The 49,930-nt window shown below is 33.8% G+C and carries 43 protein-coding genes and 1 tRNA gene; 7 read left to right on the plus strand and 37 right to left on the minus strand.

Translation table 11 applies throughout. The annotated features are described in order from the left end of the window. From AC1VAQ_RS13355 to AC1VAQ_RS13405, 11 genes are all read right to left on the minus strand, one after another. Positions 1 to 1,591: right-handed parallel beta-helix repeat-containing protein (locus tag AC1VAQ_RS13355; RefSeq protein WP_479904027.1), on the minus strand; the 1,591-nt coding region annotated here is incomplete at its 3' end. 183 nt (positions 1,592 to 1,774) lie between these two features. Then, positions 1,775 to 3,340 carry a lipase family protein gene (locus AC1VAQ_RS13360; RefSeq protein ID WP_302596520.1) on the minus strand — a complete coding sequence of 522 codons (1,566 nt, stop codon included), beginning with the start codon at positions 3,338 to 3,340 and terminating at the stop codon, positions 1,775 to 1,777. Positions 3,341 to 3,662: 322 nt separating this feature from the next. Next, positions 3,663 to 5,186, minus strand: a complete 1,524-nt coding sequence (locus tag AC1VAQ_RS13365) for a lipase family protein (RefSeq protein ID WP_479904028.1) — start codon at positions 5,184 to 5,186, stop codon at positions 3,663 to 3,665. A 325-nt stretch (positions 5,187 to 5,511) separates the two neighbouring features. After that, a complete protein-coding gene (locus AC1VAQ_RS13370; RefSeq protein ID WP_302596518.1) occupies positions 5,512 to 5,877 on the minus strand; it encodes a response regulator in 366 nt (121 codons plus the stop codon). A 30-nt stretch (positions 5,878 to 5,907) separates the two neighbouring features. Further along, positions 5,908 to 6,522 carry a flagellar motor switch phosphatase FliY gene (gene fliY / locus AC1VAQ_RS13375; protein ID WP_302596517.1) on the minus strand — a complete coding sequence of 205 codons (615 nt, stop codon included), beginning with the start codon at positions 6,520 to 6,522 and terminating at the stop codon, positions 5,908 to 5,910. Between the two features lie 189 nt (positions 6,523 to 6,711). Then, entirely contained in the window at positions 6,712 to 8,199 is a 1,488-nt protein-coding gene (locus AC1VAQ_RS13380; protein WP_302596516.1) for a TRM11 family SAM-dependent methyltransferase, read from the minus strand. 323 nt (positions 8,200 to 8,522) lie between these two features. After that, complete coding sequence (gene pflB / locus AC1VAQ_RS13385) at positions 8,523 to 10,748, minus strand: formate C-acetyltransferase (protein WP_302596541.1); 2,226 nt, start codon at positions 10,746 to 10,748, stop codon at positions 8,523 to 8,525. 429 nt (positions 10,749 to 11,177) lie between these two features. Further along, positions 11,178 to 11,462 (minus strand): hypothetical protein, encoded by a 285-nt coding sequence (locus tag AC1VAQ_RS13390; RefSeq protein WP_302596515.1) that lies wholly within the window; start codon positions 11,460 to 11,462, stop codon positions 11,178 to 11,180. A 162-nt stretch (positions 11,463 to 11,624) separates the two neighbouring features. Continuing rightward, positions 11,625 to 12,422, minus strand: coding sequence for a hypothetical protein (locus AC1VAQ_RS13395; RefSeq protein ID WP_302596514.1), 798 nt, complete (start codon positions 12,420 to 12,422; stop codon positions 11,625 to 11,627). Further along, positions 12,419 to 12,982 (minus strand): RNA polymerase sigma factor, encoded by a 564-nt coding sequence (locus AC1VAQ_RS13400; RefSeq protein ID WP_302596513.1) that lies wholly within the window; start codon positions 12,980 to 12,982, stop codon positions 12,419 to 12,421. The genes AC1VAQ_RS13395 and AC1VAQ_RS13400 overlap by 4 nt, the downstream gene beginning before the upstream one ends. A gap of 385 nt (positions 12,983 to 13,367) precedes the next feature. Continuing rightward, positions 13,368 to 14,324, minus strand: a complete 957-nt coding sequence (locus AC1VAQ_RS13405) for an MraY family glycosyltransferase (RefSeq protein ID WP_303244353.1) — start codon at positions 14,322 to 14,324, stop codon at positions 13,368 to 13,370. Between the two features lie 390 nt (positions 14,325 to 14,714). Between AC1VAQ_RS13405 and pelA the strand changes: the two genes are divergently transcribed. Continuing rightward, the gene (gene pelA / locus AC1VAQ_RS13410) at positions 14,715 to 16,292 is read left to right on the plus strand and encodes a pectate lyase (RefSeq protein ID WP_302596511.1); all 1,578 of its coding nucleotides are present in this window, start codon (positions 14,715 to 14,717) and stop codon (positions 16,290 to 16,292) included. Positions 16,293 to 16,383: 91 nt separating this feature from the next. On the opposite strand, the gene AC1VAQ_RS13415 is transcribed toward pelA, so the two are convergent. Then, positions 16,384 to 17,508, minus strand: coding sequence for a glycoside hydrolase family 88/105 protein (locus AC1VAQ_RS13415; protein ID WP_302596510.1), 1,125 nt, complete (start codon positions 17,506 to 17,508; stop codon positions 16,384 to 16,386). 253 nt (positions 17,509 to 17,761) lie between these two features. On the opposite strand from AC1VAQ_RS13415, the gene AC1VAQ_RS13420 reads away from it, so the two are divergent. Next, positions 17,762 to 18,238, plus strand: coding sequence for a hypothetical protein (locus AC1VAQ_RS13420; protein WP_302596509.1), 477 nt, complete (start codon positions 17,762 to 17,764; stop codon positions 18,236 to 18,238). Positions 18,239 to 18,353: 115 nt separating this feature from the next. Here AC1VAQ_RS13420 and glpK read toward each other — a convergent pair whose 3' ends face one another. The 3 genes from glpK to AC1VAQ_RS13435 form a co-directional block, all read right to left on the minus strand. After that, on the minus strand, positions 18,354 to 19,847 hold the full coding sequence (glpK, locus tag AC1VAQ_RS13425; RefSeq protein WP_302596508.1) for a glycerol kinase GlpK: 1,494 nt from the start codon (positions 19,845 to 19,847) through the stop codon (positions 18,354 to 18,356). Positions 19,848 to 19,905: 58 nt separating this feature from the next. Further along, positions 19,906 to 20,880, minus strand: a complete 975-nt coding sequence (locus AC1VAQ_RS13430) for an alpha/beta hydrolase (protein ID WP_302596507.1) — start codon at positions 20,878 to 20,880, stop codon at positions 19,906 to 19,908. 197 nt (positions 20,881 to 21,077) lie between these two features. Continuing rightward, on the minus strand, positions 21,078 to 21,392 hold the full coding sequence (locus AC1VAQ_RS13435; RefSeq protein WP_302596506.1) for a DUF1540 domain-containing protein: 315 nt from the start codon (positions 21,390 to 21,392) through the stop codon (positions 21,078 to 21,080). 487 nt (positions 21,393 to 21,879) lie between these two features. Here AC1VAQ_RS13435 and AC1VAQ_RS13440 point away from each other — a divergent pair, with 487 nt between their 5' ends. Further along, positions 21,880 to 22,092: an HAD hydrolase family protein gene (locus tag AC1VAQ_RS13440; RefSeq protein WP_330697496.1), complete on the plus strand. Its 213-nt coding sequence runs from the start codon at positions 21,880 to 21,882 to the stop codon at positions 22,090 to 22,092. A gap of 102 nt (positions 22,093 to 22,194) precedes the next feature. On the opposite strand, the gene AC1VAQ_RS13445 is transcribed toward AC1VAQ_RS13440, so the two are convergent. Continuing rightward, positions 22,195 to 23,034 (minus strand): HAD family hydrolase, encoded by an 840-nt coding sequence (locus AC1VAQ_RS13445; RefSeq protein WP_302596505.1) that lies wholly within the window; start codon positions 23,032 to 23,034, stop codon positions 22,195 to 22,197. An 837-nt stretch (positions 23,035 to 23,871) separates the two neighbouring features. On the opposite strand from AC1VAQ_RS13445, the gene AC1VAQ_RS13450 reads away from it, so the two are divergent. Continuing rightward, positions 23,872 to 24,432, plus strand: coding sequence for a manganese efflux pump MntP (locus tag AC1VAQ_RS13450; RefSeq protein ID WP_302596504.1), 561 nt, complete (start codon positions 23,872 to 23,874; stop codon positions 24,430 to 24,432). Positions 24,433 to 24,668: 236 nt separating this feature from the next. On the opposite strand, the gene AC1VAQ_RS13455 is transcribed toward AC1VAQ_RS13450, so the two are convergent. After that, entirely contained in the window at positions 24,669 to 28,433 is a 3,765-nt protein-coding gene (locus AC1VAQ_RS13455) for an endonuclease/exonuclease/phosphatase family protein (protein ID WP_479904029.1), read from the minus strand. A gap of 249 nt (positions 28,434 to 28,682) precedes the next feature. Between AC1VAQ_RS13455 and AC1VAQ_RS13460 the strand changes: the two genes are divergently transcribed. Beyond that, the gene (locus tag AC1VAQ_RS13460) at positions 28,683 to 30,140 is read left to right on the plus strand and encodes a leucyl aminopeptidase (RefSeq protein ID WP_302596502.1); all 1,458 of its coding nucleotides are present in this window, start codon (positions 28,683 to 28,685) and stop codon (positions 30,138 to 30,140) included. A 562-nt stretch (positions 30,141 to 30,702) separates the two neighbouring features. Here AC1VAQ_RS13460 and AC1VAQ_RS13465 read toward each other — a convergent pair. The 14 genes from AC1VAQ_RS13465 to AC1VAQ_RS13530 form a co-directional block, all read right to left on the minus strand. After that, positions 30,703 to 30,776 (minus strand) — tRNA-Arg (locus tag AC1VAQ_RS13465). A 58-nt stretch (positions 30,777 to 30,834) separates the two neighbouring features. Beyond that, the gene (locus AC1VAQ_RS13470; RefSeq protein ID WP_302596501.1) at positions 30,835 to 31,716 is read right to left on the minus strand and encodes a DUF3881 family protein; all 882 of its coding nucleotides are present in this window, start codon (positions 31,714 to 31,716) and stop codon (positions 30,835 to 30,837) included. 195 nt (positions 31,717 to 31,911) lie between these two features. Further along, complete coding sequence (locus AC1VAQ_RS13475) at positions 31,912 to 33,054, minus strand: AI-2E family transporter (protein WP_302596500.1); 1,143 nt, start codon at positions 33,052 to 33,054, stop codon at positions 31,912 to 31,914. Positions 33,055 to 33,375: 321 nt separating this feature from the next. Next, positions 33,376 to 34,104: a glycerophosphodiester phosphodiesterase gene (locus AC1VAQ_RS13480; RefSeq protein ID WP_302596499.1), complete on the minus strand. Its 729-nt coding sequence runs from the start codon at positions 34,102 to 34,104 to the stop codon at positions 33,376 to 33,378. A 148-nt stretch (positions 34,105 to 34,252) separates the two neighbouring features. Continuing rightward, on the minus strand, positions 34,253 to 34,450 hold the full coding sequence (locus AC1VAQ_RS13485) for a hypothetical protein (RefSeq protein ID WP_303244116.1): 198 nt from the start codon (positions 34,448 to 34,450) through the stop codon (positions 34,253 to 34,255). 371 nt (positions 34,451 to 34,821) lie between these two features. Further along, complete coding sequence (locus tag AC1VAQ_RS13490) at positions 34,822 to 35,745, minus strand: polysaccharide deacetylase family protein (protein ID WP_479904030.1); 924 nt, start codon at positions 35,743 to 35,745, stop codon at positions 34,822 to 34,824. Positions 35,746 to 35,808: 63 nt separating this feature from the next. Continuing rightward, positions 35,809 to 36,114 carry a hypothetical protein gene (locus AC1VAQ_RS13495; RefSeq protein WP_303244118.1) on the minus strand — a complete coding sequence of 102 codons (306 nt, stop codon included), beginning with the start codon at positions 36,112 to 36,114 and terminating at the stop codon, positions 35,809 to 35,811. A gap of 200 nt (positions 36,115 to 36,314) precedes the next feature. Then, on the minus strand, positions 36,315 to 36,443 hold the full coding sequence (locus AC1VAQ_RS13500; protein ID WP_302596495.1) for a cyclic lactone autoinducer peptide: 129 nt from the start codon (positions 36,441 to 36,443) through the stop codon (positions 36,315 to 36,317). Positions 36,444 to 36,445: 2 nt separating this feature from the next. After that, a complete protein-coding gene (locus AC1VAQ_RS13505) occupies positions 36,446 to 37,012 on the minus strand; it encodes an accessory gene regulator ArgB-like protein (RefSeq protein ID WP_302596494.1) in 567 nt (188 codons plus the stop codon). Between the two features lie 95 nt (positions 37,013 to 37,107). Continuing rightward, positions 37,108 to 38,445: a sensor histidine kinase gene (locus AC1VAQ_RS13510; protein ID WP_303244119.1), complete on the minus strand. Its 1,338-nt coding sequence runs from the start codon at positions 38,443 to 38,445 to the stop codon at positions 37,108 to 37,110. An 11-nt stretch (positions 38,446 to 38,456) separates the two neighbouring features. Then, complete coding sequence (locus AC1VAQ_RS13515) at positions 38,457 to 39,182, minus strand: LytR/AlgR family response regulator transcription factor (protein WP_302596492.1); 726 nt, start codon at positions 39,180 to 39,182, stop codon at positions 38,457 to 38,459. Positions 39,183 to 39,352: 170 nt separating this feature from the next. Continuing rightward, positions 39,353 to 40,321 (minus strand): HAD-IB family phosphatase, encoded by a 969-nt coding sequence (locus AC1VAQ_RS13520; RefSeq protein ID WP_330697495.1) that lies wholly within the window; start codon positions 40,319 to 40,321, stop codon positions 39,353 to 39,355. Between the two features lie 178 nt (positions 40,322 to 40,499). Then, positions 40,500 to 41,582, minus strand: coding sequence for a BMP family lipoprotein (locus AC1VAQ_RS13525; protein ID WP_302596491.1), 1,083 nt, complete (start codon positions 41,580 to 41,582; stop codon positions 40,500 to 40,502). Positions 41,583 to 41,713: 131 nt separating this feature from the next. After that, positions 41,714 to 42,463, minus strand: coding sequence for a histidinol-phosphatase (locus tag AC1VAQ_RS13530; protein ID WP_303244120.1), 750 nt, complete (start codon positions 42,461 to 42,463; stop codon positions 41,714 to 41,716). A 39-nt stretch (positions 42,464 to 42,502) separates the two neighbouring features. Between AC1VAQ_RS13530 and AC1VAQ_RS13535 the strand changes: the two genes are divergently transcribed. After that, the gene (locus AC1VAQ_RS13535; protein ID WP_479904031.1) at positions 42,503 to 43,063 is read left to right on the plus strand and encodes a hypothetical protein; all 561 of its coding nucleotides are present in this window, start codon (positions 42,503 to 42,505) and stop codon (positions 43,061 to 43,063) included. Between the two features lie 121 nt (positions 43,064 to 43,184). Here the strand turns inward: AC1VAQ_RS13535 and AC1VAQ_RS13540 are convergent, their stop codons facing one another. The 6 genes from AC1VAQ_RS13540 to AC1VAQ_RS13565 form a co-directional block, all read right to left on the minus strand. Further along, positions 43,185 to 44,549, minus strand: coding sequence for a GntP family permease (locus tag AC1VAQ_RS13540; protein ID WP_303244121.1), 1,365 nt, complete (start codon positions 44,547 to 44,549; stop codon positions 43,185 to 43,187). Positions 44,550 to 44,672: 123 nt separating this feature from the next. Next, complete coding sequence (ilvD, locus tag AC1VAQ_RS13545; protein WP_303244122.1) at positions 44,673 to 46,388, minus strand: dihydroxy-acid dehydratase; 1,716 nt, start codon at positions 46,386 to 46,388, stop codon at positions 44,673 to 44,675. 210 nt (positions 46,389 to 46,598) lie between these two features. After that, entirely contained in the window at positions 46,599 to 47,288 is a 690-nt protein-coding gene (locus AC1VAQ_RS13550; RefSeq protein ID WP_302596486.1) for a FadR/GntR family transcriptional regulator, read from the minus strand. A gap of 178 nt (positions 47,289 to 47,466) precedes the next feature. After that, entirely contained in the window at positions 47,467 to 48,213 is a 747-nt protein-coding gene (locus tag AC1VAQ_RS13555) for a uracil-DNA glycosylase family protein (protein ID WP_302596485.1), read from the minus strand. 110 nt (positions 48,214 to 48,323) lie between these two features. Continuing rightward, positions 48,324 to 48,506 (minus strand): hypothetical protein, encoded by a 183-nt coding sequence (locus AC1VAQ_RS13560; RefSeq protein WP_302596484.1) that lies wholly within the window; start codon positions 48,504 to 48,506, stop codon positions 48,324 to 48,326. A 598-nt stretch (positions 48,507 to 49,104) separates the two neighbouring features. Next, a complete protein-coding gene (locus tag AC1VAQ_RS13565) occupies positions 49,105 to 49,341 on the minus strand; it encodes a hypothetical protein (protein WP_302596483.1) in 237 nt (78 codons plus the stop codon). Positions 49,342 to 49,457: 116 nt separating this feature from the next. Between AC1VAQ_RS13565 and AC1VAQ_RS13570 the strand changes: the two genes are divergently transcribed. Continuing rightward, positions 49,458 to 49,784, plus strand: coding sequence for a helix-turn-helix domain-containing protein (locus AC1VAQ_RS13570; protein WP_302596482.1), 327 nt, complete (start codon positions 49,458 to 49,460; stop codon positions 49,782 to 49,784). Positions 49,785 to 49,930: the final 146 nt, after the last annotated feature.

Consider the following 49,930-nt stretch of genomic DNA (forward strand, 5'->3'; position numbering starts at 1 on the left):
CTTCGGGTGGTGTCACTTCTGGCTGCTCCGTTTCTTCGGGTGGTGTCACTTCTGGTATTTCAGGCACTTCTAAGTTATCGCCATATTCATATGCACCGCAATCTATAATGCCTTGATGACGCTTATTATTTAAGATATCCACTTCGCCTGCATCTATTGTTTCATCACCACTATCAATACCTATTGACCCGCTTATAAGTGCATACTCATTTTGGGTGCTATCTTTAAAGAGCGGTTTTCCAAACATGGCTGTCATCTCATATTTATCTTGAAATGCACTAAAACCTGTTGTGACCTTACCCATCATTTCGAACTCAGTCTGTTCTTTACCATTCTTACTATAATATAAGTTGTGACTAAAGCTTATATTACTTGTATATTTACTTGAGAACTCACTATTAATCATTGGCTTATCTGCCTCTTGGTAAAAAATATTATTAGCAACCTCCAGGCCATCTACAATTGATATGACAAGTTCGCCATTCTCTTTCCCATTATTAACGACAGTATTATTATACAACTTAATGTTTTTCGCCTTACCGCCACCTGTGTAATAGCCACCTACTGTAATACCATTTTCTGAGTTATTATACACTAGATTATTTCTTACAATAATATTCTGAGTTGGATAATCGGAGGGTTCTTCTGCCCCTACTTCAATGCCACCTTGAGAATCATAAATGATATTATTCTCAAATAAAATATCTCTACCCCCATCTACATAAAGCCCATAACTTGTTGCATAGGAACTATTGGCCTTGGATATAATATTTCCCCTTGCCACACAATATCTAGGTTGATCTAAGCTTGCATCTTCACAATACCCAAAGTTCCCGCAGAAATCGATACCAATATTTCCAGTATTTCGCACCTTATTATTAATCACACTCACATACTCACAATTTCCCGTTATAGAAATAGCCTCACACCATCCTGTATTACAATCATACACTTCGTTACCTTCAATTAAAATATTACTAATAGCTTTGTCTGCTCTTTCACCATAGCAAATAATAGCATTCGCACCAGAGTTAGATGAACTTGGCTTTGAGGCATACAAATCATGAATTTTATTGTTTTTAATGACAATATTACTTTCACCATTTCCTAAATAAAATCCGTATGCCCATTTATTCGTATTATTCCTAAGTTCTAAGCCCTCGATATGGATATAAGACTGTCCCCCTAAATCAATCATTGTTTCATTACTATTCCCACTATGATCTAGAATAACCTCTTCACCCTCATAATTACGTAGTGTAATATATGCGTTTTCTTTACCTGATGTATTAAAAGTAATAGCTTCCTTATAAACCCCTCCTCTTATATAAATAGTTTGTCCTGATTTAATTCCCTTAAGTGCCCTGCCAATCGTCGCATAAGGTTTTTCAATAGCCCCACTGCCACTGCTGTCACTTCCTTCGGCTGAAACAAACACAGCATTTTCATTCGTAATATCTTGCATAGTTTCTACAGTAATTTTCGCGCCATATAACTCTTCCTCTACTGTATTTGCCATACATACTCCCGAAGTCAATACAATAAGTCCTAAACTCATCAGTACATACATCTTTCTTCTAAAAATACTCATAGCTGCATCCCCTTGCGGCTATATATTACCCCCGTCAATATATAACCCGAATTTTTTTGGACCTTGTACTTGTATTATAATATAGTTAAATAAATCTAATCAATGTAAATACTTGCTTAAATAATAAGAAGGCAGTAGCACTTTCGCACTACCACCTTCTTATTTTAATTATTCTACTTTTAATTATTCTACATCAATATGTAATGCTGCTTCAGATGGAATATCTAAAGCTTTTACATTTTTAAGTTGTGTACTATATGCAAGAAGAATATAAGATTCCATATAGTGTGGATGTGAAAGTCCACCGATACCTGCAAGAATTAATTTTGTTTTAGCTGTTTTGTACGCTTCTGCTACATCAAATGTTAAGAATTCTGCTGCTGACATCGTTCCCGCTAAGTTTAATCCCGCCGCTGTAATAAAGTACATTGGTGACTGTAACATTGTATAACCATATGTTTTCTTGCCAATTAAGTTTTTACCTTCTGTAAGTTCAATTTGTGCATATGGAAGACAAGCTTCTGGAATAGAAGCTAAAGCATCTGCTCTTTTCTCTTCAGATGAGAATGATTTTGTTACTTTGATTTTATCTACATTACTATAATCAAATGCAGCATCTCTATCTTCAATAATATCACCGATTGCATCTACTGCATCATTCATCATTGATGATGACATATATGTTTTACCAGTAATTGTAGCCCATTTAGTTTTAAGTATAAGATTCATATCTGTATTTATTGTACGACCATATTTTGTGAATCCCCAAGCTTCAGTTGGAATTTCTGGTACAAGGTCTTCTTCATTAACAATGTTGAAAATACTTGGGTATGTATTCGCTGCATTTTCATCTAAAGTTGTATTTGGTGTTGCAAAGCTATATGTATATGTAGTGAAGTTTTTATCTTCAAGTTTTTTACCTACAAGGTTAGCAAGTGCACCCCCTCTAGAATGTCCTGTAATCATAAATGTAGCATCTTGTGTATCTACACCATTTTCTGTCATGTATTCTTCAACAAGCTTTATAATTCTATTAGCTGTAATATCAAGTCCCATATGATTTTGCTTTTCAGTCCAATCTGCTACGTTCCCAAACTCTTTGTCTTGTCCCATGGCAAAGTTACTAAGCCATTCCATCTGTGCTCTTGTTCCACGAATTGCAATCATAATTACTTCTTTTTCTTCACTACCATTGCTGATTTTTTTATGACCTACATTAAATTGTGTCACATGTCCATCATCATAATAATTTCTTAAGTTATATTCTGCTGCATCTTCAAATCCATGTGATGCCATAACGCCCATAATTCCTTGTGCTGTATTAATATCTGATGCATCTGTCGCTAATGCATAACCATATGTAGATGCTTCTGCCTCATTTACAGCAAAATCAATATCTGATGAGTAGTATGAAAGTGCTGAGAAGAGAGATGCTGTTTTACATAATCCTCTATTAAAAACTGTATTATCATTAAAGAACCAATTGTCATCCCATTCATATGAAAGGCTAAATCCATTTTCCATTTCTCCATCTGAGACTTTAACAATATTGGTTTTAATTAAATTTTGGTTTGTTGGAAATAAGCATGTTGTCTCAATTCCTAATGCTGAACCTGTTGTTGCTGTACTTACTTTTTCTGCTACAACTTGGCTACTTGTTGTTACCCCTTGAGCAAAAATTTGTGCTGGCATTGCTGTCATTGTCATTGCTGCAATAAGTGTGTAAATTAATGTTTTATTTCTTCCCATCTGTATACTCCTGTCTATTTTTAGTCAACTACAACTTTACCATATTTTTCTTTTTTTAACAACTTTTTTATTACTAAGTTTAATTAAAAAAGTCACTTAATTTAATTAATAAAAATGATTTAGTAAAAATATAGAGAGAAACCATTTAAAAATAAATCTTTCTTATTTTATAACCTTTCTTATTCTATAAAATGAAGGCTAAAAAAGAAGACTAAAAAAGAAGACTAAAAAAGAAGACTAAAAAAGAAGGCTACTCAAATGAATAGCCTTCTAAAAATCTTTATCTTTTCAATTATCTACTTGATGGCATATACGCAATCTATTAAAATTGATCACTATCTGCTAATACAATATATGATTCCATGTAATGTGGATGAGAAAGTCCAGCAATACCTGAAGCCATTAATCTTGATTTAGCTGTTTTGTAAGCACCTGCTACATCAAATGCAACGAACTCAAGTGGTCCCATTGTTCCTGCTAAATTTAATCCAGCAGCTGTAATAAAGTACATTGGTTTTTGAAGCATTTTATAATTGTAAGTTGTTTTACCCAATGCATTTACTGATTCATAAAGTTCAATTTCTGCATATGGCATACATGCTTCTGGAATAGATGCTAATGCCTGTGCTCTCTTCTCTTCTGATGTAAATGATTTAGTAACTGTATATTGTGATAAATCTTCACCATACACATGTGCATCATTTCTATCACTAATAATGTCTCCTAAAGCATTAAGTGTAGTTGCAAGACCTGAAGCAGATTCTGTTGTATATTTTTTACCAACAATATCTTGCCAAACAAGTTTTAAGTCTTCTGTCATATCTACATTAAGTGTTTGACCATATTTTGTGAATCCCCAAGCTTCAGATGGTACAGCTGGTACAAGGTCATCTTCATTTACAATGTTGAAAATACTTGGATATTTATCAGCTGCATCTGCTTCTAATGTTGTATTAGGTGTTGCGAATGAATATGTATATGTATCAAAGTTTTGATCTTCTAATTTTTTACCTACAAGGTTAGCAAGAGCTCCCCCTCTAGAATGTCCTGTAATCCAGAATGTTACATCATCACCTTTTACCTTGTATCTATCAATATATTCTTCTACAAGTTCAACGATTCTGTTAGCTGCAATATCGAATCCCATGTGATTTTGTTTTTCTGTCCACTCTGAAATGTAGTCGAACTCTGCATCTTGACCCATTGCAAAGTTACTAAGCCATTCCATCTCGCCTCTAGTACCACGAATACTAATTACAACAAGTTCTTTTTTGTCTTTGCCTTTACCTATTTTTTTGTGAGCAATGTTAAATTGTGCCACATGGTTATCATCTGCATAGTTTCTTAAGTTATATTCTTTAACATCTTTTAAATCATGAGATTTGAAGACTTTGCTAATACCAGATATATTGTTAATTTCTCCATCTTCACTATCAAATGCATAAGCATATGTTGATGCATCTGCTTCATTTACTTGAAGATCAATTTTCGAAGAGTAATATGAAAGGGCTGCAAAAATTGATGATGTTCTTGCTAAATCTTGATTAAATACAGTATTATCTTGGAAGAACCAACTATCATCCCATTTGTATGAAATATCAAAGCTTTGTGTGATTTCTCCGTCCTTAGTGACTGTGATTAAGCTTTCTTCCCTTTCTGTGTATGTTTCTTTTTTACGGCTCGCCGCTACGGCTAATTGAATTGCCGAATCTGTTGTTAATGGTGCTTCTTGTTCAGCAATAATTGGAGTATCATTATTTACTGATTGAGCAAAAATTTGTGTTGGCACTGTACTCATTGTCATTGCTGCAATAAGTCCATATGCTAATATTTTTCTGTTAATCATAATTAACCTCCTATTTATTTTTACGCCATAAAACATTATCATATTTCAATCTATCTAACAACTTTTTCCAGTACTTTATTAAATTTAAAAAAACACTTAATTTAGTTTAAAAATTCGCTTAATTTAGTTCAAAAATTAAATTAGCCTATAAAGAAAGAACTTATGATGTTGTACCTTTCATAAGTTCTTTCTTAACTACTTTATGTATTTTATTGAGAAACCAACTAAAAACTTGAAATATACATATACATAAATTGTTTTCTCCCAATGATTTCACATAATTCAAAACTATGAATAATTAAAGTCTATGAATGTGAAATCTATATTATTTGCCAAGTACTTTATTTACCGCTTCAACAATACGGTCTGCTTGGAATGGCTTAACGATAAAATCTTTTGCACCTGCTTGAATAGATTCTAATACCATTGCTTGTTGTCCCATAGCTGAACACATTACAATCTTCGCATTTGCATCGATTTCTTTAATTCTCTTTACTGCTCCAATACCATCAAGTTCTGGCATTGTGATATCCATAAGCATAAGGTCTGGTGTATGTTCTTTGTAAGCATCAATTGCTTTTAAGCCATTTTCAGCTTCTCCTACAACTTCAAAACCATTTTTAACTAAAATATCTTTAAGCATCATTCTCATAAATGCTGCATCATCTACTACTACAATTCTATTTGCCATTTTACTACTTCCTTTACTTATATTTTTCTTTTATAACTTACTTTGATCTAAACCTTCAATAAGTTCTCTTGCAAACTTCACTGACATAATCTGTGCAATATTACTATCTAATGTGTTTTCAATTTCCATTCTAAAAGAAATAATTACTGCATCTTCAATATCGCTTGCAATTTCTTTCATCCATCCTTTTTTATCTTTGATAATCATTGCATTTGGTGCACTAATATCAACTAATGTATTTAGCATCTGTGAAAGTGATGTAGAAGAAGACCCCATCATTTGATTCATTGCTTCTGATATTGCACTTAAGTGTAATTCTGTAATTGGTCCCTCTTCTGCAACTCCTGGTCCCATCATCATTAAATTTGTAATAATCTTTACGTCATCTTCCTTTAGGACTAATAAATTAGTTCCTGTAACACCCTCTACCGATTTAATAGCTGTAGCTACAGCCTCATTCTTAAAGTATTCTTCAATCTCTTCATGTCCTAATACTTGTACATTAGGTGTGGTAATAGAGACCTTGCGATTATTTAAAATTGTAAATAATGTTGTTGCTGCAGTACCCATACATATATTGCTTACTTCCCCTAAAATGTCTTGCTCTCTTAATGATAAGTCATTTTTTATTTTTTCTTCACTCATGTTGTGCACCCTCTGGATAAACTCTTCTATTTTTTTGCATACCTTTATGAATTTTAGTTTACCATATTTTATTCATTTTGGAAATAAAAGCTAATAAAAATTTACAAAAAACAACTTTTTTATTGGACTGCACGTTATATCTTTTCATTCCATAAAAAAGTTGTTTCATTATATATAATATATATTCCTTTATTGGTTAACACTTAAAATATATACATAAGCATTTTCTTTCTTAGAAATCTCAAATTTCTTTAAAACCTCATATTGTTCACGTGCTCTTACTTCACGTTCCACCATTTCTTTATTTCTTGTATACATGATAATTACTGCTTCATCCTTTAAAACTTCTAAAGCTTTATTAAAGAAATCATGATAGAGCATCATCAATTCATCTTCACTCTTACGCCCCGTTTGTGCCGGCATATTCGTAAAAATTTCATCAAATAAATAATCATGTTTAAAATCAAAGAAGTCACGGTTAATAAAGTTAATTTGTGCTTTTGCTTCTCGTGCATTAATAATAGCCTTGTCTATAGCTTGCCCAAAACTATCAATTCCGTACATAGGTGTTGCTGGCACTAACTTATTACGCTCAATCAGCATCGTTCCTACACCACAAAATGGATCTAATACCTGTGCATTTTCTACTAAGTATGGTTTTGCAAGTCTTGCTACAAGTGCGGCTGTTACTGGTGAAATACTTGCAGCTACTGCATGTTTTCTATAAGCAAAGCGTTCATCCTTGATTGTATATAGTTTAAGCAGCACATTGAATACGCCATCTCTACCTTCAATGAGGCGAATTTCAAATTCATAATTAGAGGTTGAATTAATAAGCTTTCTTCCTGATTGTTGCTCTAATTTAGCCGCTAATTTCTTAGTAAAGTCACTTTTCTTATCAAGTAACATTTTACTCTTTACTTCTATTCTAAAGTAGTATGCCCCACTGCCTTCATGTCTCTCATCTAAGAATTCTAGCAGGCCACCACTACAAAGTGCCTCAGCGATAATTGCTGGTTCCATTGCTACTGTTCCTACATTTTTAAGTCTAAAGAGTAATTCTGTGTAAGTACGAATATTTAAAATCTCATTTAAATCCTTTGTACGCGCAATAACGCCTGCATTAAATTCCTTTGCCTTGCCATTTGTAATTTGCTCTAATGTTACATCTTTGTGGTCACGATTTGTGAGAAGGACTACATCAGAAAGTACATTATATCCTGTAAACTTATGCATTCTTGGTTTTTCTACTGTTAAAAGCATTTCTGTTAATGTACGAATTTCCTCATTAATATGCTTCATGCTAGTTTCTTCAAACTCACCTGTTGTAAGATAGTCTAAACGTGCTTTAAGTTTATCTGCTAAATCACTATACTCAAATTGTTTAAGTGCTTCTAGGTAATCAACCTTGATAAATAACTTTTCTTCATTTTCATAAGCTGTATAAAGTTTGCTTCTAAATTCAGGTGCTTTAATCTCACCCATAATTAAGGCAACATTTTTACGTGTTTTAGCATCTTCATCTGTCAGGAGATTTTTAAGTACCTCATAATCTCCCCCTAAAAAATATTGAAAAGCAAGCTTATTATTCTTATCTTTCAATAATTTTCTAAGCTCTATTAAATTTTTACGTACGTCTTGCCCAGCGGCAATATTATTATAAATTTCTCTTAGCATTATTTCTCCTTATTTTTACGAACTCGTTTATGCATCTACACTAACACTTTTTAGAACTTTAAGCAAGTATTCCCCCCTCTTACCATTGCCTTAGATAACTTCTTTAATTTACATTATAAAGTTTTAAAAGCACCTTATAATTTTTAAAAAGCACCTTATAATTTTTAAAAAGCACCTTATAAATTTTAAAAAGCACCTCCAAGGCTTTTGAGGAGAGATGCCTTGAAAGTGCTTTATATATATATGAGGAAATGTTATGTTTTTTTATTGGGTTTTAAGTCTATTAGTTAAAGAATTCTTTCTTACATTATTTTATGAAATAATTACATTCTTTCATGGAATGTACGGCTGATAACGTCTAATTGTTGTTCTCTTGTTAATTTAATGAAGTTTACAGCGTATCCTGATACACGAATTGTAAGTTGTGGATATTTTTCTGGGTGATCCATAGCATCTAATAATACATCTTTATGAAGTACGTTTACGTTAATGTGTTGACCTGTTTGTCCAAAGTACCCATCTAAGATACCTACCATATTTGCAACGCGTTCATTATCTGTTTTACCAAGAGTTGATGGTACTAATGAGAATGTGTATGAAATACCATCTTGTGCGTGTTCAAATGGGATTTTTGCAACTGAAGCACATGCAGCAAGTACACCTTTTGTTTCTCTACCGTTCATTGGGTTAGCTCCTGGTGAGAATGGTACGCCTGCTTTACGTCCATCTGGAGTAGCCCCTGTTTTCTTACCATATACTACGTTTGATGTAATTGTAAGAACTGATTGTGTGTATACAGAATCTCTGTATGGTGTGTGTTTTCTAACTTCATTCATGAAGTCTTCTACTAAGAAGCATGCAATATCATCTGCGCGGTCATCATTGTTACCGTATGCTGGGTATTCTCCTTCGATTTCGAAATCGATAGCAATCCCTTCTTCATTTCTAATAGGTTTAACTTTTGCATGTTTGATAGCTGATAATGAGTCTGTTGCTACCGCCATACCTGCGATACCACAAGCCATTGTTCTTAAGATATCTGTATCATGAAGTGCCATTTCAATTCTTTCATAAGCATATTTATCATGCATGAAGTGAATGATGTTAAGAGCATCTGTGTAAACTTTAGCAACCCACTCTTTTGTGATTTGGTAGTTTTTCATTACTTTGTCATAATCTAAGTATTCATCTTCTATCATTGGTTCGATACCTGGTACTACTTTAATACCTGTTTTTTCATCTACCCCACCGTTGATAGCGTAAAGTACTGCTTTAGCAAGGTTAGCACGTGCTCCGAAGAATTGCATTTGTTTACCGATTCTCATTGGAGATACGCAACAAGCGATACCATAGTCATCACCGAATTGTGGTCTCATAAGGTCATCACTTTCGTATTGGATAGCTGATGTATCAATAGATACTTTTGCACAGAAGTTTTTGTATCCTTGTGGGAATTTTTCACTCCAAAGTACTGTTAAGTTTGGTTCTGGAGCTGGTCCAATATTGTAAAGTGTGTGAAGGTAACGGAAGCTGTTTTTAGTTACAAGAGATGCACTCATATCTTCAAGCATACCACCAAGTGATTCTGTTACCCATGTTGGATCTCCTGAGAATAATTCATTGTATTCTGGAGTTCTAAGGAATCTGATGATACGAAGTTTCATAATGAATTGGTCAATGATTTCTTGAACTTCTTGTTCTGTAAGTTTTCCTTCTTGTAAATCTCTTTCAGCATAGATATCAAGGAATGTAGATGTACGACCAATTGACATTGCTGCGCCATCTTGCTCTTTAGTTGCTGCAAGGTATGCAAGGTATAACCATTGCACCGCTTCTTGGAAGTTTTCAGCTGGTCTACTTAAGTCGAATCCATACATTTGACCTAATTCTTTAAGTTCGTTTAATGCTTTAATTTGTTCTGCAAGTTCTTCACAATCTCTCATTGTTTCAGCTGTGAATACTTTTGATCTTGCTTCTTTATCTTTCATTTTGTCTTCGATAAGACGGTCAATTCCGTAAAGAGCAACTCTTCTGTAGTCACCAATGATACGTCCACGTCCATAAGCATCTGGAAGCCCTGTTACAACACCAACTTTACGTGCTGTACGGATATCTTTGTTATAAACATCAAATACACCTTGGTTGTGTGTTTTTCTATATTTAGTGAAGATTTCTTTCATTTCTGGGTCTACTTCGTAGTCGTAAGCGTGTAATGCATTTTCTACTACTCTCATCCCACCAAATGGATGACAGCTTCTTACGAGTGGTGCATCTGTTTGAAGACCAACGATTTTTTCTTTTGATTTGTCAATGTACCCTGCTGCATGAGAAGTGATTGTTGCAATAGTTTTTGTATCTGCGAAACATCCTCTTTCTCTTTCTTTTACCATGAGTTCACTAAGTTGTTCCCATAAAGCTGTTGTATCTGCAGTTGGTCCTTCTAAGAATGAATCGTCACCTGTATATTCTGTATAGTTGTTAACAATGAAATCTCTTACATTAATTTCTTCTTGCCATTTACCTGATTTAAAGTTTCTCCAATATGTCATATGCATCGTAAAGACCTGACTTTGTGTAGGCCTCTACTCCACCCCCTCTTATTTGTAAGTTTAGTTATAAATCTTGTTTTAAGTTTTCTTAATAATACATGTTTGTTTTTGTGTGTATACTGTATACAATCTTGACTTGTTTTTATTATACTATGGTAATTTTAGTTTGTAAATAGGAATTATTATTTTTTAGTATTAAATTTTTTATAACTTTTCTTACTATTTCCTTAATACAGTTTGTGATACTTCCTATCACCCCTTCAATCTCACTACTAAATTTTTGAGATTGACCAGCTAACTTTCCCAACGCCCTAAACCTTCTATTCATTATCTTTATTTTGATTTTTCCTACCTAAAAAGAGGTAATAAACTTGTATGCAACAACAAGCTTATTACCTCTTTGTCTACCTTTTATATCTCGCATCATTTTTATTGATATTGTACACGAAAATCTTGATTACAATGATGGCATCTATATATAGCTTCTTTCTCTTTCACTTCATGTATTTCCATGATTTCTTCGCAGTTTGGGCAAAGGATATAGCGTTTTAAACCATAAGGCAATTCACTTTCCTTTTCCTTAGAATCCTTAGAAAATTTGATTTTCCTTGGTACCTCTTCAAATTCATTCATGCGTAATCTAATCTGTTCTTCATGCACCATTTTTTTATCTGCTACTTTCTTAAATTCGTCCATACGTGATTCTATATTCATAGCATCGCCTCTTATTTATAAATATTCATTTTTACCTTAAATTATAAATATTATATTATCTTTTCATGTATTTTGCTACTAAATATGCAAAAAGGGGCTACTTCACGACAACAAGTGGATCTACTATCTTTTAGATTGCCATCATAAAAAAGCAATCACTATTTATTCCGCATCAATAACTGTCTGTGCCATATTGACAAGTTCATCAATATTAAAGTTATAATCATTTCCCATAATATTATAGCTAATGCCGTCCTCATACCAACTAATCGCTTGAACTTGCTGAACTTCTACTTTATCTGAGCCATATGATACTTCTAGTGCGCCAGCTGCCATAGCTTTATTATCTTCAGCTGTTAAGACGTAATTTGCTGGTACAAATTTATAAGTTTGATTATAGTAATATAAATCTATACCTTTATAAGATTCCTCTAACTTTGTTTCACCTTCATGATTTAAATACTTTTCATCTACTAACATTGTATTTAAAGAAATAGGTTGTCTCTCTTTCTCACCATTGCTGTACATAAACGTAATCTCTTTTGTCTTTGTAACTAGTTTACCTGCCTCATCTGTCATTTCACCCTTACCAATAGATGCTTTTTTATACTCAAATCCTCCAGGTAAACTCTCTACATATTTAGGTAAAAATCCATTGTCGTTCTCAACTTTTTCTTGGGTTGGAAAAGAATTATATGCTGTATGTGAGCGGCTGATCCAACTTCCTGATGTTGCTGCTGCCACAGCTGTAATAGAACCTACAATCAAACATAACCCCGCTACTAATGCCACACGTTTTTTACGACCTAAACTAAATCCTTTATTTTTCATAGTATTTCTTTGCTCCTCTTCATATATATTTTTTCTAATCTTATTAAATAAGTCTGGTGATACTTCAATATCTTCTACTTCCTGATTTAATACAATTTTAATGTTTTTATCTTCCTTACAATTTCTCATAACCCAAATGCCTCCCTTTTTATACGACTTTCTTCTATTAAACTTACTTTCAATTTTCTTCTAGCCGTATGTAGCCTAGATTTTACAGTCCCTTCTAAGCAGCCCATGACTTTAGCAATTTCTTTAACAGAAAGCTCATTATAATAGTAGAGAACGATGGTTGTTTGTAATTTATAATCTAACTTTAAGACTTCCTTATAAATTTCACTTTTTGTTTCTCTTACTTCTATTTCATTAGGAATTGTAAGGTCCTGTTTCTTTTCGATTACTTCATTGATCTCTTCTGTTGGAATAAGGGTATTTTCCTTTTTCATATAGCGCCATGCGATTCTAGTTAGTAATTTAAAGAACCAAGTCTTAAAGTACTCTGGGCTTTTAAGACTTTTGATAGAAAGATAACATGTCGTAAAAGCCTCTTGTACAATGTCCTCACTTGTGTATTTATTTCTTGTCAGCAAATAAGCTGTTCGCATTGCTTTATATTTATACCTTTCAAATAATTGTTCAAAAGCTTGCATATTTCCTTCTTGTACATTTCTTATAAGCTCTATTTCCTCCAAAACTTTTTCCTCCTTTATTAGGTGCACCTATCTATATAGAGACAAAACATTTCTATTTGGTTCATTCATTCAATAACTTTTTAATAATTTTTTATAAAAGAAAAAGCTGCTCATACCATATTTACGTATGAACAGCTTCTTCACTATGAGATTTTATTAATTTATATAACACCTTATACCATAATATTCTACGTTATAGTATTTTTATACTATAGTACCATATCTTAATACATTCGCAAACCGGTAATATATCCCATGGATAATTACAGTTTATAAATATAAAGTCCATATAGCTTTTACTTTAGGATTGTACCATAAAATTTTAAGATTGCATCATAAAACTTTAACGTTGTATCTTAAAACTTTAAGATTCCATCATAAAACTTTATGATTGTATCATAAAGAGAATGATTGCACTTAAATTAAGGCATGCACATACAAGATAAAGTACATGAACAGCTTGTTTCTGTGTTAAACCTTGAGCTGTTAATCTGAAATGTGCTTGACTCGTATCCCCTATATAAATAGGTCTACCTTCTTTCATACGTTTAAATATCACATAGATATTATCAAAAATTGGTAGCCCCAAAGCCAATACTGGCACGAAAATCGAAAACATTGTTGCTTGCTTAAATGCACCATCTAATGAAATAATGGCCAACATAAAACCTAAAAATGTCGCACCTGCATCGCCCATTAAAATTTTAGCTGGGAATCTATTGTATTTTAAATATCCTAAGCAAATGCCTACTAATATAATTCCCATCATAGCTGCAGAATAATCCCCCATGGCTCTTGCTACAATAAACAAGGTAATTGCTGAGATACAACTTACACCACCTGCTAAACCATCCATTCCATCTGTGAAGTTAATAACTGTTGTTACACCAAATAACCATATAATGCTTAAGGTAAATTGTAATAAAGTTGGTAGTAATATGTACTCTCCATTTAATGGGTTAGTAAAACCTACGAACTGTACACCACCTTTATACACTAATGCACAGGCAATTAGCTGGACAATCATCTTAGGCCATGCAGCTAAATCCTTACCTTTAATTTTATACCAATCATCCACCATTCCTATAGCAAATATAATTGTAGAGCTTGCTAAAATATAAAGTATTTTCGTATTGACCTGCTTCATAGCTAAAAAGTATACAATCCAAAATATAAAAAATAGACCTACTGCTGCTAAATATGGTTTTGCTTCTTTATGAATCTTCCTTGAATCAGCCTTAGGCTGTTCCATATAATTAGTCTTACAAGCCACTTTTCTAAGCACCGGCGTCACTAAAACCATCAAAATCCACGATATGAAAAAAGCAATAAAATAACTCATAATAGCCTCCATCATCATTTCTTATGTTATTCTTTCAATTTTCTATATAATATACCTCTTGTCATAATTTTTCAATACTTTTTGTTTATCATGCAAGCTCTTCTTTCACTTCATCTATTCTTAAGTACTACACGTCTACTTTATAGAGAAACCAACTAAAACCTTAAAATATACATGTAGGTCAATAGGTTTCTCTCAATGATTTCACATGACTAAAAATCATGAATAACTAAATCTATATAAATGTGAAATCTATATGTCCAAAAATCATTTAATTATTCTTAAATTTTTGTAGAAATCAACTTAAATAAGTCAACTTATGTACAGATTCTTCTAACAGTTTATCTTATAATAACCTTATTATTACATGAAATAACAGGGGGATTACACATGAAACTAGGATTAAAAAGAAAAGCGTGCCTAATTATGTTAGCAATGACAATGACTACTGGCACAGTTGCAACACCTTTATTTGCGGCTGAGACTATATCACTCAAAGATTTATCAGTAAAAACAATTGCTATAATAGAAACAGAACCAAACTTCTCAATCAATGGCGCTTTCCATGAACTAGACTATGGTTATTTATTAAAACCAATCATGAAAGATGACAAATCAAGTGCTGAAACAATGATGGCACCTTTAAGAGATATTTTTGAAAAACTTGCTGCTACTTATAGCTATAATGAAAAAACAGGTGAAGTAAAAATGATGCTCAATGAGCAAACACTTACTATGAAAGTTAGCTCTACAGAAGCTTCTTTAGAAGGTAAAAAATTAACAGCACCTTATGCACCAGAGCTTATTGATAATGAAGATGGCGAAAAAACACTTTATTTACCTGTTAAGTTTGTATTTGAAAGTCTAGAAGCTAATGTAACATGGGATAGTAAAAGAAAACGCCTTGTAGCTACTTGTATTATGACACCAAGACAAGGTGGCGATGATTTTAAAACAGGCGGCGACTGGACATTTGGTTCGCTTCTTGAAAAAACAGCCAATGACTATGCAAGTTCAACGGCTCAAAAGGTAGCTGACAATATCATTGCTTTCCAAAATAGTAATGGTGGCTGGATGAAACTTGTAGATGCTGTAGATATGACCGAGTCTATCAAGGATCAATCTGCTACGCTTCTTAAATCTACCATTGATAATGATGCCACGATTACGGAAATGCGTTTCTTAGCACAAGTTTATACTGCTACAGGTAATAAAAAATATGCTGAAAGCTTTATGAAAGGTCTTGATTATCTCATCAAAGGCCAATATAGTAACGGCGGTTGGGCACAGTATTTTCCAGTAGCAACAGGTTACTTTAAAAATATTACGATTAATGATAATGCCATGGCTAATGTACTCGAACTTTTATTAGATGTCGTACAAGCAGATCCAGGTTATGAATTTGTAAGCAAAGAATATCCTAGTAAAATTCCATCTGTACAAAAGTCTATTGATAAAGGTATTGATTGTATCTTAGACCTCCAAATTGAAGTAGATGGTGTAAAAACAGCTTGGGCGTCTCAATATGATGAAATAACTATGGCACCTGCTTTTGGCCGTGCTTATGAAGTACCTTCTATTGCTACGCAAGAGAGTGTAAGACTTCTCCAATTCTTAATGCGCCTTGAAAATCCAAGCCCAGAAATAATTGATGCTGTTAACTCAGCTATGACATGGCTTGATACCGTAAAAATCGAAGGCAAAAAAATAACTACTATAACAGACTATAGCCTTGAATTTGGTTCAAACCGCGTACTTGTAGATGATCCAAATTCAACAGTTTGGGCACGTTTCTATGAAATTAATAGTGACTTCAAACCTGTTTTCTCTGGTAGAGATAGTGTTATAAAATATAGCATGGAAGAAATTTCTTATGAAAGAAGAAACAAATACAGTTGGTATGGTAGCTACTTAAATGATAAGGTAAAAGCACAATACTCAGAGTGGCTTAAAACAATTAAAAACTAATAAAAAGTGGGTGTTCCAAAAAATCTAATTGATTACTTAGGAACACCCACTTTTTAAAATTATTAGCAGTTAATTGCTATGGTTTTAAACCTTATTTCTTTCTTCTAAGAATTTCTGTATACGCAAGTAATAATGGTGCAACCCCTTTTGCTTCGTTTTCTACAACTGGTTCTGAAATATAGTATTCAAATGAACCGTCACGTGAATCTGGGCGGCCAAGTCCTGCTACTAAACAGATTCCGCCAAGGTTCATTTCACCATCTTTTTCATATAAATATTTATCACAAATACCATTGAATGCTTTTTCACCATATGCAGCGTAGCTTTCTGGTAAGAATCCCATTCTTACACCTTTTAAGATAGCAAACGCCATAATTGCACTACCGCTTGTTTCAAGGTAGTTTCCTTCTCTGTCCCCTTGATCAACTACTTGATACCACATACCACTTTCATGTTGGAATTTAAGAAGTGATTCAATAAGATCCGTAAAGATTTGCATAAGTTTATTGTACATTTCTGTATAGCTCTTATCCATTTTCTCTAATGTATCAATAAGTGCCATCACAAACCAACCAAGGGCACGAAGCCAGAAGTTCTTAGAAAGTCCTGTTTCTTTATCACACCATTTTGCTTCTCTAGAAGAATCATATCCATGGTAGTATAAACCTGTTTTAGGATCTTTCATAAGTTTCTCTACATTGCAGAATTGATTAAAGATATCATCATAATGTTCTTTATTGTTAAATCTTGTTTCATATTCCATGTAGAATGGTTGTCCCATATAGAGACCATCTAGCCAAACTTGATTTGGATAGATTTTTTTGTGCCAGAAGTTACCTTCTTTAGTACGTGGTTGAATTTTGATTTGTTCATATACTGTATCAATTGCTTTGCGGTATCTTTCTTTACCTGTGATATCATAAAGTTCAAATAATACCTTACCAGAGTTTACATTATCTATGTTTAACTCGTGAATATCATAATCATTGATTGACCCATCTTCTCTTACATGATATGTAATAAACTCATCAGCAAATTTTAAATACTTTTCACCCTTTGTAATCGCGTACATCTCTAAAAGAGCTTTAATCATACAACCATCGATGTAGTTCCATGTAGGTGGCTTACCTTCTAAAATTTTTTCGATATTCCAGATTGGTCTCTCTGGTGTACTTTTATCAATTAGCTCTTCGATGTAATTTCTAAGCATATCCATGTTCCGTTTTCCTCATTTCCCTAAGTTCTTACGTGTTAAACACTATTTTTATTTTACCTTAAACTTTTAGGCTTGTCTCTAAAAGCTGAAATTTAAGGAATAAATATGTAGTATTTATGCATTTTGGATATATTTTGTCAAATTTTATTGACCTAAGTTTTTCTTTGTTCATGAAATACTTATATGAAGTTGCTATATTAATATAAAATAAACTACAGCTTGATTAAAAAATATTTTAGAAAGGATTGTGACTATGGAAAAGAAAAGTTTATGTATGGGACTCGCATTAGGCATTGGTTGTCTCTCTTTCTTGGCTATTATTAATGCCCTATTCTATCATTTTACTCACTTAAAAATGGATGTTCACTTACAAAATAACATTGAAACGACTATTGAAACAGATTCAACTATAGACTTTTCAAAGGTCACAGACTTTGACTGGGATACTCTATATGTTTTTACGCCCTATTCTTCTCCTAATGAAATATTAGATGAAGACAATATTATTACATTTAACTCTAATTTTAATATTGAATATCTGGACTCGATTGTCATGTTAGGTTTCGTAAAAGACTATTATCTTGTTGCTTATGTAGAATTACCGCGTAGCCACGTTACTAATTTGTCAACTATCTCTATGCGTTTTTCTAAAGATACGGCTATATTTAAAGTACGTCCTGTCGAAACAAATACTGATGAAAATTATACCCAAAAAGCTATTGCTTTTTGAAGGTATGCTAAAAGGATATGAAAAGACTTAAAATAAAAAGTTAATGAATTACTCTATAAACAAAAAATGGATATTATGAAACTATAGCTAGTTTCATAATATCCATTTTTTATAATTAGTTAGCCGCCCAGTTGCTGCTGCGGCTTATGGCTTTTGACCAGCCTTGTAGGAGCTGTTCTTTTTTATCTTCTGCTAAATCTGGTTCAAATGTTCGCTCTAGACACCAGTTCTTCGCAATTTCTTCTTTGTCTTTGAAGTAGCCTACTGCTAATCCGGCTAAATATGCTGCACCTAAGGCTGTTGTTTCTACAACCTGTGGTCTTTCTACTTTTACACCTAAGAGGTCAGCTTGGAATTGCATCAAGAAATCATTTTTACTTGCGCCGCCATCTACCTTCAGCATGCATAAATGCATTCCTGCATCTTGCTCCATGGCTTTTAGTACATCTACTGTTTGATAAGCAATAGCTTCCACGGTGGCACGTATAATATGTGCTTTTGTCGCACCTCTCGTAAGCCCTACTATTGAACCTCTTGCATAAGGGTCCCAATAAGGCGCACCAAGTCCTGCAAAGGCTGGTACTACATAAACGCCATTGCTATCTACAACACTTCTTGCATAAACTTCACTTTCCTCAGCCGTCTTAATAAGACCTAATTCATCTCTTAACCACTGAATGGCTGCACCTGCCATAAAGATACTGCCTTCTAAAGCATATTCAATTTTACCATCTATTCCCCAGGCAATGGTTGTAAGAAGCCCATGTTTAGAACTCACTGCACGCTCCCCTGTATTCATCAGTAAAAAGCAGCCTGTACCATATGTACTTTTGGCTGCGGCCTTACTAAAACAAGTTTGCCCAAATAATGCCGCTTGTTGGTCTCCAGCTACTCCCCCTATAGGAATGCTTCCATTAAATAATGCTTTATGTGTCTCACCAAATAAGCCACTAGACGATTTAACCTCTGGCAACATCTGTCTTGGAATGTCTAACTTTTTAAGTATTTCCTCATCCCACTCTAAAGTATGAATGTTAAAAAGCATGGTTCTTGCTGCATTAGAATAATCCGTTGCAAATACTTCCCCCTTTGTAAGGTTCCACATAAGCCAGGTATCTACCGTACCAAATAACAATTCACCTTGTGCTGCCTTTGCTCTAGCTCCTTCTACATGGTCTAAAATCCATTTAAGCTTAGTTGCAGAAAAATAAGCATCTATAATAAGTCCTGTCTTTTCTTTAATGATTTTATCAAAGCCTTCTTCTTTCAATGCATCGCAATAAGCTGCTGTTCTTCTACATTGCCATACAATAGCATGATATACTGGTTTTCCTGTGACTTTATCCCATACGATAGTCGTTTCTCTTTGATTGGTAATACCAATAGCTGCTATATCCTTAGCTTCTAATTGTACCTTTTCTAAACAGGCTTTAGCTACTTTAAGCTGCACATCCCATATTTCCAAGGGGTCTTGCTCTACCCACCCTTGTTTAGGATAATACTGTTTAAACTCTTGTTGTGCCATGCTTTTTACATTGCCTTGTTTATCAAATAATATAGCTCTTGAGCTAGTTGTTCCTTGATCCAAAGCTAATATATATTTCTTCATTCTTACACTCCTATCGCTTTACTTGTCTATGCTCAGTATATCTTATTTGCCCTGTTTTTTAAATATTGAAAGCTGCTTTTAGTACTTCTATACGTCTTTGAACATTTTCTTTGGTAATTTTGCTATTTTTAACCGCATCATAGCCATGTACTGTACCTGTTGTTTGATATATTGTCACATTTATGCCATGTGATTTTAATAACTCGCCATAGGCTTTTCCTTCATCCCTTACTGGATCAAACTCAGTAAGTTCTATGTAGGCTGGTGGTAATTTTTCAAAATCAGTCGTTGCCATAGGCGATGCATAAGGTAACATATTTGCCTTGCCGTTTCGTATATCCTTTAACCCATCCCTTAAATAAATTTCCCACATATAATTATTCATAGGCGTATTCCATACTGGTGTATCTATAAATTCTCTCATGGAAGCTGTATCCTGTTTATAATCTGTCGCAGGATAACATAAGAGCTGCATACAAAGCTTTAAATCCATTCTATCTCTTGCCATCTGTGCTACTGCTGTAGCTAATGTCCCACCTGAGCTATCTCCTGCTACTGCTATGCGGCTTTTATCTATCCCTAACTTTTCAGCATTTTCTACAACCCATTCTAACGCACTATAAGAATCCTCTAATCCCACTGGGAATGGGTATTCAAAAGCTAAACGATAGTCTACGTAAACGACTTTACACCTTGCACCTATTGCATATTCTCTAATGAGCCGTTTATGAAAATCTAATGCGGGTACCACAAAAGCTCCCCCATGATAATACATTAAACAAGGTGCATTGCCTGATAGTTGATGCGGCTCTATAATCTGTATCTCTACTAACTCCCCATCAAAGCTAGGTATCATAAACTTAGTTACCTTAACCTCTTCATCCGTTGCATTCTCCCGCCAAACTCGTCTTCCCATCACGCTATTACTTGCCATGCTCTTTATAGCCGCTTCTCCTGTCATATTTTTAGGCCCTCTTGATGACATTTGGGCAAAAATTCTAAAGTCCTTACTAATATTATATTTGTTTTCCATACCTTCACCCCTATCGATCTATAATCTATTATATAGATTTCATATCTATGATTAATATTGTAATCCTATTTTTTAAATTTAGTATGCACTTGGTCATTTTATTTAAAAATAGCAATATTACCGAAACTCCTTCCCAACAAATAAAGGAGCATTACATTAATAACCAAATTAAATGTAACATGCTCCTTCATAGTACTTTATTTGCTGATAAATGTATTGCAACAGGTGTCTTCTAGATGACAAGCTGTAGTCGCACCACTAATTTCTACATCTACAGCTAAACATTCATGATTGCAGTTAAATACACACTCAATTGCACTACAATTAACATCTACTTCTTCTTTTGGTCCCATTGAACAATTGCTCGCTACGTATTCAGATTCTACAAAGCTCTCACAGTTGGTAGCATCAGGATTACTAGATACCTGATCGCCTACTTTAATCTGCGATAAGCAACAATGGTACTCTTCATTATAAGAACAATTTTTAACATCACATCTTAAATTTGGCATAATATTTCTCCTTCAAATGACTAATGTTTTTAATGTTTTCATCTCACTATTATGGGAGATTTATGCAGGTTTTATTCTTTCTCTTCTTACATTTTATTGCAACATAGATTTCACATTGATAAGTTTTAGTTATTCATAGTTTTTAGTTATGTGAAATCATTGAGAGAAACCTATTTACCTATATGTCTATTTCAAGGTTTTAGTTGATTTCTCTATATAGATTTCACATTGATAAGTTTGAGTTATTCATGATTTTTAGTCATGTGAAATCATTGGGAGAAACCAATTTACCTATATGTCTATTTCAAGGTTTTAGTTGGTTTCTCTATATAGATTTCATATGTATAAGATTGAATTATTCATCATGTTCTAGTCATGTGAAATTATTAAGAGAAACCTATTTATGAGATATATCGCTTAAAGTTATAATTGGTTTCTCTATATGTTGGTGATTTATTATAATACCTTAAAACTCTGGAGAATACTTATGATTAAATTAATAGCAACATGTATGGCCTTTGGTGATTATCTAAATGACGTAGAAATGATGCAAAGCGTTTACTATAGCTATGCCATGGAGAATGCCCATGAAGACTTATTGCAAATAGCACGATTTAAGGCTGCTAGCAATGACAATCATGGTGTCATCCTCAAAATCCAAGAAATGCTAGATAACAATTTTATGCCTCTAGCAAAATAAATCAAAAATTAAAGGGTTCTAATTTTTCTTAAGTATGCTTAAAAAAATTAGAACCCTTTACTCTTCATATAACCTTCTAATCTATAAAACTAATCTATAAAATTAACCTATAAAATTATGTTTTTTAAAACTATTATAGATTCCATTCTCTTCTACTGAATCTGTTATCTCATCTGCTACTTCTTTGAGTGCTTCAATTGCATTTCCCATTGCTATTCCTAAGTCTACAAATTGTAACATTTCCATATCATTAAGGCTATCACCATAACCTACTGTATCTTCTTTATTTAATCCTAAGTGTGCTAAAACATATTCTATTCCTGATGCCTTATGCACATTCGGTATCATCATCTCACCGCTATTTCCACCCCAGAATTCCATAGAGTTAGGAAGTACAATAATTTCTTTAAATTCTTCCTTAAGTGCTTCTATAGATAGTCTTGAGCCAAAGAAAAGTACTTTACAAATATCATCCCTTACAAGGTCTGCTCCCTCTACCATATGGTCAATTAATCCTTGCATATGCGCTTCAATCTGTTCTTTGTCCTCTGGATGTGCCGCTATATTGGTAGCCATACGTTCTGTGAAAAACTTACGTGTATGACGACTTACATATGTTTTATCTATTGCTTCTAAACAAAAGTGTATTTCATTAGCATCTAAGAAACTTACTAAATGTTTAATTGTTTCTACTGGCATAAATTCTTGTCTAATAACTTTACCTTGAACTTCCACATATCCTCCTGCTGAGCAGATTCTACCATCTACTTCTAACTTTGCAGCCTCACCTACAACTTCTACTTTTGAACGCCCTGTGCATAAAAATACAAGGTGACCATTTTCTCTTGCTTTACGGATAGCTTCTTTAGTAGTAGCCGGCATTACTCCATGGTGGTTTACAAGTGTTCCATCAATATCACAAAATATTACTTTCTTATTCATGCTAAATCCTCTGTCTCTTTCAATCTTTTTATAAATACTTTTTATTATAGTAGGCGTCTACTATAATCTCTTCTATTATAAACTATTTCTTCACTTTATAATAATAAATTAATAATATGAATGCACTGTATATTTGTGGAAGATTGCCTCTCTTATTCATAACCTACTCTTTTATTTAGCTGTTTTTTTCTTAAACATTTACATAACTTCCGTACTTTTTTCTTATATACCTTCTTTAGCTGTTCATTATAACAAATTCACCTTTTCTTTTTTAGCTATTTTGTACATTTATTTGAGCGTCAGATTGCTTACAAACATCCCTTCTTCACAATAATCACACAAAAACATCATATTCTCTACATTTCCCAGATATATATTAATACTATAAAAGAAAAAGCTTTTTATATTTCTTTTTCTTTTACTCCCCATTTAATTTAATATATTGAGTAAGGTGCTCGGTATACCTTATTCCCAAAAAAGAAGGTTACCCCCAACGACCTTCTTTTTTGGCTTTTAAAACCAACTTCACATCTATAACCTTTATTTATTATGGTTTAGTAATGTGAAATTCTTCCTTCTTTATTTTAATAACACGACTTTGAGTTCTTGATTAGCATATATTTCATATGCTATAATGGAATTAATAATCTCGTGAGGGAGTAGTTTGCGTATAAAGTATTACTTTATACGTGACAAGTCAACATAGTGATTGTAGGGCCTAAAACTTTTACAATCTGGCTTGTCTTAATGAACAAGACTCATGTGTAGCTTTGTGCTACGCATGAGTCTTTTATTTTTGCCCAAAATAAGATTAATTAAACTAAAGGAGAAATGAATATGGGAATTTTTGAATTAATTTTAATCGGAATAGGTCTTAGCATGGATGCTGCGACTGTATCAATGACTAATGGGATGATCTATAAAGACCTCAAAAAAGATAAGGTTATTGCAATGCCACTTTTCTTTGGTGGCTTTCAAGGGCTTATGCCACTTCTAGGTTTCTTTTTAGGTGGACTTGTTTCTAATCTCATCACACAATATGCTAATATCTTAGTCTTCTTAATCCTTGGCTTCATCGGTGGTAAAATGCTGCTAGATGTCTATAAGGATTATAAAAACCCAGAGCAAGAAGATGAAATCCAAGAAGGAAGCCTTACTTACAAAATGCTCTTCATCCAAGCAATTGCTACAAGTATCGATGCCTTTGCTGTAGGAATCGGCTTCAGCGCAATGGGTGTAAATGTTGTCACTTCATCTGCAATCATTGCTCTTACTACAGCAGTCTGTTCACTTATTGCAATCTTCATTGGTAAGAAATTTGGATCAATCTTTGAAAGTAAATCAACACTTATTGGTGGTATCATTTTAGTAGCTATTGCTATTAAAGCATTATTTTAAATTAAGGGGCGGCACAAAAGTGCTGTCCTTTTTTGTGTGTATTTTAGGGAAGTGTGGATAAATTTTGCTGAGCATTAGGTGAGTAATGTCGTACTACTTGCTAAGTGTTAAAAGAGGAATAATAAAAAGCGTATTGTTGTGCCTCAATTTCAGCCATAACAATACGCCTTTTTATTTAGTTAGTCTTTAACTGCTTGTTTCCTTCACTTTTTACAGTTCATTGTTTGTCTGCTTGACTACTTAATGAATCTTGCAATGACTGTTGCCATCTCAGCTCTTGTGAGGATTTGGTTTGGTGCCATTTTTGTTGCACTTTGGCCTTGAAGGATGCCTTTAGATACTAAGTAGCTTAAAGCTTCTTTTTGAGCATCTGTTACATCTTTTAAGTCTTTGAAAGCTGATAAATTTGTTGTATCGATCGCTTCTTCTACCTCTACAGCCTCTTTGAGCATAACTGCCATTTCAGCTCTTGTCAGTGCTTTGCCTTCTGTTTCAACTGAAACTTCTTTGCCTGTTAAACGTTCTAATAATGTTGCAAAATCACCTGCTTTAATTTGTGCCTTTGGTGAGAATTTTTCTTCTGTCGTACCAATTACAAGGTGTTTTGCTGCTAAAATTTCGATTTCTTCTTGTGCCCAGTGTCTTTGAATATCTGTGAATGTTTGTGTACTTTCAGCTAAGATAACTTGTCCATTTATCACACTAGAAGTTACGAATTCATTGCCTACTACTTTACCATCAAGGTATGTCCATTTCCCATCATTTACTACATATGCCACTAATTTATTTGGATTTGTTACTTTTTTACTTGGAATTTCAAAATGCATAGTTACTGCTTGTTCTGCATTTGTTACTACCTTACCATTTACTTTAACTGTTAAGTTAAATCCTGTTAAAGCATTACGATTTGTTGGGAGTGCTTCTTGAACAGCTTTTGTTGTCACATCTGTTGTTTCAATATCTATATTCACGTTATTTGCCGCTTTTAAGAGTTCACCTTGAACAACGACATTGGCATTTTCAAGTTTAATAACAAGTTCTTTTCCTTGCGTATTTAATGCTTTTATAAGTGATTTTTCTAATGTTACATTTACTTTATCTAAGTATTTATTATCTTGTTTTGCTTCGAAAACTACTTGTTGCACTTTATCATTTGATACATCACTTAATTTATCTGAAAGTGTTACACTTACTTTCCCATTTTCAGTTGTCATTGTGACACCAGCTACTGCATTATTATTTGATGTTGCACCTTGGCCGCCTGTACTTGTGCTACCGCTGCTTATATTATCATCATCATCTGAACTTGTACTTCCGCCTGGTAGTTTTACATCATTCATATTTAAACGAATCATAATTGGATCGTGGTCACTTAATTGCTCTGTTTTTGCACATATAGAATTAATATGCATAATCTCTACTTCTGTAGCTGATTCTAAATATTTTGTCACTAAGATATTATCAAGTACTTGTGATTTACCTTGATAGTTATATGTAAAGCGTTCTGTTTCTTCTAAGCTATAAAGCATATTGTGAAGCTCTTCACCTGCTAATGCTTTAAGTGGATTTGAAAATTGATAATCGTTCATATCTCCAAGTACTACAATCTTCGCATTTTTATCTTCTGCTAAGATTTCTTTTACAAAGTTATTTACAACTTTAGCTTGTTCAATACGTTTTGCTTCTGATGTTAAAACGAATGGTTGATTGCTACCATATGCTGCTTGGTCGCCGCCTTTTGAACTAAAGTGATTTGCAATAACAATGACACTTTCTCCATTAAAAATGAATTCTGCTGCTAATGATTTTCTTGTATTTGAGAATACTTCATTATTCGGATCAATCCTTCCTGGATTTAATGAAAGCCCTACTTTACCATCTTCTTTTTTAACAACGCTTACTGCTTCATCTGCTTTTCCTGCTTGGCCTTCTGCAAGTTGCACGCGGTCTGTACGATAAATCATTCCCACACGAATATTTCCACCTGGTGCACCCCCATCAAGATTGTTTACTGGTGCAATCTCAATGTATTCATAGTTCATGTTTTCACCACCAGGTTGTGCCTTAATGGCCTCAATGATACGTTTATATACGAGATCCGCCTCTACCACTGCATCATCTGTAGCTCCTGTGTTATCTTGGATTTCTTCAAGCCCAATGATATCTGGGAATAATAAGTTTTTAGCAATTACACTACCAATCTCATCAAACTTACTTTGTGACTCTGTTCCACCTAAGTTTTCTACGTTAAATGAAGCAATACGAAGGCCATCTTCTGTTTCATTTAATGATGTTACTGGACTCATATCATAAGATGCTCTTTGTACTTCTGGAAGTTCCTCAGATACCAATACTTTGTAAACGCTACCTGTATAACTCATTACACCTACTACAGAATCAGTAAACTGATCACCTACATTAAGGTCTGTTCTTACACTTTCAGCACCATTTGCAAGCGTAATAATCTCTGGATGTAAATTATCTTCTGTAATAACTACGCCGCCCTGTGCTGATAACCCATTTGCAGAATGCTTTCCTTCATCTGGTACAACTGTAAGCTCATAAGCTGTACTTCCGACTACTTGTGCCCCATTAATTTGAACACGCATACCTTCTAAGCTTTCAAAGAAGTCAATGCTATCTTCTTCTGGGTCAAACTTTGTAAAACTATCATTATCAATAATTTTGTTTGGTGGAATTCTTCCTTCATCTCCAATAACAACTGGTGCTGGAAGCTTGCCACCTTCTTCTAAAACATTTTCACCTGTTAAATTTACTACTGAAGAATAGATTTGAGTTACTGAAAGTTGTGCTGCATCTGATTGCTTTTCTTCTACTTTCCCTGTTACCTCTACAATGTCTCCTACTTTTACTTTCTTTGCATTCGTGCTAGATGCAGATACATAAATCCCTTCTGATGTTGCATCATCATCATCTCTATCTTCTTCTAAACTCTCAATATAGAATCCCGATGTACCATTTTTAACTGTAACAACCCCTCTAATATCTGAAACTGTTTTATTTTCAAACACAGAAGTATGTGAAGCACCTTGAATATCTGAAATCTTAATTCCTTCTTCAGAAGTAACAATGACTGTACATGTAAACTTTACGCCATCTAGTTCTCCTGTTACTTTATAATTTCCTACCTTGTTTGTATCAACTGCTACTACTTCTTCTTCATTCCAGTTGATTTCACATTCTACAACTTCACCATCTCTTACAACCTCAACCTTTGGTAGTGTAAATGTTTCACCTTTTGTAATGACTAAATCTGAGATGCTCCCCATTCCTTTAGTTGGTTTTACATCATCCGGACTTACAACTGTTAATTGACGCGTATTTCCGTATCTTGCGCCAAAAGCAGTTACATCATAAGTCTCAAAGCCTTCTTTAACATCTGATGCAATTTTATAAATATCTATAGAACCTGTTGCATCTGTTAAACTAGTATTTCCTGATGTATTAATTTTACCTAAAACTACATCCTTAAATTTAATAAGTACTGACTCATAGTTCTCAGGATTTGCAAGATACTGCGCTACTGTTACTTCAATAGGTGCAATCTGCTCCACTGTCTCTAACTTTGTAACCTTAGCTGATTTTACTTGTACCAAACTATTATAAGCATCTGTTGTTGCTTCAATTTCTACCTTATCACCAGGATTTACATAGTCACCTTTTCTTGACCCATAGACATATATCCCAACTGTCCCATCTTGAACATACATACTTGATGCGTTAACTCTTGTTACAACACCTTGGAATGTAACGTTTTCTCCTTTTGTTCCTGAAGATACTCTTTCTCTAATTTCTGAGATTGATGTGATTTCTTTTTCAGGTACAACTGCTCCGCCTGTCGCCACTGTACTTACAATATTTTGTTTAACTAATTCTTCGTGTGCATATGTATTAATATAATTAAAGCTTAATGTACTTCCAACTGCTACCGCCATAGCAAGTGTTGCGGCTAATCTTTTTTTCATTCCTTGATGTCTCATTTTTGCCTCCTAGAATTAATCATTCTTCCGAACATTTTTTATTTGAACCTATTTTTTGTTCGTTTTTATATTATAATAATAATTTTCCTACCTTATGTCAACAAAATTTTACAAACAATTTTTTTTAATTCACTTAATGATTTTGCAAGACAATATTTCCGTAAATGGTTATACTAGATAAGAGTATATAATGTAGTGACACAGGCTAATAACTCAATTAAGTACATTATATTTATAAAGGAGAACAATATGATTTATATTAAAGACGTTACTTTAAATGAAGTAGATGCCCTTATTATTCCAGTATTTGAAGATAAAGAAACTCAAATAGAAGAATTACAAAAGCTCAGAGCTAGCGAAACTTTCATCGGTAAAGAAGGTGAGCTTTTCGTTTCTACTACTATAGCCGAAACTGTAAAATATACAATTTATGTTGGTATCGGTAAAATGATTGATGAAAAAAAAGGATTAGCACTTAGAGATGCTCTTAGTGAAGCTACACGCAAAGCAAAGGCTCTTAAAGCTAAAAAAGTGGGGGTACGCCTTGCACTTAGTCCAAAACTTTGCATTGGTGGCAATGTTAAAATTATTACAGAAGCCATGTACCTTGCAACTTATCAATTTGACAAGTATAAAACTAATGACACTAATGAAAGTAAGAAACCATTTGATGAAGTTTATATCATCGGCGTACCTACTTCTAAATTAGAAGATGAACAAGAAGTACTTGCAACAAGCCTTAATGTAGTAGAAGGCGTAATGATTGCTAGAGACCTCGTAAACGAACCTTCTAATATCATCTATCCAGAAACACTTGCAAATTATGTTATGGATATGGGTAAAAAATGTGGCCTCGAAGTAGACGTAATGGATGAAAAGCAAATTAAAGAACTTGGTATGGACGCTTTCCTTGCTGTAGGTATGGGGTCAGAAAAGAAACCTCGTCTTATCGTTATGCGTCATAAAGGAAATCCTGAAGATGACTATACGCTAGGTCTCATTGGAAAAGGTTTAACTTATGATACAGGTGGCTACTCACTTAAACCAACTGATTCTATGAAAACAATGCATAGTGACATGGGAGGGGCCGGTGCTGTAATTGGTACAATGTATGCCCTTGCTAAAAACAATGTCAAACAAAATGTTGTAGCTGTTGTTGCTGCTTGTGAAAATGCTATTTCTGGTGATAGCTACAAGCCAGGTGATATTATCTCTTCTATGTCTGGTAAAACAATTGAAATCTTAAATACAGACGCAGAAGGCCGTCTCACACTTGCTGATGCTATGACTTATATGATGCGTAAGGAAAAAGTTAACGAGGTCATTGACCTTGCCACACTTACAGGCGCTGTACTTATGGCACTCGGCACAAGCACAACCGCCGTTATAACTAATAATGAAGATTTCTATAATCGTCTTCTCGCTTCTGCACGTAAAACAGGAGAGCAATTCTGGCAACTTCCTGCTTTTAAAGAATATGCAAAAATGAATAAAAGCGAAGTAGCTGACCTTAAAAACTTAGGCGGCAAACTTGCTGGAACAATTACTGCTGGATTATTTGTCGGTGAATTCGTAGAAAATGATATTCCTTGGATGCACCTTGATATAGCCGGTACTGCATGGCATGAAGCAACTAATAGCATTAATGCAAAAGGCGCAACTGGTGCACCAGTGAGAACACTCTTCCATCTTGTGAACGCAAGATAAAGATTGGGTGTGATAGGAGGTTCGCTGTTGTCAATGATTACAGGCACCCATTAAGTGAACTATGCTGCTTGTGAAAGATGGGTATATTATGCGGTTTCTAAAAAAAACATGCCGCTAAATATAGATATAAATATAGCTCCCTGATAGGGAGCTATATTTATATCTATATTTAGGATATCTAATTTAACCCTTTTGTTATAAGGTATTAAAACTGTAAACTTATTTATAGAGCATATTAAAAAATAATACTAAATCACTATACCCTATAGTCATTCTATAACCCCCTCAGCTGGAAGCAGTAGTTTGCACTTATACTTATACTTATACTTATACCTGTGCCTGTGCCTGCTTTTGTAGTAGGCGTAAAGTGTGTGATGAAAGTGCCAAGGGTTTTTGCCCTTTTGCTCTTGCCTAATGGGTGTGGATAAGTGATATATATTTTTTTATCGCGACTTCGACCGCAGAGAGGGAGCAGGAAAAATATATATATCACTTACCCACACTCCCACTCCCATACACAACAAAAGGGCTCTGCACTTTCATGCAGAACCCAGTCGCGAAGCGTTCCCGACTGGAATCGAACCAGCGGCCTACCGCTTAGGAGGCGGTCGCTCTATCCTACTGAGCTACGGAAACACTGTGCCATTTGGCACACTCTATTATAGTACATATTTTAATGATTTTAGTCAAGTCTTTATTTTGTAACAATAGTCCCTTGTAACCAACAAGTTCCCATAAAACGCATGCCTACGCTAGGCATACCCACTAAATCTTTTTTGTTAATAAGCACTTCAAGTGGCATATCATTTACTTCAAGAACAAAGAGATAAAGTTCCTCACCTGTTTTATTATTTTTACGTGTGCTAATTGCTTTAATTTCACCTAAAACAGCGTAAGTGGCATCTACTAGAGTTGTTGGTACAAAGTAACCACTCATAATAGATAGGAAGTCCTCTTCCATCATACGTTCTTTGAGCTGATCATCTAGGTCTTTTTCTTCTTGTTCTAATTGTGCCTGTGCTTCCTCATCCCCTTCTCTCGCCTTTTGAATCATGACCTTAAGCTTTTCGCGTTCTTCTTTTTCAACTTCTTCATCCTCTTGGTCTTTTTCAATCGGTAAGATAATTGTGCCTTCCATAGCAAGCCCAGCTATTTTGACTTTGTTGAATTCTCTCTTCTCACTCATTATATCTGTATACTCTACAACATTTTGCAACCAGAAAATAAATTGCATGCCTGTTTCTTTTTCTTCACAAATTACATAATAAGTGTAATCATCATCCACGCATTCTACCGTCATCTCTTCCACTTCTATTACATTATTCGTAAAGAAACATGGTTCACATTGTTCAATTTCAATCTTAGCATCTTTTTTGTTGCCACCTTTAAGAACAATCCTTACCATTACACACATATCTTTATCATACTCTTTAAAGTACTCTGCCAAAATATCTTTATTCTGCTTTCTCGTTGCAAACTGTGTTGTTGGCGCATCTAATATACTGCTTACAATGCTTTCTAACTGCGTATCTTTGTCTAGGTTTGAAAAACCTACTGCTGAAATTGGAGATTCCATATTTTATCCCCCTCTCCGTTTCTTAATCTTGTTTAACACTTAATCTGTTTATCTAATTCACAAGACAAACTCAAATGCTTCAAAATGTTTTATCTTCTATTATTTTCTAATTATACAAAGGCTATTTCCAAGTTGCAAGTGGTAACACCCTTCTAATTATAAATATATCTATACCCTGCTTAGAATATGATTAATTTATGTCGTTTCTATTTTCTTTTTCTCTTGTTTTTTCATAGTTTTTTGAGCTAGTCTACATTCTAGCCATTCATTGTAAAGTTTAAAGGCTATTGCAAAAATTGGTACACCCAATACTGAACCAACGATACCAAAAAGGCCGCCTCCTACAAGTACAACAAATACAACCCAAATACCATCGAGACCAATAGAATCACCTACGATTTTAGGACAAATTACATTACCATCTATTTGTTGCAGTACAACAACGAATACAAGATACCATAATGCCTTAGTTGGATCAGCAAGCACTATAATTACGAAACATGGCACTGCCCCAATAAATGGTCCAAGTACGGGAATAATGTTTGTTATCCCTGCAATAAACCCAACTAATATTGGATATGGAAAATCAAATACACAGGCTCCAGCAAAAGTTAATATCCCAACAATCAATGCATCCGTTAACTGACCTACTATAAATCCTTTAAAGGTCTCATTCGTTATCTGTAATACATGGTTTAAGTATTCTCTCGCTTTAGCTGGTACTGTAACTCTTACTGTTTTTGCAATAAGTTCACTTAAATCATCCTTACTCATTAATATATAAATAGAAATGATAAGTGTAAAGACTATATTAAATATACCATTAAATGTACCTGTTGCGAAACCTATCACCGATGGTACGATATTTTGTAATAATCCTATAATCTGTTCTTTAGATTGTATAAGGAAATTTTGCATACTTTCCCAAGTTGACTCCTGAAGGTCTATTTTACTCATAATCTCTCTGGAAAGTTCATCAAACTGCTGTGAATAATTATTCATATTCCCTATAAAACCGCTTATACTCTCAGCTAATTGTGGAATCAGCGTTGCAAATACTAATGCAATGACTGAAAATGCGATAACATATGAGAGTAAAATTGACACGCCTCTCTTTATACCATAGTTCTTATCTCCTGCTTTTGCCTTAAAGATTCTTTCAAGCAAAAATGTGGCCGGAATATTAATTAGATAAGCTAATACAAATCCATAAATAAATGGACCTACTAGCACAACGAAGTTTTTAACTACCCCTGTTACATCCTTAAATTTAAGCAATAAGAAAAATACTATCAGGGCATATGTAATTAAAAACATTTGCTTTCTATATTTAATCATATATAACTCCTTTCCCTTTCAAATTCATCAGGTGTGTCCCCTCTCGTTTCATTATACCCCATACATATAAAAGTAAGAAGTAGAAATTACAGTCGCAAATCCTTATAAAAGTGTAAAATAATGCCAGTAACTCATATGTGCATAAGTATAACCAAATTAAGAAAAAACAAACTTATAAAATATAAAAATGAGGTGATATATAAGAAAAAATATATACCTTTTCTTATATATCACCTCATTTTATAGAAAGCAGTAACTATCGCCTCTCGTTACTGCTTTTAAGATAAAGCTTCCTAATATTTAGGTTACCTTATATATTTATTAGCATAAACCATTGATTACATCACTAAATGTATCTGGATGATTTGTAATAACTGCATCCACGTTTAATTCTTTCATTTTTTTCATATCAGCTGTTTCATCTACAGTCCATACAGTCACTGTTTTACCAATGCTATGTACTGTATCAATTGCTTCTTTGTCCACTTTTGTGTAATCTACTGAGATTGCATCTGCATATCTGTAGTTACGAATATCCCATAACATGTCTTTGCAAAGAAGGGCTGTTTTAATATTTGGTGCTAATTCTTTAATTCTCTTAAGTGTTTCTACATTATATGAAGATAAGATAACTTTATCCTCTGCACCAATTGTTGTTACACGATCAATTACTTCTTCTGTGATTTGCTCATATTGCGCTTCACTATCTTTGATCTCAATATAAAGTTTAACATTGTATTTTTTTACTAATTCAATTGCAGATTTTATACATAAAATCTTTTCACCTTTATATTTAGGGTCATATTTAACACCGGCATCAAATTCTAGTAACTCATCGAGTGTATGATCTTTAATATAGCCTGTTCCTGTTGTTGTTCTATCGAGTTTCTCATCATGGATAATAACAACTTTATTATCTTTTGTCATGTGTACATCCACCTCGATACCATCACAGTACCCCTCTGTTAAAGCTTTTGCAAATGCAATATTTGTGTTTTCTGGGTATCTGCCACTGAAGCCTCTATGAGCTATATTTAACACTCTTCCCATATTTCCGTCTCCTTTCATATTATACAATTCCTTTAAAATTTCCCTCGTTTTCTATTATAGACCTATTGTACCAAACCCACAAGTTACACATAAAATTTTCGCCAATTCATTATATACAGACATTTCTTTTAGTATATTTGTACAACCATTAGACCCGTTGCCACTGACCAAACTTGCCACATCCAGGACATCTCTCCCCGCACCCATCCTGCATATACTCCATCGCCAAAAAAGGTGCCACAACACTCGCCTCATACATTGGATACACCGGAATTTCCATCATATTCCCCATCTCATTTCCTACAGTCTTCCTATATCCACAATTCTTACAAATAAACTCACTCACGACACCATCGCCTCCAAAAATTCTATATTACACCCATCAAATACATATTTACCCCTATTTTCCCCCCATCCACCCAAACTATTCATCTTATCGCAACTTCGACCGCAAGAACCCAAAGAAAAAGACCGCAGGAAGGGAGTAGGAAGGCAGCAAGAAACCCCAGGTCTCCGCCACCTCTCCATATTAGCCTTCGCTCGAAAGTGCCCTCCACTCAGCCGTTTCTCTCAACCTGGCGGTGTGGATAAGTAGAATATATATTTTTATCGCGACTTCGACCGCAGGGAGGGAGCAGGAAAAATATATATTCTACTTATCCACACTCCACTACACACAAAAAACGGCTGCCGCACTTTCGCGCGACCAGCCGTTTTTTATTTAAACTTCACTTGTTCTGTTTCATCTGTAATTGCTCTAAATGAAAATCCTTGTTTTCTAAGCCCTTCAACGATTTCTGGTAAGGCTTCAACCGTTGTTGTTTTAGCTGGTGCATCATGCATTAAGATAACTGCTTCATGCTTACCTTTTGCACCATTTAAAACAGAATTTACAATTACATTTTTATCTTGCTTATTGGCAGATGCATCTAATGAATCTACATTCCAGTCAAAGTATGTAAGACCGGCTTCGGTAACTGCTGGAATAATTTGATCCATAATATTTCTGCCACCATATCTATTACTTATAGTGTTATTAGACCCACCTGGGAATCTCATAATAGTAGGTTTTACACCTGTAATATTCTCAAGTTTATTAGATAAATCTGTAACGTCTTTCATGAAATTATCTACACTTTGGTAAATTGTATTGTATTCATGCGTATCTGAGTGAATCGCTAGTGTATGACCTTCTTCTACGATTCGTTTATATATTTCATCTTGATTATTTTTTCCTAGAACAAAGAATGTTGCTTTTATATTATTTGCTTTAAGAAAATCAAGTATTTTCACTGTATTAGTGCTTGGACCATCATCAAATGTAAGGTAGGCATATTTATTTGTATCATTACCTATCACTACATCTGGATTTTCTGCCTCAGCTTTAGCTAATTGGTTTTTTTTCTCTTGAATTTCAGCTTCTACTTGCTCAAGCTCTAGTTTATTGGTATTAAGCTCTTCTTGAAGAGACTGATGTTCTTCGTTAAAAGTTGCTACAGCTTCTTTTGCTACTTTTAAAGCATTTACTTTTTCAGGTAATTTATATGCTAAAAATCCCGCACTGCCTCCAAATACTATTGCTAAAAGTAGAAATAGAAGTGTGGTGCCAACCTTCTTACTTTTTCTTCTACCATAACTCATTTCATTCACCTTTTTCTACTTTCTTTTTGTACTAATTCTTGCTTTCGAAATATACTTTATTCCTTACTTCATGGAATCTGGAATAATTACTGGTTCATATTTTGCTAAGTTATCTTGTATGATTTCAAGCTCATCTTGTGATACTTTTTGTTGCTCTTTTACTGTTTGTACTTCCGCTTTTAAGCTCTCCGTACTTTCAGAAATAGCTTTTACACTTGTTGTGTTTTTACTAATACTGCTCGCAAGATATACATGTCCACCTAAAAGTCCTAGTGTCATCCCTGCTCCTAAAATAGTTAAAGCCACACATACGCCTAAAAGTCTATTTCTCTTTTTAGCACCAAAGCTTAAATTACTTCTATATGCCATACCTTTTTGTCCTTTCTATTGTTTTCTCTACTACTCAGTATACTACTTTTACCACTAATTTAAAACACCCATTTAACTTTTTAATCTGGTATTTTTTACACATAAAAAAAGTGAGGGCGTCTCAAAGGACACCCTCCAAATCCAACTAACTTAACAAATTTAACCAACTTAAGGAATCTATACAAACTAAGCATAAATGCTTATTTTGCCTTATGTAATTTTTTTGGTACCACCGTTTGATAGCACCACCAGTCCGATTGACTGCTTACAGCCTTATAAGCTGACTTTCTTGCTACCTTTTCTACAATAGTCAATAATTTCTTCTTCATGTCTACCACTCTTCCATATAAGGTACTAATAATAATATGCCTACTAATGTCATAGTCATAGCTATGGTAGAGCATATTAGCTTATACCTCTCTCCTCCATAAAATCCAGCAAGTGTAATAATTGCAAGTATGCTAATCATAACCCTACTTTTTATCCTGTTTTTAATTATCTCTGCTGGAGTCTTTGGGTTATTTTCATTTTCAATAGGTGCCGCCACATATACAATGCTTACAGAAAATATTACACATATAAATACCAATTCATTCATTACATATGTACAATCTAGCATTGTAAGTCCAATAATAATTCCATGTAGTACATGCGTTAGGCAGAAACATTGCCACCGTTTCTTTGTATGATAACCTCCCGTAGTACGGCGTAACCCCATGAAAATCATCAAAAATAGCAATGTATACTGAAGTTTTCCAAATATGATTCCTACTACCATAATTGTGAGGAGCAAAAATAAATTGCTTATCAGTATCTCTAAACCATAGCTATAAATATCACTATCTTCCTCTAAAATAATGTTATTCGTCTTTAAAGCTATGACTATTTTATTAATCAATCGGTTTATTTTCTCCAACTCCTTTTGACAAAAGAAATTCTATCATACTTTTTTTATATTCTTCATTTTTCTGTCTAAATGGTTCATTTTTCTGTCTAAATGGTTATTTTATTGTCGATAATACCTTCAGTTTCCGCATAATCCAATAAAATATTAACTTCAAATACATTTTTTTTACAACTATATTCCATATATCCTTCATATTTATTAACTACATATTTGATATTCAGTAAGCCATACCCATGCTCATATTTATTAGCTTTCTTTCGTCTTATAAGCTTATTATCTTGAATAGGATTACTGGCTACTGTATTGACAATATTTATAAGCAGCTTATTATGGTGTGGATGAATGTTAATTTTAATTTTTCGCTCCTCAGTTTCCACTTCACGTACTGCTTCTATCGCATTATCTATTAAGTTCACCAATAAAGTTCCCAGATCTACTTCATCTATTTTCATTTCATTAGGAAATTTAATCTGTAAATCATACTTAATATTTTCTTCTCTTGTAGAATAGAGCTTTTGATTAATAACTGCATCACCAATTACATTTCCAGTGGTATAATACATAGGCACATTTTCAGCCCTTGAACGCAGTTCCTTAATATACTTTATACATTCTTCACTTTGATTGTTCGTAAGCATATATTCTATAATGCCATAGTGATTAAGCATATCATGCTTAATTTTTCTAATCTCTTTATGACTTTTATTAAGCTCCATAATATGTTCTCTCATCACATCTTGATTATGTAAAATTAAATCTGTTTTAGCAGTCTCCTGCATATTTGTAATTACTTTTCTAAATAACCCATAAATAATAATGTTAAAGGCAAAAAATACGACTGCTAATATCGTAATCATTCTATATAATGTGGCATCTGTATTATAAACACTTAATTTAAACATAATAATTACAGTTAAAAATGAGGCAATAAATATAGCTAATATGATACTTCGATATCCCTTAGGCATTTCTACCTTAGTAAGATTAAGTGTTCTCTTCGCCCCTAGTAATACCACTAAAATAATCATTTTGACCATAAGGACTACAATAATGCGTTTAAAATTGCCATAAGCTAATAGCATACTAATTTCCTGATCAACCATATAAGCGATAAGATTAAGTCCTGTAATCGTACACAGTCCTAAAAAAATCTCAAAAACAATCCCCACAATAATCTTGTTTTGAATCTGTCCACGATACATTGAGATTGTGTAAATACACATTAATGTCATACTCACTAAAGTCGTATGACTGCTAAACGCTTTAAACCCCGTTACAAAGTGAATTGCTAATGTTAATATCACCATAGCTATTAACTTATAATACCTTTTTGTATTTCTTTTTTCTTCTAAGAAGAAACGAATAAACTGGTCTAAAAAGCCAACATCTATCGCACAAAACAAAATTTCCATCAATTCATACATGCTAGTTTCTCCTATTTAATATATTCTACAAATTTACTATAAAAAGTTCTTTTCTTATTTCTACCCATGAGTATTTTTTCTTGATTACCTGCATACTCTAACAAAACTTCCTGTTCTTTTGTAATCGTACGTATATAACGCATATTAACTAGCGTTGAACGATTAGGCATCGCAAAGTTACTGTTCCCTTTTAAAATTTCTAAAATATCTTCAAATCTAGTTACCATTACCCTATAACGCCCCTTAATTGTTTGCATATAAAATTTACGTAACTGAATTTCAAAATAAATAATTTCATTTTCTCTAAGTTTAAGTACTTCCTTTTCAGTATTAAACAAATATGTATCTTTAGTACTCTCTACATATTTAATGCATTGTCTTAATATACTGCTGCGTTCTTCTTCACTTAAACCTTTACGTATAAACTTATAGATATTGTAACCAAAGGCATCATATACGCGATCCTCCATAGATGTTACAAGTACGATTGTCACTTCTTCATCAATCTGCCTAATAGCTTCCGCTAATGCAATCCCATCTAACTCAGGCATGTCAATATCTAGAATTAGTAAATCTGGTCTTTCTTCCCGCTTCTTATACTCTTGCAAAAGCTTTCTCGAAGATGTAAAGGTTTCCAAGTCATAATTTATGTCTAACCCCTCTAATTCTCGCTGTAATTTTTTTGATAAGTCTTTTACAAAAATCTCATCATCATCACACACTATTATGGATATCATCTTATCACCTTCTTATATTCTATATGTTAGTTTTATTCAATTATATTATTTTTGTGTTCCATTATCAAATTTTGTATTTTTATTCACTTTTTCTTCGTAAAAACAAAAAAAAAGTAAAAAATCGTTGTAAATACAACTATTTTTTACTTTCTATTTCCATTTTTTTAATTTTAATCCTTTTGAAAGGCAAACAGCTTCATAATTAAAAAGGTTACTGGTATACCTATTATAGCTGCCAATACATACGCCACAAGTTTAGGTTGTCCTAGTATATTCATTACTAAAAACACCATTAGATTTTGAATGATAAAGTTAGGAATATATGAAATGCCATACTTTATAAACCTTATAACACCTAAGCTTTCTTTAAAAGTGACCGTACTATTTAATAAGTAAGAAATAATAAGCCCACAAAAATATCCCACCATATATGCCACATTATCATCAAGCATTAATGAAAATATATAGGCAAACACAATACCATTTAAAGTATTTATACAGCCTACAATAAGAAACATTAGAAACTGTCTTGTTTTAAAATGACCTAGCAATTTTTCTCTGCCACTTGGCGTATAGCTTCTCCAATCTAAAAGAGCATTTTTCTTCACAATATAACTATGCCCAGCTAAAAGTGCTAACGGTGTGTCTGATAAGGAATCTGAATAAAACTCCTCCATTTCATAGTCATCTACAAACTGATTGAGGCGTGCTACCTTTTCTTCCCCATAACAATTCTCACCAGTAAAATGCCCTGTCAAATGATCTACCCTTGAAGCAATCAAAGCCTTAACCCCTATCTCTTTACATATAGGTTTTAACAAAAATTCAGGTGAGGCAGAAATAATAATATCCCTACTATGGTCCTTCTTCTTATACCATTCTTTTAAGTTTTGTTTATGGGTTTTCCAAAAATCTCTTACCCAATCATCAATATTATCAATATCCTTGAAAAATATAAAATATTTTTCTTTCATTTTTACCTTAGGCCAAAGTCCTAATATATACATAAGTGCTGCATATGCCTGTATAGGTAAATACTTTAATATAGACGGCTTTCTTCTCAGGCAATATTTATAAAAATCAATAGAACTATCGCCATCATAAACTGTTTTATCAAAATCGTACACTGTAATTTTCATAGCAACCTCTTATTCTTATTTTATAGTAATTGATCCTAATATCATATTCTTTCTTTATTATATAAATATATAGAAGCACCTGTAAACAGAATATTATAAATTAACCACAAAAAGGACTGATGTACATTCATACATCAATCCTTCTTATTAAATAGTTGATTGCTTCATTTGCCCTTTATTATTTTAAGATTCCTTTATCACTAGCTACTTTAATTTCCCCTACTTTTACCTTTTCATATACTTCATTTACTGCCTTAGTTGTATCTTCACTAAGGTTAGGATTTACTTCTGGAATTCCTACACCATCATTTTGAATGCTATATGAAAGTATTTGTCCCCCTGGAAATTTTCCTTCTACTGCATCTTTTATAACATCATAAGTTGCTGTACTAATTTTTTTCATAGCTGAAGTTAATACCACCGATTGTGTATCATTATATAAACCATCATCATATTGATCGACGTCTACACCTACAACCCATACAGGTTTCCCACCTTGTGCACGTTCTCTAGCTTCTTTAATGACACCTGTTCCTACTGCACCCGCTGCACTAAAGATTACACCCACACCTCGATCATACATTTGCGCACTAAGTTGTTGCCCTGCTGCTACATCTGTAAATGTCCCTTGATAGATGAAGTTATTTGCATCCATTTTCATATTTGTGCCATAGTTATCATTTGCATATTGAATCCCTTGCTGGAAGCCCCAGTTATATTTATTAACTGCATCTGTGCTCATCCCACCTATGAAACCAACATTACCTTCTTTAATTTCTAAGGCTGCTGCGATACCAGCTAAGAATCCAGCTTCATGTTCTTCAAATAATACAGCTACGCTATTGTCTGCTACAGCAGGCACATTGTCACCATTATTTGGAACCGCATCAATTATCATAAATTTCTTATCTGGATATTTGCTTTGTGCTTCATAAATTGTTTTTGCAAACTTAAATCCAGGAGCAACTATCATATCATATCCTGCTTCATTAAAGTTCCCAATTTCTTTAAGTGCATCCGCCTCTGATTCACCACCTGGTTGAAGGTACTTAGAAGTAATACCAAATTCTTCACTAGCTGCTTGGATTCCTTCCCATGCACCTTGATTAAATGACTTATCATCAATTGACCCGATATTAGTTACAAGTCCTACTTTCAAATCACTTGTAGTTGTACTATTGCTTGCACCATTTCCACAACCTGCTAATACTGTCATTACCATAAATCCACATAGGATACTCTTAAACAATCTTTTACTCATTTTGTCTATCCTCAAGTTCTATTTTAGTTTATTTTAAATTATTATTAATCCTACTTAATTATAGTCTTTCCCATTTCACTGCAAAAAATAAGGAAATGTCACGAAATTTATTTTGTGGCATCTCCTTATTTCTATAGCTTTAATATAGGGGTAACCGCTATCCCTAATCTCTTAGCTAATTCTTCTGCCTCTTTAATTGCTCCATCATTTAAAAATCTAGGGTCATGGGCATCCGCATTAATCAGGTAGGTAAGCTTATATTCCTTAGATAGCTTTAAACTATTAATATCAGGATATCTTCTGCCACCTCTTATACCATTGGCATTGATTTCTACAGGAATATTTAAACGCTCACATGTTCTAAATATCTGTCTCATTACTTTTTCACAATCTATATCCCAGACCCCATTATTATAGCCTTGTAATACTAAATCTGGATGTGCTAAAAACGTAAAAATTCCTGTTTCCAATCCTTCACATACCTCATTGGCATAAATGTATAAGTCTTCTTTACCTTTAGGTCCAAAATTATCTATACGTTTATTGTCACTCCAATGCTGTCCTAAAATAAATATTTCATAACCATATTCTTCACGAAACATCTTATAGTCTTCTAAGGCATGCAAATAATATTCACACTCAAACCCTTTAATCACATGAATCTTTTCTTTATACTTTTCTATAATCTGATCTAACTCCCTATTGTAACTTTCAAACTCTTCCCATCTCATCCTATCAGGATCTTCATTATCTCTATGGGGCACATGTTCAGTCATTGCTATCTCTTTAAATCCAGCTGCAATGGCTGCTTGTATATACGCTTCTATTTCTCCTACGCCATGATTACACCATCTGGTATGTGTATGATAATTTGCAATCATCTTCTCTCCTCCTAGGTCACTTAAATTAATGTATAAACTATGATTTACATTCAAATACTATATCATAATGCTATGTCTTTGCTTATTTGTATCACTATATTATCTTTATTAGAGGTTATTATTATGACTAAATCTTATATTAAACGCTGTTTCATTATTTTACTCTTAATATGTTTTAGCTTTCATTCATTATCAGCAGCTACTATCTCTACCACCTCCATTGATAATGCTTTAAATACTTCTTATGATACCTTATTAAACATTCAAAATCAATTTAAAGCACTCACTAGAAATTCCTTCGTAAATATTGTAAATAATACTTCAAACACCGCTAACAAGAACCAACTTGATGCATTTAGCAATCAGCTTACAGCGGTAAAAAATGATTTAAACTCTCTTTCTGCCGCTCCGCTAACAAGCTCACAAAATGCTAAACTTCAAACCCTATTGACTATAGCTTCATATCTCACATATATTCAGGATAGAAATTATGACTTTCTAGCATCTGTAGAGCCTTCAGAGCAATATACACTTTTAAACTCTATTTTTATTGGACACTCATTGATTACCCAACTTTTTTCATACCTGGCAGCAGCTTAGTTTAGCTTTTACCTCTACGAAACTTAATCGTTCATCATATGCTGCTTCTTAATATAATAATAGGGAGATGTGCGAAATCTATTTCGCAACATCTCCCTACTTTCTGTATGTACATTATTTATTATGCAAATATCGAAATTACAATTGCACCAACAAGACCTGACACACCAACTAATGTTTCCATAACAGTCCATGTTTTAAGTGTTGTTTTTTCATCAATATTAAAGAGTGATTTTACAAGCCAGAAACCTGAATCATTTACGTGACTTAATACAGTAGAACCACCAGCAATCGCCATAACAATTGCTGCAAGATGAAGTTGTGATAACATTGCCACCTCTGGCATAGCTGCTACAATCCCAGCTGCCATTGTCATAGAAACAGTTGCAGAACCAATAGACACCCTAACAGCTGCTGCAATTAAGAACGCTACGAGAACAAGTGGTAAGCTGCTTCCTGCTACGATATTTCCGATTACATCACCAAGCCCTGAATCTTGAAGCATCCATCTAAGGACACCCCCACCAGCTGTTACAAGAAGTACGATCCCCGTTGGTTCTAATGACTTAGACATAACCTTTTCTAAGTCTGCTCTTGTAAAGCCATTTCTAGTCCCAAGTAAGAACATGGCTAAAAGTGTTGAAATAGTTAAAGCTACGAAAGGTGTTCCTAAGAATGTAAAGATTTCTTGCATCGGCGCAAGTGCTGGAATAACAGAACTTGCAGTTTTTAATAAAATAAGTGCAAGTGGCACTAGGATAATTGCTACAACTGTTCCAAATGAAGGTAACTTAGAATTTCTTCCATTTTCACTTGTAGCTGCTGTTAATTCAAAGCTCTCTGGAACTGGAATATAAATTTTGTCCCCAATAAATTTCCCAAATAATGGTCCTGCTACAACCATTGCTACTGTTCCAGTAATAAGGCCTACACCAATTACATAACCAAGTTCTACGCCTAACATATTTGCTACAAGAACTGGTCCTGGTGTTGGTGGAATAAATGCATGACCTACTGCAAGGCCTGCAAGTAATGGAATTGCATATGTAAGTGTTGATTTTTTAGCTTTTCTTGCAAGACCAAATGCAAGTGGGATTAAAATAATAAGTCCCGCATCGAAGAATACTGGCATCCCTACTACAAGACCTGTAAGCCCCAATGCCCAAGCCGCTTTTTTATCACCAAATCTATTCACTAATGTATTGGCAATGGTTTCTGCACCACCTGAACATTCTAAAATTGCACCAAACATTGACCCTAGACCAATTAATAATGCAATACTTGATAACGTGTTTCCTACACCTTTTTCAATCGTTGAGACAATACCTGTAAGTGGCATTCCTGCTAAAACACCAATTGTAATCGCACTAAGTACAATTGCAATCACTGGCTGTAATTTGCCCTTAATGATTAAGAATAACAGTAAAGCCATCCCTAATGCTGCGGCCATAATAAGTCTTTCTGGTGATGCTACAAATCCTTCCATATTAACTTCCTCCTAGATGTGTCATATTCAGTAACTACTTCATTGTCATTTCAATATCTTCTCTTTATCTTTCTTATAGATTTCACATTTATAAATTTTAGTTATTCATGATTTTTAGTCTTGCTACGCCATATATCCTCCAAGCATTGGTGATACGGCACATTTAGAATAAACAGATAAAATTCCCTTTGTATATTTATCTGGTCTTGGCTGCCAATTTGCTTTTCTTTCTTTTAAAATCTCATCTATTTCAGCTAAATCTTTACGTACACCGTTTACGCCGATGATTTGTAAAATTCTTTGCGCTACATCAATCTCGATTAAATCCCCCTCTTCAATGAGTGCAATAGCCCCACCGCTTTGTGCTTCTGGTGAAACATGTCCAATAGCAGGTCCTTTCGTTGCCCCAGAAAATCTACCATCAGTAATAAGCGCAATAGTCGTAGCTAGCTCTGGGTCTGAAGCAATGGCTTCTGTAGTGTAGAACATCTCTGGCATACCACTTCCCTTAGGTCCTTCATAACGAATAATAACTGCATCTCCTGGTTTAACGGTTTTGTTAAGTACCGCTGCAATGGCCTCTTCCTCTGAATCAAAAGGTTTAGCCTTTAAAATTGCTTTTTGCATTTCTTGAGGTACTGCAGAATGTTTTATGACTGAACCTTCTGGCGCTAAATTTCCTTTTAAAATCGCAATCGTTCCGTCTTTTCCAATTGGGTCATTAAATGGCCTGATGACATCCGTTCTATCTACACCTGTTTTTTTCATGTAGGCATCACATTTTTCATAGTAGCCATTTTTCTTAAGGTCCTCTAAGTTCTCACCTAATGTTTTTCCTGTAACCGTCATAACATCTAAGTGAAGCTTATCTTTAATCTCTTCCATAACAGCTGGCACCCCACCTGCATAATAGAAATATTCTGCTGGCCATTTACCACTTGGTCTGATATTTAAGAGGTAATGCGCCCCTCTATGCATTTGGTCAAAAGTATCTGCATCAATTTCAATGCCAAACTCTTTTGCAATAGCTGGGATATGTAATAAACTGTTTGATGAACCTGCAATAGCTGCATGTACCATAATGGCATTTTCAAAAGCTTTGCGTGTAGCAATATCACTTGGTTTAATTCCCATTTCAGCCAGTTTTACCACTTGCTTCCCAGCCTCAACTGCAAAATCTGCAAGGTCTTGACAAGTTGCAGGCATTAAAGAACTTCCTGGTAACATAAGGCCTAATGCCTCTGCCATAATCTGCATTGTTGAAGCTGTTCCCATGAATGAACAAGCCCCGCAAGATGGACAAGCATGATGTTTTGCAAATGTAAATTCTTCTTCTGTGATTTCACCTCTTTGGAATCTTGCACTATATGTTCCAATTTGCTCAAGAGTTAAAAGGTTAGGCCCCGCTTCCATTACCCCACCTGTTATTAAAATACATGGAATATCATTTCTAGCGGCTGCTATAAGATGCGCCGGTACCCCTTTATCACAACTTGAAATATAAACTGCGCCATCAAAAGGTGTGGCATTAGCATGCATTTCAATAAGTCCTGCAATCGTATCTCTAGAAGCTAAGGAATAATTAATCCCATCATGGCCCTGAGCTTGTCCATCACAAATATCTGTTGCAAAATATCTAGATGCCTTTCCATTAGCCTTACTAATTCCTTCACAAGCCTTTTCTACAAATCCAAATAAATGGGCACTTCCCGGATGACTATCTCCAAATGTACTCTCCACCATAATTTGTGTCTTTGATAAATCTTCTACTGTATATCCCATACCCATTCTAAGAGGGTCCATTTCAGGTGCTATTTTTCTAATTTCTTGACTTCTCATTCCTTACCTCCTACCTTAATCAGACGTCTGATGTCTTATATGTATAGATTAAATGAATTGTATTTATAAGTCAATAAATTATATAATTTTTATATACAATTACTTTTTTTAGAATTTATTTATGTTTAATATGCACAAAAAAATACCTAGCGCTATGTTTTTTCATCTTCATAACACTAGGTATTTTTATCTATTCTATCCAATTGACTTTTAGTTTGATAATTTTTCAATAATCTCTCTGTTATAACGAATGTGTTTTTCCATGCTTTCAAAGGCAGCCTTTTCATCGCCACTGGCAATGGCCTCTACAACGCTACGATGGGTACTAATTGTTTCATTTTTTAAAGCATTTTTTGTAACATCCATAAATAACGGAATCGAACAATTTATAATTGGTAAAAGCTTGCTCACCACAAGATTTTGACTTGCCTCAGCAATCACCGTATGAAGTTCAATATCCTTCTCAATATGATTAATGCCACTTAAAATCATCTGCTCTACTGCATCACAGAGTTCTATCATCTTTTCAATCTGCTGCTTAGTTGCCATCTTTGCCGCTCTTCCCGCAATATAAGGTTCGATTAAATAACGTACTTCTAAAATATCTAACGCTAATTTCCGCTTATCTTCTACGAAAACAAAACCAAGTGGATCTGGTGCGACACCCATTTTCTCTGAAACATAGGTCCCTACACCTCTTTTAATTTCCACAATATTTCTAGAAACTAATATCTTAATGGCCTCTCTTAAACTACTACGCCCTACGTTCAAACTTTTCATTAATTCTGCTTCACTTGGTAACTTATCCCCCACCTTTAATTCAGTTCTGGCAATAAGCTCGATAATCTCATCAGCAATTCTTTCGGGTAATAATTTACCACTATTAATATTCTCAAACATTGTACGCCCTCTTCTTTTTTATGTTCCTATAAATTTCGCATTTATGTTTTAATCATTCACTATGTTTTAGATATGTGAAATATAAATTTCACCTCTATAAGTCTTAGTTATTCATTAATATAACATAATTTTGTACACAAATAAAGCAAGGTGCCTTTGTATCAATGTTTCCTAACCCCTATTTTATAAAAAAGCTTTGTAATTTTTGCTTCATTTGTTCCTTCTCTTCTTCAAACTGTTTCTTACGATTTACATTGGCTCCTGAAGGATGCGGAAAACCTAGCAGACATTGAGATGCTTCTAATTTACCTTCTTTAATAATTTCTAACACCACGTTTTCCACACATCTTCCAAGTGGCACAATAAATGCATCCTCTAATAACTCTACCTGAGGATAAAAGAAGGTGTTTACATAATCCATTAACAGCTCACTCTTTAGAATTTCTGGGGAATGTCCTGTATAATTCTTCCCCTTAACAAAGGTTGCAAAAGGAATCATTGATACAGTATGTAGCAAATCATCCCTTTCCCCAAAAAGCTCACCGCTCTTATCAAGTCCTAGACAACTTGGTAAATCTAATTCATTCAGCATTTCTATAATATTTTTTCTCAAGGTGCCGCTAAATCTCGCTTCAACCTTACAGCGATAAGGGATCTCTTCTACTGCCATGCCTTCTTCTATACATTTTCTTGCCGCCACAATAGATGTATTCATCTGCGCAAATCCTGGCGTAATGCCCACAATAAATATCTTAGCATTAGGATTAATATGCTCATTATGCGTATTATAATATATTTCAATATTCCCCTGTTTCTCCAAACAAAAGTCCGGTGTTAAAAGTTCTTCCTTTGTATAAGACTTTTTAAAGGGCAGAGCTGCTATAGTTTCATAATAATCTTTTAGTGTTGGTATATATTTAGTCACTATTATTTCCTTCCTCAATGTTTAGTAAACTGTTTCATCTAAATTAAATTGTGTTACTCCTTGAATATAAGTATTACACAATTTAGCAAAAAAGACTAGGGCACTATGCCCTAGCCTTGTAATTCCATTCTTTTTTCCTTAATAAGCTGCTCAAGCTCATCTAAATCTTCCGCAGTTGCTCTATTTTTAATAAATCCCCTTGCAGTTGATCGTGCTTTAAGATAATTTGAGTACTCTTTATTTTGTTGTTGCCATCTTTTGTTTGCTTCTGTTTGTTTGCTTGGTTGTTCCATTATCCTTACCTACTTTTTAAATATTATCAGTATTAATCCAACAACTATCACTAGCAGTTTACTTACTTGAAATAAAAGCTTCATAACTTCATACACTAATTCTTTATCCATACTATTTTATAGTAGTTATTATACTCTCTTTATTTATTGACCCTTCATAGGGTTCTTTCATTTTTTTAACCACTATTTCTCCCTTATATATATTACACTATGAATAGTATGGATTATCAAGTATATTTCTTAATCTTTCAGCTTTATCTTATATTTCCTGCTTAGCAAAAAAGGATTACCGACTTGAATACATTAATATTCAAGTCGGTAATCCTTTTCATTTACACACGCAGTAGGATTCGAACCCATGACATTCTGATCCGAAGTTTGATTTTTTGCTATAATACTTATCATATGTTATGTTAATTACTTGAATTAGCTTGATTATACGTTCAAACCTTTATAATACTTATCATGTTTATTTTTATGCTAGGTGTCAAATAGGTGTCACGTTTTAAATCAACTAAAAATGGGATTAAGCTTCAATTATACATTTAATTGCAACTTAATCCCTAGTTTTTTATATCTATGATTTTTTATATTAGTGTTACTTCTTCAGTGTTAAATAAAATGCTTCCCTTACTCCACTTATTGCTTCTTTAAAAGCAATTTCTTCTCTTTCTGTTATTAACTCATATATAGCATCCTCCACCTTTTTAAACTCATCATCATTTAATTTGCTTAATAGTGGCTTTAAAATATCCAAGCTAAAATGTTCTGAGAGTTTTTCATTTTCCTCATACATTTTCTTAAACCCTTGGTTAATTATTTTTTCAATACTCATATGTATTCCCCCTCTATTCATAATTTAGTTGCGACATTTTTACATTATATCACATTTAACCCATATATTCTACAACCCCAAAGGCATTATTGGTATAATTGTACAGAGGTGATTATATGGACATTGGTCAAAGGATACGAGTATTTAGAGAAGCTAAGGGACTAACACAGAATGAATTAGCTAAATTAATTTCAAAATCTAAAAGCTCATTGGAGAAATATGAATATGGGAACGTTGATATCTCATTAGGAACACTACTTGATATCTGCGATGCCCTAGATATTACATTAAGAATGCTAATTGCAGAAGACGATAATGACATATTGAATTCTATTGTGGCTCATTACAATTTAGAGGATAAGCCCAATAGGAATATTGAAGAAGACTTTCAGATGGCTATTGAAGGTTTCATACATAGATATCAAAAGACTAAAGCAGACTAATCATAGTCTGCTCAGGCTGTAGACAATTAACTTTTCCATAGTATTTTACTAGTCTAGAAATAGAAAACAGAGGTAAAAATGGACCTAAACTGGGTCTATAAATAATTTTGTGTATTCTCTTTCTAATGGCAATCGATTTTTAAATA

Source organism: Cellulosilyticum sp. (assembly GCF_982396655.1).

Excerpts from the sequence above, each read along its gene's own strand:
- AC1VAQ_RS13370 (WP_302596518.1), bottom strand. The coding sequence starts at position 5,877 with ATGGCAAATAGAATTGTAGTAGTAGATGATGCAGCATTTATGAGAATG.
- AC1VAQ_RS13415 (WP_302596510.1), bottom strand. The coding sequence starts at position 17,508 with ATGGATATGCTTAGAAATTACATCGAAGAGCTAATTGATAAAAGTACA.
- AC1VAQ_RS13480 (WP_302596499.1), bottom strand. The coding sequence starts at position 34,104 with ATGGGAAGAGTGTTAAATATAGCTCATAGAGGCTTCAGTGGCAGATAC.
- AC1VAQ_RS13430 (WP_302596507.1), bottom strand. The coding sequence starts at position 20,880 with ATGGAAAACAAATATAATATTAGTAAGGACTTTAGAATTTTTGCCCAA.
- AC1VAQ_RS13565 (WP_302596483.1), bottom strand. The coding sequence starts at position 49,341 with ATGAGTATTGAAAAAATAATTAACCAAGGGTTTAAGAAAATGTATGAG.
- AC1VAQ_RS13515 (WP_302596492.1), bottom strand. The coding sequence starts at position 39,182 with ATGATATCCATAATAGTGTGTGATGATGATGAGATTTTTGTAAAAGAC.
- AC1VAQ_RS13540 (WP_303244121.1), bottom strand. The coding sequence starts at position 44,549 with ATGGAAGGATTTGTAGCATCACCAGAAAGACTTATTATGGCCGCAGCA.
- pelA (WP_302596511.1), top strand. The coding sequence starts at position 14,715 with ATGAAACTAGGATTAAAAAGAAAAGCGTGCCTAATTATGTTAGCAATG.
- AC1VAQ_RS13535 (WP_479904031.1), top strand. The coding sequence starts at position 42,503 with ATGATTTACATTCAAATACTATATCATAATGCTATGTCTTTGCTTATT.
- AC1VAQ_RS13460 (WP_302596502.1), top strand. The coding sequence starts at position 28,683 with ATGATTTATATTAAAGACGTTACTTTAAATGAAGTAGATGCCCTTATT.
- AC1VAQ_RS13530 (WP_303244120.1), bottom strand. The coding sequence starts at position 42,463 with ATGATTGCAAATTATCATACACATACCAGATGGTGTAATCATGGCGTA.
- AC1VAQ_RS13550 (WP_302596486.1), bottom strand. The coding sequence starts at position 47,288 with ATGTTTGAGAATATTAATAGTGGTAAATTATTACCCGAAAGAATTGCT.
- AC1VAQ_RS13440 (WP_330697496.1), top strand. The coding sequence starts at position 21,880 with ATGATTAAATTAATAGCAACATGTATGGCCTTTGGTGATTATCTAAAT.
- AC1VAQ_RS13525 (WP_302596491.1), bottom strand. The coding sequence starts at position 41,582 with ATGAGTAAAAGATTGTTTAAGAGTATCCTATGTGGATTTATGGTAATG.
- AC1VAQ_RS13500 (WP_302596495.1), bottom strand. The coding sequence starts at position 36,443 with ATGAAGAAGAAATTATTGACTATTGTAGAAAAGGTAGCAAGAAAGTCA.
- AC1VAQ_RS13495 (WP_303244118.1), bottom strand. The coding sequence starts at position 36,114 with ATGGCATATAGAAGTAATTTAAGCTTTGGTGCTAAAAAGAGAAATAGA.
- AC1VAQ_RS13405 (WP_303244353.1), bottom strand. The coding sequence starts at position 14,324 with ATGAGTTATTTTATTGCTTTTTTCATATCGTGGATTTTGATGGTTTTA.
- AC1VAQ_RS13365 (WP_479904028.1), bottom strand. The coding sequence starts at position 5,186 with ATGATTAACAGAAAAATATTAGCATATGGACTTATTGCAGCAATGACA.
- AC1VAQ_RS13380 (WP_302596516.1), bottom strand. The coding sequence starts at position 8,199 with ATGCTAAGAGAAATTTATAATAATATTGCCGCTGGGCAAGACGTACGT.
- AC1VAQ_RS13510 (WP_303244119.1), bottom strand. The coding sequence starts at position 38,445 with ATGTATGAATTGATGGAAATTTTGTTTTGTGCGATAGATGTTGGCTTT.
- AC1VAQ_RS13520 (WP_330697495.1), bottom strand. The coding sequence starts at position 40,321 with ATGAAAATTACAGTGTACGATTTTGATAAAACAGTTTATGATGGCGAT.
- AC1VAQ_RS13560 (WP_302596484.1), bottom strand. The coding sequence starts at position 48,506 with ATGGAACAACCAAGCAAACAAACAGAAGCAAACAAAAGATGGCAACAA.
- AC1VAQ_RS13435 (WP_302596506.1), bottom strand. The coding sequence starts at position 21,392 with ATGCCAAATTTAAGATGTGATGTTAAAAATTGTTCTTATAATGAAGAG.
- AC1VAQ_RS13570 (WP_302596482.1), top strand. The coding sequence starts at position 49,458 with ATGGACATTGGTCAAAGGATACGAGTATTTAGAGAAGCTAAGGGACTA.
- AC1VAQ_RS13490 (WP_479904030.1), bottom strand. The coding sequence starts at position 35,745 with ATGAGTTATGGTAGAAGAAAAAGTAAGAAGGTTGGCACCACACTTCTA.
- fliY (WP_302596517.1), bottom strand. The coding sequence starts at position 6,522 with ATGAGTGAAGAAAAAATAAAAAATGACTTATCATTAAGAGAGCAAGAC.
- AC1VAQ_RS13390 (WP_302596515.1), bottom strand. The coding sequence starts at position 11,462 with ATGAATATAGAATCACGTATGGACGAATTTAAGAAAGTAGCAGATAAA.
- AC1VAQ_RS13470 (WP_302596501.1), bottom strand. The coding sequence starts at position 31,716 with ATGGAATCTCCAATTTCAGCAGTAGGTTTTTCAAACCTAGACAAAGAT.
- AC1VAQ_RS13455 (WP_479904029.1), bottom strand. The coding sequence starts at position 28,433 with ATGAGACATCAAGGAATGAAAAAAAGATTAGCCGCAACACTTGCTATG.
- pflB (WP_302596541.1), bottom strand. The coding sequence starts at position 10,748 with ATGACATATTGGAGAAACTTTAAATCAGGTAAATGGCAAGAAGAAATT.
- AC1VAQ_RS13475 (WP_302596500.1), bottom strand. The coding sequence starts at position 33,054 with ATGATTAAATATAGAAAGCAAATGTTTTTAATTACATATGCCCTGATA.
- glpK (WP_302596508.1), bottom strand. The coding sequence starts at position 19,847 with ATGAAGAAATATATATTAGCTTTGGATCAAGGAACAACTAGCTCAAGA.
- AC1VAQ_RS13420 (WP_302596509.1), top strand. The coding sequence starts at position 17,762 with ATGGAAAAGAAAAGTTTATGTATGGGACTCGCATTAGGCATTGGTTGT.
- AC1VAQ_RS13395 (WP_302596514.1), bottom strand. The coding sequence starts at position 12,422 with ATGAGAAATTGTAAGGAAGATAAAAACATTAAAATTGTATTAAATCAG.
- AC1VAQ_RS13445 (WP_302596505.1), bottom strand. The coding sequence starts at position 23,034 with ATGAATAAGAAAGTAATATTTTGTGATATTGATGGAACACTTGTAAAC.
- AC1VAQ_RS13450 (WP_302596504.1), top strand. The coding sequence starts at position 23,872 with ATGGGAATTTTTGAATTAATTTTAATCGGAATAGGTCTTAGCATGGAT.
- ilvD (WP_303244122.1), bottom strand. The coding sequence starts at position 46,388 with ATGAGAAGTCAAGAAATTAGAAAAATAGCACCTGAAATGGACCCTCTT.
- AC1VAQ_RS13360 (WP_302596520.1), bottom strand. The coding sequence starts at position 3,340 with ATGGGAAGAAATAAAACATTAATTTACACACTTATTGCAGCAATGACA.